Origin of the sequence: Arsenicicoccus sp. UBA7492 (assembly GCF_002479615.1) — a bacterium.
Lineage (GTDB): Bacteria > Actinomycetota > Actinomycetes > Actinomycetales > Dermatophilaceae > Arsenicicoccus > Arsenicicoccus bolidensis.
In genome coordinates this window covers 59,074-115,317 of record NZ_DLOE01000009.1, presented here as the reverse complement: position 1 = coordinate 115,317, position 56,244 = coordinate 59,074, and the positions used below count along the sequence as shown (strand labels likewise).

Annotated in this window: 53 protein-coding genes; 13 read left to right on the top strand and 40 right to left on the bottom strand. The window is 73.0% G+C overall.

The annotated features are described in order from the left end of the window. The first annotated feature begins 181 nt into the window (after positions 1 to 181). The gene (locus tag B4E97_RS02690) at positions 182 to 769 is read left to right on the top strand and encodes an IclR family transcriptional regulator (RefSeq protein ID WP_286958623.1); all 588 of its coding nucleotides are present in this window, start codon (positions 182 to 184) and stop codon (positions 767 to 769) included. 24 nt (positions 770 to 793) lie between these two features. Next, positions 794 to 931, top strand: a complete 138-nt coding sequence (locus tag B4E97_RS02685) for a hypothetical protein (protein WP_286958622.1) — start codon at positions 794 to 796, stop codon at positions 929 to 931. A 4-nt stretch (positions 932 to 935) separates the two neighbouring features. Here the strand turns inward: B4E97_RS02685 and B4E97_RS02680 are convergent, their stop codons facing one another. Next, a complete protein-coding gene (locus B4E97_RS02680) occupies positions 936 to 1,529 on the bottom strand; it encodes a pentapeptide repeat-containing protein (RefSeq protein WP_286958621.1) in 594 nt (197 codons plus the stop codon). Positions 1,530 to 1,594: 65 nt separating this feature from the next. Between B4E97_RS02680 and B4E97_RS02675 the strand changes: the two genes are divergently transcribed. Genes B4E97_RS02675 through B4E97_RS02665 form a run of 3 tightly spaced genes read left to right on the top strand, consistent with a single transcriptional unit; the run spans position 1,595 to position 4,309 of the window. After that, the gene (locus B4E97_RS02675; protein ID WP_286958619.1) at positions 1,595 to 2,179 is read left to right on the top strand and encodes an SRPBCC domain-containing protein; all 585 of its coding nucleotides are present in this window, start codon (positions 1,595 to 1,597) and stop codon (positions 2,177 to 2,179) included. Positions 2,180 to 2,189: 10 nt separating this feature from the next. After that, positions 2,190 to 2,735, top strand: coding sequence for a TetR/AcrR family transcriptional regulator (locus tag B4E97_RS02670; RefSeq protein WP_034252611.1), 546 nt, complete (start codon positions 2,190 to 2,192; stop codon positions 2,733 to 2,735). Then, positions 2,732 to 4,309, top strand: coding sequence for an amidohydrolase (locus B4E97_RS02665; RefSeq protein ID WP_286958617.1), 1,578 nt, complete (start codon positions 2,732 to 2,734; stop codon positions 4,307 to 4,309). The genes B4E97_RS02670 and B4E97_RS02665 overlap by 4 nt, the downstream gene beginning before the upstream one ends. 4 nt (positions 4,310 to 4,313) lie before the next feature. Here the strand turns inward: B4E97_RS02665 and B4E97_RS02660 are convergent, their stop codons facing one another. The 10 genes from B4E97_RS02660 to hisD form a co-directional block, all read right to left on the bottom strand. Next, entirely contained in the window at positions 4,314 to 4,925 is a 612-nt protein-coding gene (locus tag B4E97_RS02660; protein WP_029211417.1) for a serine O-acetyltransferase, read from the bottom strand. 89 nt (positions 4,926 to 5,014) lie between these two features. Continuing rightward, on the bottom strand, positions 5,015 to 5,836 hold the full coding sequence (locus tag B4E97_RS02655; protein WP_286958615.1) for an SseB family protein: 822 nt from the start codon (positions 5,834 to 5,836) through the stop codon (positions 5,015 to 5,017). Next, a complete protein-coding gene (gene priA, locus B4E97_RS02650) occupies positions 5,833 to 6,582 on the bottom strand; it encodes a bifunctional 1-(5-phosphoribosyl)-5-((5-phosphoribosylamino)methylideneamino)imidazole-4-carboxamide isomerase/phosphoribosylanthranilate isomerase PriA (protein WP_286958614.1) in 750 nt (249 codons plus the stop codon). Before priA ends, B4E97_RS02655 begins: the two co-directional genes overlap by 4 nt. Positions 6,583 to 6,657: 75 nt before the next feature. Continuing rightward, positions 6,658 to 7,860: a cysteine desulfurase-like protein gene (locus B4E97_RS02645; RefSeq protein ID WP_286958612.1), complete on the bottom strand. Its 1,203-nt coding sequence runs from the start codon at positions 7,858 to 7,860 to the stop codon at positions 6,658 to 6,660. Between the two features lie 4 nt (positions 7,861 to 7,864). Further along, positions 7,865 to 9,112, bottom strand: a complete 1,248-nt coding sequence (locus B4E97_RS02640) for an FAD-dependent oxidoreductase (protein WP_286958610.1) — start codon at positions 9,110 to 9,112, stop codon at positions 7,865 to 7,867. A gap of 23 nt (positions 9,113 to 9,135) precedes the next feature. Continuing rightward, positions 9,136 to 9,783, bottom strand: a complete 648-nt coding sequence (gene hisH, locus B4E97_RS02635) for an imidazole glycerol phosphate synthase subunit HisH (protein WP_286958608.1) — start codon at positions 9,781 to 9,783, stop codon at positions 9,136 to 9,138. Further along, positions 9,780 to 10,427 carry a hypothetical protein gene (locus B4E97_RS02630; protein ID WP_286958607.1) on the bottom strand — a complete coding sequence of 216 codons (648 nt, stop codon included), beginning with the start codon at positions 10,425 to 10,427 and terminating at the stop codon, positions 9,780 to 9,782. The genes hisH and B4E97_RS02630 overlap by 4 nt, the downstream gene beginning before the upstream one ends. 59 nt (positions 10,428 to 10,486) lie before the next feature. After that, positions 10,487 to 11,113, bottom strand: a complete 627-nt coding sequence (gene hisB, locus B4E97_RS02625; protein ID WP_286958605.1) for an imidazoleglycerol-phosphate dehydratase HisB — start codon at positions 11,111 to 11,113, stop codon at positions 10,487 to 10,489. Beyond that, positions 11,113 to 12,264 carry a histidinol-phosphate transaminase gene (locus B4E97_RS02620; RefSeq protein ID WP_286958603.1) on the bottom strand — a complete coding sequence of 384 codons (1,152 nt, stop codon included), beginning with the start codon at positions 12,262 to 12,264 and terminating at the stop codon, positions 11,113 to 11,115. The genes hisB and B4E97_RS02620 overlap by 1 nt, the downstream gene beginning before the upstream one ends. Continuing rightward, positions 12,261 to 13,610, bottom strand: a complete 1,350-nt coding sequence (gene hisD, locus B4E97_RS02615; RefSeq protein ID WP_029211426.1) for a histidinol dehydrogenase — start codon at positions 13,608 to 13,610, stop codon at positions 12,261 to 12,263. Before hisD ends, B4E97_RS02620 begins: the two co-directional genes overlap by 4 nt. 62 nt (positions 13,611 to 13,672) lie before the next feature. Here hisD and B4E97_RS02610 point away from each other — a divergent pair, with 62 nt between their 5' ends. Both B4E97_RS02610 and B4E97_RS02605 read left to right on the top strand, forming a co-directional pair. After that, positions 13,673 to 14,791: a CPBP family intramembrane glutamic endopeptidase gene (locus B4E97_RS02610; protein WP_286958601.1), complete on the top strand. Its 1,119-nt coding sequence runs from the start codon at positions 13,673 to 13,675 to the stop codon at positions 14,789 to 14,791. A 7-nt stretch (positions 14,792 to 14,798) separates the two neighbouring features. Next, positions 14,799 to 15,590, top strand: coding sequence for an ABC transporter permease (locus B4E97_RS02605; protein WP_286958599.1), 792 nt, complete (start codon positions 14,799 to 14,801; stop codon positions 15,588 to 15,590). Between the two features lie 153 nt (positions 15,591 to 15,743). Here the strand turns inward: B4E97_RS02605 and B4E97_RS02600 are convergent, their stop codons facing one another. After that, positions 15,744 to 16,301, bottom strand: a complete 558-nt coding sequence (locus tag B4E97_RS02600) for a hypothetical protein (RefSeq protein WP_029211429.1) — start codon at positions 16,299 to 16,301, stop codon at positions 15,744 to 15,746. 311 nt (positions 16,302 to 16,612) lie between these two features. On the opposite strand from B4E97_RS02600, the gene B4E97_RS02595 reads away from it, so the two are divergent. After that, a complete protein-coding gene (locus tag B4E97_RS02595) occupies positions 16,613 to 17,005 on the top strand; it encodes a VOC family protein (RefSeq protein WP_286958597.1) in 393 nt (130 codons plus the stop codon). Between the two features lie 97 nt (positions 17,006 to 17,102). Here the strand turns inward: B4E97_RS02595 and B4E97_RS02590 are convergent, their stop codons facing one another. The 4 genes from B4E97_RS02590 to B4E97_RS02575 form a co-directional block, all read right to left on the bottom strand. Beyond that, positions 17,103 to 17,282 carry a hypothetical protein gene (locus B4E97_RS02590; protein WP_414632780.1) on the bottom strand — a complete coding sequence of 60 codons (180 nt, stop codon included), beginning with the start codon at positions 17,280 to 17,282 and terminating at the stop codon, positions 17,103 to 17,105. Positions 17,283 to 17,323: 41 nt separating this feature from the next. After that, positions 17,324 to 18,301 carry an SPFH domain-containing protein gene (locus B4E97_RS02585; protein ID WP_029211431.1) on the bottom strand — a complete coding sequence of 326 codons (978 nt, stop codon included), beginning with the start codon at positions 18,299 to 18,301 and terminating at the stop codon, positions 17,324 to 17,326. 256 nt (positions 18,302 to 18,557) lie between these two features. After that, positions 18,558 to 19,382, bottom strand: coding sequence for a shikimate 5-dehydrogenase (locus B4E97_RS02580; RefSeq protein WP_286958596.1), 825 nt, complete (start codon positions 19,380 to 19,382; stop codon positions 18,558 to 18,560). Further along, the gene (locus tag B4E97_RS02575; RefSeq protein ID WP_286958595.1) at positions 19,379 to 21,544 is read right to left on the bottom strand and encodes a S9 family peptidase; all 2,166 of its coding nucleotides are present in this window, start codon (positions 21,542 to 21,544) and stop codon (positions 19,379 to 19,381) included. Before B4E97_RS02575 ends, B4E97_RS02580 begins: the two co-directional genes overlap by 4 nt. Before the next feature lie 29 nt (positions 21,545 to 21,573). On the opposite strand from B4E97_RS02575, the gene B4E97_RS02570 reads away from it, so the two are divergent. Both B4E97_RS02570 and B4E97_RS02565 read left to right on the top strand, forming a co-directional pair. Further along, a complete protein-coding gene (locus B4E97_RS02570; protein WP_286958593.1) occupies positions 21,574 to 22,650 on the top strand; it encodes a malate/lactate/ureidoglycolate dehydrogenase in 1,077 nt (358 codons plus the stop codon). A 23-nt stretch (positions 22,651 to 22,673) separates the two neighbouring features. Beyond that, positions 22,674 to 23,789, top strand: coding sequence for a GNAT family N-acetyltransferase (locus B4E97_RS02565; protein WP_286958591.1), 1,116 nt, complete (start codon positions 22,674 to 22,676; stop codon positions 23,787 to 23,789). 9 nt (positions 23,790 to 23,798) lie between these two features. On the opposite strand, the gene B4E97_RS02560 is transcribed toward B4E97_RS02565, so the two are convergent. The 23 genes from B4E97_RS02560 to mraZ form a co-directional block, all read right to left on the bottom strand. Further along, positions 23,799 to 23,993: a hypothetical protein gene (locus B4E97_RS02560; RefSeq protein ID WP_286958589.1), complete on the bottom strand. Its 195-nt coding sequence runs from the start codon at positions 23,991 to 23,993 to the stop codon at positions 23,799 to 23,801. Continuing rightward, entirely contained in the window at positions 23,990 to 25,267 is a 1,278-nt protein-coding gene (locus B4E97_RS02555) for a GrpB family protein (protein ID WP_286958587.1), read from the bottom strand. The genes B4E97_RS02560 and B4E97_RS02555 overlap by 4 nt, the downstream gene beginning before the upstream one ends. Continuing rightward, positions 25,194 to 28,754, bottom strand: a complete 3,561-nt coding sequence (dnaE, locus tag B4E97_RS02550) for a DNA polymerase III subunit alpha (protein WP_286958585.1) — start codon at positions 28,752 to 28,754, stop codon at positions 25,194 to 25,196. Before dnaE ends, B4E97_RS02555 begins: the two co-directional genes overlap by 74 nt. Before the next feature lie 93 nt (positions 28,755 to 28,847). Continuing rightward, positions 28,848 to 29,780 carry an RluA family pseudouridine synthase gene (locus B4E97_RS02545; RefSeq protein ID WP_029211437.1) on the bottom strand — a complete coding sequence of 311 codons (933 nt, stop codon included), beginning with the start codon at positions 29,778 to 29,780 and terminating at the stop codon, positions 28,848 to 28,850. Beyond that, on the bottom strand, positions 29,773 to 30,342 hold the full coding sequence (lspA, locus tag B4E97_RS02540) for a signal peptidase II (protein ID WP_019287201.1): 570 nt from the start codon (positions 30,340 to 30,342) through the stop codon (positions 29,773 to 29,775). Before lspA ends, B4E97_RS02545 begins: the two co-directional genes overlap by 8 nt. Further along, a complete protein-coding gene (locus tag B4E97_RS02535) occupies positions 30,339 to 30,764 on the bottom strand; it encodes a TraR/DksA family transcriptional regulator (protein ID WP_019287200.1) in 426 nt (141 codons plus the stop codon). The genes lspA and B4E97_RS02535 overlap by 4 nt, the downstream gene beginning before the upstream one ends. A gap of 127 nt (positions 30,765 to 30,891) precedes the next feature. Beyond that, positions 30,892 to 31,815, bottom strand: a complete 924-nt coding sequence (locus tag B4E97_RS02530; RefSeq protein WP_239264832.1) for a DivIVA domain-containing protein — start codon at positions 31,813 to 31,815, stop codon at positions 30,892 to 30,894. A gap of 73 nt (positions 31,816 to 31,888) precedes the next feature. Further along, a complete protein-coding gene (locus B4E97_RS02525) occupies positions 31,889 to 32,170 on the bottom strand; it encodes a YggT family protein (protein ID WP_019287198.1) in 282 nt (93 codons plus the stop codon). Between the two features lie 147 nt (positions 32,171 to 32,317). Further along, positions 32,318 to 32,887, bottom strand: a complete 570-nt coding sequence (locus tag B4E97_RS02520; protein ID WP_019287197.1) for a cell division protein SepF — start codon at positions 32,885 to 32,887, stop codon at positions 32,318 to 32,320. A 42-nt stretch (positions 32,888 to 32,929) separates the two neighbouring features. After that, positions 32,930 to 33,685 carry a YggS family pyridoxal phosphate-dependent enzyme gene (locus tag B4E97_RS02515; protein WP_019287196.1) on the bottom strand — a complete coding sequence of 252 codons (756 nt, stop codon included), beginning with the start codon at positions 33,683 to 33,685 and terminating at the stop codon, positions 32,930 to 32,932. Beyond that, on the bottom strand, positions 33,685 to 34,431 hold the full coding sequence (gene pgeF / locus B4E97_RS02510; RefSeq protein ID WP_029211438.1) for a peptidoglycan editing factor PgeF: 747 nt from the start codon (positions 34,429 to 34,431) through the stop codon (positions 33,685 to 33,687). The genes B4E97_RS02515 and pgeF overlap by 1 nt, the downstream gene beginning before the upstream one ends. A gap of 102 nt (positions 34,432 to 34,533) precedes the next feature. Further along, positions 34,534 to 35,874: a cell division protein FtsZ gene (gene ftsZ / locus B4E97_RS02505; RefSeq protein ID WP_029211439.1), complete on the bottom strand. Its 1,341-nt coding sequence runs from the start codon at positions 35,872 to 35,874 to the stop codon at positions 34,534 to 34,536. A 161-nt stretch (positions 35,875 to 36,035) separates the two neighbouring features. Continuing rightward, the gene (locus B4E97_RS02500) at positions 36,036 to 36,776 is read right to left on the bottom strand and encodes a cell division protein FtsQ/DivIB (protein ID WP_029211440.1); all 741 of its coding nucleotides are present in this window, start codon (positions 36,774 to 36,776) and stop codon (positions 36,036 to 36,038) included. After that, positions 36,773 to 38,233, bottom strand: a complete 1,461-nt coding sequence (gene murC / locus B4E97_RS02495) for a UDP-N-acetylmuramate--L-alanine ligase (RefSeq protein WP_029211441.1) — start codon at positions 38,231 to 38,233, stop codon at positions 36,773 to 36,775. The genes B4E97_RS02500 and murC overlap by 4 nt, the downstream gene beginning before the upstream one ends. 5 nt (positions 38,234 to 38,238) lie before the next feature. Beyond that, entirely contained in the window at positions 38,239 to 39,396 is a 1,158-nt protein-coding gene (murG, locus tag B4E97_RS02490) for an undecaprenyldiphospho-muramoylpentapeptide beta-N-acetylglucosaminyltransferase (RefSeq protein WP_286958577.1), read from the bottom strand. After that, entirely contained in the window at positions 39,393 to 40,637 is a 1,245-nt protein-coding gene (locus B4E97_RS02485; RefSeq protein WP_029211443.1) for a peptidoglycan glycosyltransferase FtsW, read from the bottom strand. The genes murG and B4E97_RS02485 overlap by 4 nt, the downstream gene beginning before the upstream one ends. Then, entirely contained in the window at positions 40,634 to 42,145 is a 1,512-nt protein-coding gene (gene murD / locus B4E97_RS02480; RefSeq protein WP_376786863.1) for a UDP-N-acetylmuramoyl-L-alanine--D-glutamate ligase, read from the bottom strand. The genes B4E97_RS02485 and murD overlap by 4 nt, the downstream gene beginning before the upstream one ends. 5 nt (positions 42,146 to 42,150) lie before the next feature. After that, the gene (gene mraY / locus B4E97_RS02475) at positions 42,151 to 43,236 is read right to left on the bottom strand and encodes a phospho-N-acetylmuramoyl-pentapeptide-transferase (protein WP_019287186.1); all 1,086 of its coding nucleotides are present in this window, start codon (positions 43,234 to 43,236) and stop codon (positions 42,151 to 42,153) included. Beyond that, entirely contained in the window at positions 43,233 to 44,849 is a 1,617-nt protein-coding gene (locus B4E97_RS02470; RefSeq protein WP_029211446.1) for a UDP-N-acetylmuramoyl-L-alanyl-D-glutamate--2,6-diaminopimelate ligase, read from the bottom strand. The genes mraY and B4E97_RS02470 overlap by 4 nt, the downstream gene beginning before the upstream one ends. An 11-nt stretch (positions 44,850 to 44,860) precedes the next feature. Then, entirely contained in the window at positions 44,861 to 46,783 is a 1,923-nt protein-coding gene (locus B4E97_RS02465) for a peptidoglycan D,D-transpeptidase FtsI family protein (protein ID WP_029211447.1), read from the bottom strand. Positions 46,784 to 46,918: 135 nt separating this feature from the next. Next, a complete protein-coding gene (locus B4E97_RS02460; protein ID WP_239266410.1) occupies positions 46,919 to 47,485 on the bottom strand; it encodes a hypothetical protein in 567 nt (188 codons plus the stop codon). Continuing rightward, entirely contained in the window at positions 47,482 to 48,528 is a 1,047-nt protein-coding gene (gene rsmH / locus B4E97_RS02455; RefSeq protein WP_029211449.1) for a 16S rRNA (cytosine(1402)-N(4))-methyltransferase RsmH, read from the bottom strand. The genes B4E97_RS02460 and rsmH overlap by 4 nt, the downstream gene beginning before the upstream one ends. A 192-nt stretch (positions 48,529 to 48,720) precedes the next feature. Next, on the bottom strand, positions 48,721 to 49,152 hold the full coding sequence (gene mraZ / locus B4E97_RS02450; protein ID WP_019287181.1) for a division/cell wall cluster transcriptional repressor MraZ: 432 nt from the start codon (positions 49,150 to 49,152) through the stop codon (positions 48,721 to 48,723). A gap of 356 nt (positions 49,153 to 49,508) precedes the next feature. Here mraZ and B4E97_RS02445 point away from each other — a divergent pair, with 356 nt between their 5' ends. The 3 genes from B4E97_RS02445 to B4E97_RS02435 are packed head-to-tail and all read left to right on the top strand — an operon-like array spanning position 49,509 to position 54,171. Continuing rightward, positions 49,509 to 50,513, top strand: a complete 1,005-nt coding sequence (locus B4E97_RS02445) for an AAA family ATPase (protein ID WP_286958637.1) — start codon at positions 49,509 to 49,511, stop codon at positions 50,511 to 50,513. Positions 50,514 to 50,530: 17 nt separating this feature from the next. Next, on the top strand, positions 50,531 to 51,838 hold the full coding sequence (locus B4E97_RS02440) for a DUF58 domain-containing protein (protein WP_286958571.1): 1,308 nt from the start codon (positions 50,531 to 50,533) through the stop codon (positions 51,836 to 51,838). Then, positions 51,835 to 54,171, top strand: a complete 2,337-nt coding sequence (locus B4E97_RS02435) for a transglutaminaseTgpA domain-containing protein (protein WP_286958569.1) — start codon at positions 51,835 to 51,837, stop codon at positions 54,169 to 54,171. The genes B4E97_RS02440 and B4E97_RS02435 overlap by 4 nt, the downstream gene beginning before the upstream one ends. A 119-nt stretch (positions 54,172 to 54,290) precedes the next feature. Here the strand turns inward: B4E97_RS02435 and B4E97_RS02430 are convergent, their stop codons facing one another. Further along, positions 54,291 to 56,000 carry an RNA polymerase sigma factor gene (locus tag B4E97_RS02430; protein WP_286958567.1) on the bottom strand — a complete coding sequence of 570 codons (1,710 nt, stop codon included), beginning with the start codon at positions 55,998 to 56,000 and terminating at the stop codon, positions 54,291 to 54,293. Positions 56,001 to 56,244: the final 244 nt, after the last annotated feature.

Here is a 56,244-nt window from a genome sequence, read left to right as displayed (position 1 = left end):
GGCTGGCACGGATCGCTCTGCGCACCAGTAACGCCCGGGGCGTCCACCCGCCGTAAGACCGCGACACCGGACAACTCCGCATGCGAGACGAAGTCGGACGACGTACGGTGTGAACCCGCCGACTGACTCGCAGGGCGAGACAGCGCCGAGGGTCGGCAGGACGGCCACGAAGGGGTGGCAGATGAGCACGAGCTATGGGCAGTCCCTGTCGTCCCTGGACGCCGGGCTGCGGGCGATGACCCTCTTCACGACCCACGACGTCCTCACCGTGACGCTCGTCGCGCGCGAGCTGGGCTGCTCGAGGGCGACGTCGTACCGCATCCTCAACACCCTGAGAAACCGCGACATCGTCATGCTCGGGCCCGGTGGGCGCGGCTACTACCCCGGCCCGGCGCTCGTCGAGCTGAGCCGTCCCCGCGGGCTGGACCAGGCGGACCGGGCCCGGCTGCGACCCGTCATCGAGGAGGCGGTCTCGCTGACCGCCGAGACCGTGCACGTGGCGGCGCTGATCGGCACCCAGGTGCTCTTCTTCGACGGCCAGGAGCCCGACCGGGCCGTGCGGGCCAGCCTGCGGCCGGGCTACCTCCGGCCGGCCCACGCGATCTCGGCCGGCAAGCTGCTGCTCTCGCAGTTCACCGACGAGCAGGTGCTGCGGCTCTATCCCGACGAGCGCCTGGGCCGGGTCACTCCGTGGACGGTCATCAGCCGCGAGCAGCTCATGGCGGACATCCGGACGATCCGCGAGCAGGGCTACGCCACCAACCAGTAGCAGACCGAGGTCGGCCTCGGCGGCGTGTCGATCCCGCTGCCCGGGCGCAGCTGGCGCGAGCGCGTGGCACTGTGCGCCACCATCCCCATCGACCGCGCCACGCCCGCCGACCTCGAACGCGTGCGGCAGGGCCTGCAGCACGCGGCGCGTCGCCTGCGCTAGCCGCTCAGACGACCGTGGCGCCGAGCGACTCCGCGACGAGGGCGGCCTGCGCCAGGTCGATCGTGACGCCGCGCAGGTCGACCTCGGCGAGCTGCACCCCGGACAGGTCGCTCCCGACGAGGGAGGCGCCTCGCAGGAGGGATCCCCGGAGCGAGGCTCGCGCCATACGGCAGGAGTGGAGCGAGGCACCCGTCAGGTCGGCCTCGGCGAGGTCGACCTCCTCGAGGTTGAGCCCGGTGAGCTCGACGCGCCGCAGGTCGGCCTGCCGCAGGGAGACGTAGGACCAGTCCCCGCCGTCGACGGTGAGGGGCAGCAGGGTGCAGCCGACCAGCTCGGAGCCGGTGAGCTTGCAGCCGACCAGGGTCGCGTCGAAGAAGGAGGTCCGCTCGAACGTGCAGCCGGTGAGCCGGGTGCGCTCGAGCCTGGCGGCGTTGAGCCTGACGTTGCGGAACCGGGTCCCCTCGAACGCACAGTCCGTGATGGTCGCCTCGGTCAGGTCGACGTCCACCAGCTCGCAGTCGACGAAGCGCTCCCCCACGAGCTCGCGGGCGTACCAGTCCTCGCCGGAGAAGCGCCGGCCCGTCACGTCGGTGGTCATGACGCCAGCATGCCAGTGCGGTGAGGGGGTTGACCGCTGAGGCTAACGCCGTTAGCGTCGGTGCCATGGCTAACGCCGTTAGCCCCTGGGTCGAGGAGGGCTCCATGTCCGTCCGTACGATCGTCACCGTGACCGGTTCAGTCGTGCTCGTCGTCGCGCTCGTCGCCGTCGGGTCCTACCTCTGGTCGCGTCGCAGCCCGCACGTCATCGAGGCCACCAGCGAGATCCGGGCCACGCCGGCCGAGGTGTGGCAGGTGCTCGTCGACAACGACCGCTACCCGGAGTGGAACCCCGCGATCACCCGCAGCGAGGGCCGTCTCGAGGTGGGTGGGACCGTCACCAACACCGTCCGCCTCGGGGACGGCACCATGACCTTCACGCCCGAGGTCCTGGCCGTGCGTCCCGGGCGCGAGCTGCGGTGGGTGGGCCGGACCTACCTGCCGCGGGTGGCGGACGGGGAGCACTCCTTCGTCCTGGAGGAGATCCACCCCGGAGTCACCCGCCTCACCCAGCGCGAGGAGTTCACCGGCGTGATCGTGCCGTTCGCGTCCGGTCTGCTGGCCGGGATGGACGAGGAGTTCGCCGCGGTCAACGCCGCGCTGGCACGCCGGGTGGAGGCGGTCCGGGGGTCCGTCGGCGCCGGCCGCTAGCGTCGACCCCGTGACCACGCCACCTGCCCCACCCCCCGTGCCCGCCCGCACGGCCCGCCAGGCCGAGATCGTCCAGGCGGCCCGCGCGCTGCTGACGTCCGGGGGGTGGGGCTGCGTCACGGCGCGCGCCGTGGCCGATCGGCTCGGCATCAAGGCCCCGTCGCTCTACAAGCACGTGACCGGGCTCGACGACATCCGGGTCGCCCTGCTCACCGATGCCCTGGTCGAGTCCGGCACCCGGCTGCACGAGGCCGTGGCGCAGGACCGCACGGTCGCGTCGGTCGCGTCGGCCTATCGAGACCTGGCGCGACGCGAGCCCCAGCTCTATCGCCTCGCCACGGTGGAGCCGCTCGCCCGCGACGCCCTGCCGGCCGGCCTCGAGGAGTGGGCCGGCTCGCCGTTCTGGCTCGTCACCCCCGGCGGCGACCCGGCCCGCGCCCAGGCCCTGTGGGCGTGGTGCCACGGCATGGCGATCCTCGAGATCGAGGACCGGTTCCCGCCGGGGTCGCCCCTCGACCAGACCTGGGCCGTCGGGGCGGCGGCGTTCGCGTCATGACGCGGACCCTGTGGATCGACGCGACCTTCCGGACGCTCGACCCCGACCGGCCCACGGCCACCGCGCTGCTGACCGAGGACGAGCACGTCCTGGCCGCAGGAGACGTGGCCGAGCTGCGCGCCCACACCACCGGCATCACCAGCACGATCGGCCTGGGTGGCGCGACGGTGACCCCGGGGCTGGTGGACGCCCACATCCACACGGCGGGCTACGCGCGCGACCTGACCACGGTCGACCTGCGGGACTGCACCACCCAGCGGGAGGCGCTCGCCGAGATCGCGCGGTTCGTGGCGGGGCTCGAGCCCGGGCGGTGGCTCTTCGGTGGGCGCTGGGACGCCAACGACTGGCCCGAGGGACTGCCGGACCGCGACGTCCTCGACCGGGTCTGCCCCGACCGACCGGCCATCCTGCCGTCCATCGACGGCCACACGCACTGGGTCAGCTCCCCTGCCCTGCAGCAGCTCTCGATCGACGACCACACCCCCGACCCGCCCGGCGGCACCATCGAGCGCGATGCCGTGGGCAGGGCGACGGGGATCCTGCGCGAGTCCGCCACCATGGCCGGCGAGCACCTCATGACGCTCCACTCCGGCGACCTCACCGACCAGCTGCGGGTGGCCCAGCAGCGCCTGCTCGCCGTGGGCCTCACCGGGGTCTACTGCTTCGACGGCGAGGACGCCACGGCGGCATACGAGACCTTGCGAGCCGCAGGCGAGCTCACGATCCGGGTCCACAAGTCCGTCCCGCTGACCGCCCTGGACCAGGCGATCGACGAGGGCCGCCGCACCGGCGACGGGGACGACTGGCTGTCCACGGGGCCGGTCAAGGTGTTCAGCGACGGTGCCCTCGGGTCGCACACGTGCCACATGGGCGAGCCGTTCCCGGGCGGCGGGCGCGGGATGGAGGTCATCAGCGTGCCCGACCTCGTGGACGTCGTCGTCCGGGCGACGCGCGCCGGCCTCGGCGTCGCCACGCACGCCATCGGCGACGAGGCCAACCATCGGGTGCTGACGGCGTATGCCGAGGCCCGGCGCCTCGCGGGGCCGCCGGCCGTGCGCCACCGGGTCGAGCACACCCAGCACCTGCGACCGGGCGACGTGGCACGGCTCGCGGCCCTCGACGTGGTCGCGAGCATGCAGCCGACCCACTGCACCAGCGACATCCGGCTCGTGGAGCGGCTGCTGGCGGGCCGGGACCTGCGGTCCTATGCCTGGGCGAGCCTGCTGCGGGCCGGGGCCCTGGTGGCGCTCGGGTCCGACGCGCCGGTCGAGGAGCCCGACCCGATGGCGGGGATCCAGGCAGCGGTGACCCGTCAGGAGCCCGAGACGGGCCACCCCGCAGGGGGATTCGAGCCGCACGAGAGACTCACGATCGACCAGGCGGTGCACGGGTTCACCGTCGCCCCGGCCCGGGCGGCCGGCCTGGCGGCACCCACGGGGACGCTGCGCCCGGGAGCGCCCACCGATCTCGTGGCCTGGAGCGGAGACCCCTGGCGGGTGCCCGCCACCGAGCTGGGTGCGCTGCGCGCCCTGACGACGGCGGTCGGCGGCGTGGTGCGTCGCACCACGGCGTGACGGGTCAGGCCCCGGACGCCCCGACGCGCTCGACGTTGCTCGACAGCCCCTGGATGACGCGCGGCTTGGGCGCGATCACCGTGGCGGCCGGCGGGACGTCGCGCAGGACGGCGACGTTGGGCCCGATGGCGGCATGGTCGCCCACGGTGATCTTGCCGGCCACGACCGCGTTGACGCCGATGCTGACACCGTCGCCCACGACGGGAGCCTGGTCGCCGAAGGTCTCGCCGCCGGTCGTCCCCCCGATCGTGCAGCCCTTGCGCAGCACGCAGTCGTCGCCGATGACCGAGCCCGGGTGGATGCCGATGGCGGCCTCCTGGACGATGACGCGCCGGCCGATGCTGGCGGTGCGCGGGATGTCGATGCCGTAGACGTTGACCGAGACGCGGTGGCCGACGGTGTAGGCCAGCTCGGCGCCGCGACGCTTCCAGGTCGGCTCGTGGTCGGAGTCGAGGGCCCACCGACCGAGGCGGTAGGCGGCCAGCGCGTGGAAGCCGGGCTCGAGCCACCCGAGGTTGGTCTGTCTGTCCTCGCGGATCGTCCGCAACAGGGCGGAGCCGTCGAGCAGACGGGCCTTGAGGGGGTTGGCCGGCCGTGCGGCGTCATGCTGCGTCATCGATGCTCCTCCGCGTGCGGCAGCCCCGCTCCTGACGTCACGATCGCGGTTACGCTGCGTGATGGGGTGGCGACACCCACACCTGGGGCTCACCATATCGGGGAAACCTGGGTGGATCCGGGACCCGCCACGACCGAGAACGTCAAACCGTCGATGCGCGTCCGCAGCTCGGCGTCCTCGGACAGCTGTCGACCCACCTCGGCGAGCACCAGGTGCAGGGTCTCGCGGTCCAGCCCCCGCGGCACGACCACGTCGACCCGCAGCTCGCCGGAGGGGGTGAGCCCTCCGACCCGGACGTCCTGGACGAGCCCCGCCAGCCGCTCCTCGGCGAGCACCACCCGACGACCGCCGTCGATCGACTCCTGCACCACCACGTCGCGGTCGGCCGGCACCCAGGCCCGCCCTTGGGCGAGGGCGTAGACCATGGACGGCCGCAGGACCCGGTGCTGGTCCGACCCCAGGTCGAGCACGAGCAGGTCGCAGCGCTCCTGGACGGCGGCCTGGCCGAGGGTCTGGGCGGTCACGGGGACGGGTCGGGCCGAGGGGTCCCACGCGGCCAGGGTCGCGAGGCCGGTGAACGCCGGCAGGGCCCGCTCGCCATCGGGGCTGGTCAGGACGACGGTGGCCATGTCCGCCACGGAGTCGGTGCCCACGGCCGCCCCCTCGCCCGGCGCCGCGACGACGGGCACGAAGAACCGGGCCGCCGACACCGCGCTCATGAGGGACTCGTCGTCCACGTCGCCGTCCAGCGCCGCGGCGAGCCGCGGGTCGACCTCGCCCCGGTCGTCGCTGAACGGGTTGTCGGTCAGCTCGCGGCCGTGCCACGGCACCCCGCCCGTGTCGTGGCCATGGGAGGCGTCGTGGCCCGCCATACGGCGCTCGATCCGTGGGTCGCGCTCTCGGTCGCTCATCGCCGCCAGCTCGGCCGGCCGGCCGCGTCGAGGGCCTCGGGGAGCGTGAAGGCGCCCTTGTAGAGCGCGGACCCGACGATCGCGCCCTCGACCCCCTCGGCCACGAGACCCCGGATGGCCACGATGTCGTCGAGGGTGGAGAGGCCTCCGGAGGCGACGACGGGGCGGTCGGTCGCGGCGCAGACCTGACGCAGCAGGTCGACGTTGGCGCCCGCCATCATGCCGTCCTTGTTGACGTCCGTGACGACGTAGCGGGCGCAGCCCTCGGCGTCCAGGCGCGCCAGCGTCTCCCACAGGTCGCCGCCGTCCTTGGTCCAGCCGCGGGCCGCCAGGGTCGTGCCGCGGACGTCGAGGCCGATCGCGACCCGGTCACCGACCTCGGCGATCGCGCGCCGCGTCCACTCGGGGTCCTCGAGCGCGGCCGTGCCGATGTTGACCCGGCGGCAGCCGGTCGCGAGCGCCCGCTCGAGGCTCGCCTGGTCGCGGATGCCGCCGCTGAGCTCGACCTTGAGGTCCAGCCGCCCGACGATGTCCGCCAGCAGCTCGTGGTTGGACCCGCGCCCGAAGGCCGCGTCCAGGTCGACGAGGTGGAGCCACTCGGCGCCCTGGTCCTGCCACGCCTTGGCGGCCTGCCAGGGATCGCCGAACTCGCCCCCCGAGCCGGCCACTCCCTGGACCAGCTGGACGGCCCGGCCGTCCACGACGTCGACGGCGGGCAGGAGCTCGAGGCGGGGTGCGTCAGTCACGGGACCGACGCTATCGCGCTCGCCCGGCGTGGCGCCGCGGGCGGTCACCGGGTGGGCAGCAGCCGCCGGTGGCGCTCAGCGCGCCAAGGCGCCCAGCGCCTCGACGAGCCGGTGGACATCCTCGTCCGAGGTGTATGGCGCCAGGCCCACCCGCACGCCGACGTCCGGCTCGAGGCCCAGCCGCCGCCAGGCCTCGTAGGCGTAGAAGTGCCCGGCCGGCGCGAGGACGCCCTGCTCGAGGAGGCCGCGGCTGACCTCGTCGCCGGGCACGCCGTCGACGACGAGGTAGGACGTGGGTGTGCGCTCCTGCGCGCGGGACAGGACACGCACGCGAGGCAGCTCGACCAGGCTGTGCTCGAGGAGGCGGTGGAGGCGGTGCTCGTGCTCGTGGACCGCCTCCCACGAGGCGCTGAGCCGAGCGCGCCGGGTGGGGGCGTCGCCGGGTGCCAGCCCCGCGATCAGGTCGACCGCCGCCGTGACCCCGGCCAGCAGCTCGTAGGGGAGGGTGCCCAGCTCGAAGCGCTCGGGGACCTCGTCGGTCGACGGGAGCAGCTTGTCGGGATGCAGCTCGTCCAGCAGCGCCGGGTCGGCGGCGAGGACGCCGCAGTGCGGCCCGAGGAACTTGTAGGGAGAGCACACCAGCGAGTCGGCGCCGAGGGCCTCGCGGTCGACCAGGCGGTGCGCCGCGAGGTGGACGGCGTCGACGTGCAGGAGGGCGCCGGCGTCGTGGGTGATCTCGGCGGCCCCGGCCACGTCGGGGATCGTGCCGAGCAGGTTGGACGCGCCGGTCATGGCCACCAGGCGCGTCCGCTCCCCCACGACCTCGCGGAGCGCGGCGAGGGGCAGCTCTCCCGTGGCCGGATCGAGCTCCCACCACCGGATGACGGCGCCGACGCGCTCTGCGGCCTGGGTCCAGGGCCGGACGTTGCTGTCATGGTCGAGGCTCGTCACGACGACCTCGTCGCCCGGCTGCCAGGTCGCCGCGAGCGCGCGGGCCAGGTCGTAGGTCAGGGCCGTCGCGCTGCGCCCGTGGACGATGCCGCGCGGGTCGCTGCCGAGCAGGTCGGCGCCCGCGGCGCGGAACTGCTCCACGTGCCGCTCGGCGTTGCGCTGCGACGCGGCGCCGGTGCCGCGGTTGGACAGCGGCGCGCACAGCGCCTCGGCGATCGCGTCGCCGATCTCGCGCGGCGTCTGCGTGCCGCCGGGCCCGTCGAAGTAGGCCGTGCCCTCCTCGAGGGCCGGGATGCGCGCGCGGAGGGCGGTCACGTCATAGGTCATGCCGTCATCCTGCCCGAGATGCTGCTCGGGCCCAGGACGGGGTGGGTTCATGACCGACGGCGCTCATCTGGAGCCAGGTGAGGATGCCGGACAGACGCGGGGAGATCTGCATCGCGCGCACGAAGGCCGGCAGGGGCCGGTCGTCGATGCGGCCCTCCAGGGCGGGACGGACCAGGTGCTCGTGCTCGTTGTCCTGCATGGCCCGGGTGATGCGGGTCGGTCGCCGGCGACGCCTCTCGACGCGCGCGAGGTCCTGTTCGCCGAGGGTCCCGCTCCTCAGGGGCGGGACGAGCAGGCGGGCCGTGGCGACGGCGTCCTGGACCGCGAGGTTGATCCCGACCCCCATCACGGGTGACATGGGGTGGGCCGCGTCGCCGATGCACAGCACGCCCGGCGCCCGCCATCGACGCACCATGCCGGCCCGGGCGTCGAGGAACCTCACGTCGTCCCAGGACCGGATGTCGGCGAGCTGGTCCTCGGTCCAACCGAACTCGTGAGCCAGGACCCGCAGCAGGTCTCCCACGTCGCCGCGTCGCCGCTCGGCGTCCGTCCCCTTGGCGAGGAGGTAGGCGACCTGGTGGTAGTCGTGGCGAGCCATGGACACGACCACGTGCCCGTCCACGAAGCGGGCGACCACGGCGTCGGCCTCGTCCTCGGGAGCCATCGGGACGCGCAACCACCACACGTCCATCGGCAGGTCGGACTCCACCAGCTCGAGGCCCGCGGCGTCGCGCACCGCGGAGCGGCGGCCGTCGCACCCGACGACCAGGTCCGTCGCCAGGTGGTGCTCCCCCTCGGCGTCGCGGTAGGTGAGACCGTCCACCGTGCCGGCAGGGTCTCGGGTGAGACCGGTCACCTCGCTCGACAGGCGCAGGGTGAACGTGGGCTCGGCCTGCGCGGCAGCTGCCAGCAGCGAGAGCAGGTCCCACTGCGGCACCATCGCGAGATGCCGGTACCGGCCCGGCATACGGCCCAGGTCGCCCATCGTCACGTCGCGGCGCCCGATGCGCATCCGCATCGACGTCATCCGGCCCGCCGGGATCCGTCGGAACGCGTCCCCCAGGCCCAGGTCGTCGAGGAGCCGCAGGGTCGGCGGGTGGACCGTGTCGCCGCGGAAGTCGCGCAGGAAGTCGGGGTACTTCTCGAGCACGGTCACCTCGACGCCCGCACGCGCCAGGAGCAGGCCGAGGACCATCCCGGCCGGTCCGCCGCCGGCCACCGCCACAGATGCAGGTGCAGGTGCAGGTGCCATGACCCCCATCCTGCCTGGCCACCTCAGCGCAGGGTCGCGACCCAGTTGGCGAGCAGCTGCATCCCGGCGTCACCGGACTTCTCGGGGTGGAACTGGGTCGCGGACAGGGGGCCGTTCTCGACGGCGGCCACGAACCGCGCACCGTGCTCGGACCAGGTCACGCGGGGGGCGACGGCCTCGAACGGCCCGTGCGGGTCGAGGGTCCAGTCCTGCACGCCGTAGGAGTGGACGAAGTAGAACCGCTCGTCCTGGACCCCGTCGAACAAGACGGTGCCCTCGGGCGCCTCGACCCGGGACCAGCCCATGTGCGGCACGACGTCGGCCGGCAGCCGGTCGACGGTGCCGGGCCACTGGTCCAGGCCGGGCACGGCGCCCTGCACGGACGGCTCGCTGGAGCCCTCGAACATCGCCTGCATCCCCACGCAGATGCCGAGCACCGGGCGGGACCCCGAGAGGCGGACGTCGATGAGACGGTGACCGTCGACCGCCCGAAGCCCGCGCAGGCAGGCGTGGAAGTTGCCCACCCCCGGGACGAACAGCCCGTCGGCGTCCAGCACGCGGCGCTCGTCGGCGGTCAGCGTCACGTGGGCGCCGACCCGCTCCAGGGCACGCACGGCCGAGCGGACGTTGCCGCTGCCGTAGTCGAGCACGACCACCTCGGGTGCGGTCACAGACCCTCCTCCACCTCGGCGTCCAGACGCTGCTCGTCGGACACCACCTTGTCGAACCGTCGGACGGACTCGTCCTTGGGCGTCACCAGCTCGGCACCCGGCAGGTCGGCGGCGGACGTGCCGCGCACCAGCTCGGCGTGCGGGAGCCCCAGCAGGACCGCCAGGTCGAGCAGCACCTCCTCGGCCGTGCCACCAGGGTCGGCGAGGACATCCTGTATGGCGCCCGGCGCGCCCTGGTCCCGGGCGAATCCCGCGGCCCGGGCGAGGTCGGTCGGGCGCGCCAGGGGGAAGCCGGGCACGGGGCCCGGGCCCTCGCCCGGGGTCCACACGACCCAGCGCGCTCCCCCGCGCCAGCGCCCCGGCCAGCAGGTGACCACGGCACGGCCGTCGTCGACGAACAGCCCCACGGCGGGACGCAGGTCGTGGCGCAAGGGGTGGGCGGCGAGCATGGCCACGCCGTCGCGGTAGGGGGCCATGGCGCGGCTGGGCCCGGCCGCGACCAGCGCGGTCCAGCCCCGGCCGGAGGCCAGGTGTCGGCCGGAGGCCTGGTGCCTGGCGCGTGGCCGGGCTGCGGGACGGGGCGGAGGCACGGCCGAGTGCCCGGCCGGAGGCACGACGTAGACCGGCAGGGTGCCTCGTCGCACCCACCGGATCACGCGATCGCGTCGGCCCCTGACCAGGAGCACCCCGTGCTCCATGACCGTCAGAGGGCTCCCTTGGCGCTGGGGATGCCCTGGACCCGGGGGTCGGGCTGGCAGGCGAACCGCAGGGCGCGGGCGAAGGCCTTGATCTGCGCCTCCACGACGTGGTGGGGGTCGCGTCCGGAGAGCACCCGCACGTGCAGGGCGATCTGGGCGTTGTGCGCGACGGACTCGAAGACGTGGCGCGTGAGCGAGCCGACGTACTGGCCGCCGATGATGACGTACTCCTGGCCGGCGGGCTCGCCCTCGTGCACGACGAACGCGCGCCCGGCGACGTCGACGACGGCCTGGGCGAGCGCCTCGTCGAGCGGGACCATGGCGTCGCCGAAGCGCGAGATGCCGCGCTTGTCGCCGAGCGCCTCGCGCAGCGCCTGGCCGAGGCAGATCGCGACGTCCTCGACGGTGTGGTGGGCGTCGACGTCGACGTCGCCCTCGGCGCGGACGGTGAGGTCCATTAGCGAGTGCTTGGCGAGCGACTCGAGCATGTGGTCGTAGAAGCGGACGCCGGTCGAGACGTCGCCGCGACCGGTGCCGTCGAGGTCGAGGGTGAGCTCGATGCGGGACTCGGAGGTCGCCCTCGTGATGGTGGCGGTGCGGTGGGTCGTGCTCGGTGCCTGCAGGTCGGTCATCAGGACTCCAGTCGGTGGGTCGGGGCGAGCTCGCGCAGGGCGTCGAGGAAGGCATCGGTCTCGGCCGGCGTGCCCGCCGTCACCCGAAGGTAGTGCGGGATGCCCACGTCGCGGACGAGGACACCCCGGTCGAGCAGCGCCTGCCAGGTGGCGTGGGCGTCCGCGACGTTGCCGAAGAACACGAAGTTGGCGTCGCTGGCCACGGGGGTGAACCCCATCGCGGACAGCTCGGCGACCGTGCGGTCGCGCTGCTCCTTGATGGCCTCGACGGTGCCGAGCATCAGGTCGCCGTGCTCGAGGGCGGCCCGCGCGACGGCCTGCGTCACGGACGACAGGTGATAGGGCATGCGGACCAGGCGCAGCGCGTCGACGAGCGCCGGGTCGGCGGCCAGGTAGCCGAGACGTCCCCCGGCGAGCGCGAAGGCCTTGCTCATCGTGCGGGTGACCACGAGCCGCGGGCGACCGGCCAGCAGCGTCAGGGCGGACGGGGTGCCGGGGCGGGCGAACTCGGCATACGCCTCGTCGACGATGACCACCGCGCGAGGGGCGGCGTCGTGGACGGCCTCGACCGTCTCGAGGTCGAGGGCGGTGCCGGTCGGGTTGTTGGGCGAGCAGAGGAAGACCAGGTGCGGGTCGACGTCGCGGACCTGCGCCACGGCCGAGGCGGTGGACAGGTCGAAGCGGTGCGCGACGTCGTCGAAGCCCTCGCCGCGGCGCCCGTGCACGAACGCCGTGCCGGTTGTCTCGGTGATGATCGGGTGCATCGAGTAGGCGGGCGTGAAGCCCAGCGCCCGGCGGTCCGGCCCGCCGAAGGCCTGCACCAGGTGCAGCAGCACCTCGTTGGAACCGTTGCCCGCCCACACCTGGGCCGCGTCGACGGCGACCCCGGAGGTCCGGGTCAGGTAGCCGGCGAGCGCCTCGCGCAGGGCGGTGAACTCGCGGTCGGGATAGCGGTTGAGGTCGGGGACGACCTTGGTGACCGCCTCGGCCACCGCGTCCACGACGACCTGCGGCACGGGGTAGGAGGACTCGTTGGTGTTGAGCTGGACCGGGACGTCGAGCTGCGGCGCGCCGTAGGCCGTGCGACCGCGCAGGTCGGGGCGCAGCAGCTCCTCGATCGCTCCGGCCGCCCGCTGGGTGCGGTCGGTCATGCGGGCACCTCGTCGCCGAACCGCGCCGTGACCGCCTGCCCGTGGCCGGGCAGGTCCTCGGACTGGGCGAGCGTGACCACGTGCCGGGCGACGTCGCGCAGCGCCGCCTCCGAGTAGTCGACGACGTGGATCCCGCGCAGGAAGGACTGGACCGACAGGCCGCTGGAGTAGGCCGCGGACCCTCCGGTGGGCAGCACGTGGTTGGATCCCGCCGCGTAGTCGCCGAGGCTCACCGGCGAGTAGGGGCCGACGAAGATCGCGCCGGCGTTGCGGATGCGGGCGGCGACCGCGGCGGCGTCGCGCGTCTGGACCTCGAGGTGCTCGGCGGCGTACGCGTCGACCACGCGCACCCCCTCGTCCAGGTCGTCCACGAGGACGATGCCGGACTGGGTGCCGGTCAGCGCGGTGCGGACCCGCTCGGCGTGCTTGGTCTCGGGGACGCGCCGCTCCACGGCCGCGACGACGGCCCGGGCCAGCTCCTCGGAGTCGGTGACCAGCACGGACCCCGCGAGCGGGTCGTGCTCGGCCTGGCTGATCAGGTCGGCCGCCACGTGGTCGGGGTCGGCCGAGTCGTCGGCGAGCACGGCGATCTCGGTCGGGCCGGCCTCGGCGTCGATGCCGATGACCCCCTGCAGCAGGCGCTTGGCCGACGCGACGTAGACGTTGCCCGGGCCGGTGACCAGGTTGGCGGGCTCGATGGCCGGGGTGCCGGTGGCGTCGTCGGCGGCCACGCCGTAGGCGAACATGGCGACGGCCTGGGCCCCGCCCACGGCATACACCTCGTCCACACCGAGGAGGGCGCACGCGGCGAGGATCGTCGGGTGCGGGTAGCCCGCGAACACCCCGGAGCTCTCGCGCTGGGGCGGGCTGGTCACCGCGAGGGAGCCGACGCCGGCCTCCTGCGCGGGGACGACGTTCATGACCACGCTGGAGGGATAGACGGCCAGGCCGCCGGGGACGTAGAGGCCCACCCGCTCGACCGGCACCCAGCGCTCGGTGACGGTGCCGCCGGGGACGACCTGGGTGGTGACGTCCTGGCGCCGCTGGGCGCGGTGCACGCGACGGGCCCGCTCGATCGCGACCTCGAGGGCCGCGCGCACGTCGGGGTCGAGCCGCTCGACGGACGCGGCGAGCACGTCGGCCGGGACCCGCAGGCTCGGGGACCGGACCCCGTCGAAGCGCTCCCCCAGCTCCAGCAGCGCCGGCGCCCCCCGATGACGCACGTCGTCGCAGATCGGACGGACGACGTCGAGAGCAGCCTCCACGTCGAGCTCGGCCCGGGGCAACGTGTCGCGCAGCGCGCGTGCGTCGAGCACGCGACCGCGCAGGTCATCGATCGAGAGCATGCGGGCCAGTCTAGGCGGTGGGTCGGACAGGCCTGTCGGTCGTCTCAGCCACAATGGGCCGTATGACGATCCCCCTGGCGCCTCACCGACTGCCCGACCTTCCGGGCGTGCCGACGGAGTACCACCAGCTCCTGCGGGGCCCCCGCCACCGGTGGTGGCGCCCGCTGCTGTCGATCGTGATCGTGGTCGCCTCGCTCCTCATGGTCGTCATCGCGATCTCGGGGATCGCGGCGGCGGTGGTGGTCGGGGCCGGGGGCGACCTCGAGGAGTGGACGGACTCGGCGGCGTCCGGCCGGATGTCGCCGTCGGCCTTCCTGTCGACCAACCTCATGCTCGCCGCGCTGATCCCGGTGTCGTTGTTCGCGATCTGGGTCGGGCACACCGTGAACCCACGCTGGCTGCAGTCGGTGACGGGCCGGTTCCGCTGGGGCTGGTTCGCGCGCTGCCTGGCGGTCCTCGCGCCCCTGTGGCTCGCCTACCTCGCCATCGGCACGCTCGTCGACGGGCTGCCGGAGGGCGGACGCTCCAAGGAGTGGGCGGCCCTGCTGGTGATCATGCTCCTCACCACCCCCCTGCAGTGCGCCGGCGAGGAGCTGCTCTTTCGCGGGTGGGTCATGCAGAGCATCGGGTCGTGGTTCGCCCACCGCTGGGTGGCCCTCGCGGTGCCGATCGTCGTGTCCTGCCTGACGTTCGGGGCCGCGCACGGCAGCTCGGACCCGTGGATCTTCGCCGACCTCGCCGTCTTTGCCGTCTGCGCCTGCCTGCTCACCTGGCGCACCGGGGGGCTCGAAGCTGCGATCGCCCTGCACATCGTCAACAACATGCTGGTCATGGCGCTGTCGCTCACGCTCGGCGGCTTCGACGAAGGCTTCATCGACGGCGACACCAAGGGGTCCCCGCTGCCCGTGCTGACCTCGGTCGTGATCATGTCCATCGCCTACGCCCTCGTCTCGTGGCAGGCACGACGCGCCGGGATCCAGCGCCGCTCCACCCCGCAGATCCCGCCACCGCCCCAGGTGCCGCTGCCGGCCGGACAGGCCTGGCCGGCGCAGCCTGCCGCGCCTCAGGGCGGCTGGTCCCCCGCGCCGCCGCAGCAGTCGCCCACCTGGCAGCCACCGGGGCAGGTACCGGGGCAGGCGGGCGGCCAGGCCGGCGGATGGCACCCGCCATACGGCGGCTGACCAGGCCATGGGTCCCGCGACGGGTTCCGGATCCTCGCTCGTCTCCGTCGGCAGCACCGCCGACGTCGTCCGCCTCGTGCTCGTCGTCACGCTGCTCGCGCTCGCGGCCGCAGCGGTGCACCGGTGGGGCGGCCTCGGTCACTCCGGCGCCACCCTCACCGCCGCCGCCCGGGCGACCGTCCAGCTGGGCGTGGTGGGGCTGCTCATCGCCGCGGTGCTCGGGAGCTGGTGGCTCACCCTCGCCTTCGTCGCCCTGATGCTGGGCGTGGCCTCCCTCACCGCCGGTCGCCGGGTGCTGCCCGGCCGCGGGACCTGGTGGGCGGCGGCGCCGGTGTGCATCGGGGCCGTGCCCGTCGGGGTGGCGCTCGCCGCCTCCGGCGTCATCCCGCTGCGACCCGTGGCGCTGGTCCCGATCCTCGGCATCCTCATCGGCAACGCCATGACGGCGACCACGCTCGCCGGCAAGCGCACCCTCGACGCGCTGACGACGCGGCACGGGGAGTTCGAGGCGGGCCAGTCGATCGGCCTCGTCGACCGGGACGCGGCCCTGCTGGTCGCCCGGGAGGACGCCGCCCTCGCGCTCGTGCCCGGCATGGACCAGACCCGCACCGTGGGCCTCGTGACGCTGCCCGGCGCGTTCGTGGGGACGCTGCTCGGCGGGGCGACGCCGCTCGAGGCCGCCGCCGTCCAGCTCGTCGTCCTAGCCGCGCTGCTGCTCGTGCAGGCGCTCGCTGTCGTGGCGATGCTCGAGCTGGTCGCGCGTGGCCGCATCGGCGACTATGGCCGCCGCACCGACTGAGGAGGCGTCGCGGGGCGAAACCAGTAGCGTTCCGTCCTGAGCGGGTGCGACAGTGCCCAGATGCCCGCTGCCGAGAGTCCGGGCGGTCCGCCCTCGGCGACCGTGACCGGCAGACGAGCTGGAGCTGGGACTCGCGCGTCCGCGGCTGAGAGGTCAGGCGATCCGGTCGAGAAGCATCGAGAGCGGCTCGGGCAGCTCGTCGCGCGACAGCTCGGCGGCCAGCACCCCGGCGACCTGCTCCTTGCGCCCGGACGCGACACCGCAGAAGCGATGGAGCTGCTCGGCCAGCGGACGGTCGGCCCACGCCGGCTGGATCTGCAGCGCCTCGAGCTTGCCGCCGAGCCCGGCGCTCTGGATCGCCTCGACGGCGCGACTCGTCCCGAGGGCGCGGATCAGCTCGTCCTCCAGGTCCGCCTCGCACACGAAGAAGCCGTAGGCCGGGAGATCGCTCGCGTCGCTGACCGGCAGGCCGTCGGCGACGAGCGCCCGCTCGACGAACCTCGCCTCGGCCGCGTCGCACATCCCCAGGACGTCGGCGTCCGGCTGCAGCTGCCGGATCTCCGGCAGCACCCGCCCCACGTTGGTGACGCCCTGCAGGTTGCGCAGCTCGACGTGGTCGCCGCCGATGTCGTTGCGGTGCATGATCGCTCGCACGGCGGCGACGTCGCTGACGCCTTCGAGCAGGACGATGAGGGTGGGCTCGGCGCTCATGGGCCCACCCTAGAGGGGACCGCTCGGGAGGGCCTCAGCCACCAGCCGGCCCGGGCGACGAGGCAACGTTCGCTCGCCACCTTCTCTGGCGGGGCATCGGTCAGATCACGAAGGACCTGCCACCGGATCGCAGGGTCGGAGTCGGGCAGCCAGTCGATGGTGCCCCCACGCTAGGAGGGGTTGCGGACGTCTCCCATCCGGGTGCGACGAACGGGTCGGCCGCACCCGGGCCGTGCCCGACCTGGATGCACCTCTCCCCCACGGTTCACTCGTATGGCGCTGACCCGCCGCGACCCCGATACGCTCCAGGCATGAATGTCGTCCACCACATCGAGCTCTGGACGACGGACATCGCCGGGACGGCGCCGTCGTTCGACTGGCTCCTGACCACGCTCGGATGGACCGCCGAGACCGACCCCGGTTGGCCTCTCGGCCGGACCTGGCACCACACCAGCGGGATGTACATCGTGCTGGAGCAGTCCGCGGCCGTCGACGGCGCCCACCACCGCACCCATGCCGGGCTGAACCACCTCGCCCTGCGGGTGACGGATCGCGCGCAGCTCGACCGGATGCGGGCGGAGTGTCCACGGCACGGCTGGGTGGAGGTGTTCGCAGACCGCTATCCCCACGCGGGTGGCCCGCAGCACACCGCGCTGTTCGTCGAGAACGCCGAAGGCTTCGAGCTCGAGCTCGTCGCCGACTGACCGGGGGGTTTGGGGCGGGTCCCCCTGCGACAGGGTCGATCCGGCAAGGGACACGCCGTGCCCTCTCGACGAACCGACCCCTGTCGGTTCGTGGCCGTCACCCAGAGGTCGGGGGCCTGCCGCGGCGAGGCAGCGGCCCCGCGTCCTTCGGCATACGGCCCGATCTCTTGAGTGCGTCCCGCAGGACCATCTCGACCTGCGCGTTGACGCTGCGCAGCTCGTCACCCGCCCACCGGGTGAGGGCGTCGTGGACGGCGGGGTCGAGCCGCAGCAGCACCTGCTTGCGCTCGCCCCCGCCGCGACGCTCCCGTGGAGGGGTCACTGGTAGAGCGATCCCGTGTTGACGATCGGCGCGACCTTGGACTCGCCGCACAGGACCACGAGCAGGTTGGAGACCATGGCGGCCTTGCGCTCGTCGTCCAGCTCGACGATGTCCTGCTCCTCCAGCTTGGCGAGGGCCATGTCGACCATGCCGACGGCACCCTCGACGATCCGGGAGCGGGCCGCCACGATGGCGGACGCCTGCTGGCGCTGCAGCATCGCCTGGGCGATCTCGGGGGCGTAGGCCAGGTGGGAGATCCGCACCTCGACGATCTCGACGCCGGCGACGACGACGCGCTCGGCCACCTCGTAGGCCAGCTCGCCGGACACCACGTCGGTGGACCCGCGCAGCGACTCGACCTCGTCGCTGTCGGTGTCGTAGGGGTGGGAGATCGCCACGTGGCGCAGCGCCGACTCGGACTGGGCCCGGACGAAGTTCTCGTAGTGCTCCACCGAGAAGCTGGCGCGGGCCGTGTCGGCGACCTGCCAGACGACGATGGCGGCGATCTCGACGGGGTTGCCGTCGGCGTCGTTGACCTTGAGGACGTTCGTCTCGAAGTTGTTGACGCGCACCGAGACCCCGCGCTTGGAGGTGAACGGCATGACCATCGTCAGACCGGTGCGGCGCGCCGTCCCGACATACCGTCCGAAGAACTGGATCACCTTGGTCTGGCCGGGCTGGATGATGACGACCGCGCTGGCCACGATCGCGGCGAGCAGGATGACGACCACGCCACCGACGAAGCTGCCGATCGGGGGCTGGCCCGTCTCGTTGGCCGTGATCGCTCCGCTGATGATCAGCCAGATGCCTCCGGCGAACAGCAGCAGCGACAGGGCCAGCGCCAGGAAGCCGTCGACCGCGAACGCCGGGCGCTCGTTGACGTCGACGCGCGTGCCCTGGTGGCCGACGGGGCGCGCTGACGGTGGGGCGGTCTGCGGGTCGATGGTCTGGTCGTGCGGCTGCTGCGTGCTCATGGCGTCCCCCTGGCTGGTCGTTGTGTGACATCTTTTTGATATCACTTAAACCTTCGACGCGGCTAGGGCGCAAGGGGTTCCGGGCACGATTCGAGACCTCGTCTCCTGCTCGGACGTCGAGGCACAGTGATGGCGTGAGCCCGGACGACCTGCGAGCGCGGTCGGACAGGCCACGTCGAGGTCACCGCCGACGACGCTCGGTCGACCGCCGAACTCATCCGCTCCTGCGACGAACCGCAGTACTGAAGAGTCTCGACTAGGCGGTCTCGCGGGAGTAGGCCGAGGCTCGGGCGACCTGCTCGTCGCTCGGGCGCACCCCGGTGTAGAGCACGAACTGCTCGGCCGCCTGCAGGGCGATCACCTCGGCTCCGGTGATGACGCGCCGGTCCAGCTCACGCGCCAGCCGGATCAGCGGCGTCTCCGCGGGGAACGCCACCACGTCGAACACCGTCCGGGCTGCCTCCACGGCGGGCCGTGGCACCGGCAGCTCCTCGGCCTGGGGCCCGCCCGCCATACCGACGGGAGTCGCGTTGAGGATCAACGCGGGTCGCAGGTCGCCGAGCGAGTCCGCCCAGCGGTGGCCGTACTTCGCGGCGAGGGCGGGGCCGGTGCGCGAGTTCCGCGCCACGACATGGCCGTTGGTGAAGCCCGCGTCGGTCAGGGCGGCGACCGCGGCCTTCGCCATACCGCCGGAGCCGAGGACGGCGAAGTCGTCCGTCGGCGAGACCCCGTGGGACGCAAGGAGATTGCGGATGGCGAGATAGTCGGTGTTGTAGGCGACGAGGTGGCCGTCGTCGTTGACGATGGTGTTGACCGACTCGATCGCTGCCGCGGACTCGGTCATCTGGTCGACCAGGGGTATGACGTCCTCCTTCCACGGCATGGAGATCGCGCAGCCGCGGATCCCGAGAGCGCGCACGCCACCGATCGCCGCCGTGATGTCCGAGGTCGTGAACGCCTTGTAGACGTAGTCCAGCCCGAGCTCGCGATAGAGGTAGTTGTGAAAACGCGTGCCGATGTTGGACGGTCGCGCCGACAGCGACAGGCACAGCTGCGTGTCCTTGGTGATCCGCTCGGTCACGAGGACGCTCCTGCCTGGTCGATGAGCCAGGCGTACTCGAACGCGGCCTCGCGCCAGGCGTGGTAGCGCCCGCTGACGCCGCCGTGCCCGGCGACCATCTCGGTCTTGAGCAGGATCGGACGCGTCGTGAGGTCGTTGGTCGCGAGCTCGCGCAACCGCGCCACCCACTTGGCGGGCTCGACGTAGTAGACCCGGCTGTCGTTGAGCGAGGTCGTCGCCAGGATCGCCGGGTAGGGGCGCGCCGCGACGTTGTCGTAGGGCGAGTAACCCTTCATGTAGGCGTAGACCTCGGGGTCGGCGAGGGGGTTGCCCCACTCCTCCCACTCCCCCACGGTCAGCGGCAGGCTCGGGTCGAGGATCGTCGTCAGCGCGTCGACGAAGGGCACCTGCGCGTGGATCGCCCGGAAGCGGTCCGGCGCGAGGTTGGCGACCGCCCCCATGAGCAGGCCCCCGGCCGAGCCGCCCTCGGCGACCAGCCGGTCCGGCGCCACCCACCCCGCATCGACGAGGTGCTCGGCGCACGCCACGAAGTCCGTGAAGGTGTTGCGCTTGTGCTGCATCCGGCCCTGGAGGTACCACTGGCGCCCCATCTCGCCGCCGCCGCGCACGTGCGCGAGCGCCCAGACGAAACCCCGGTCCAGCAGCGACAGCCGCGCCACGGAGAACCACGGGTCCATGCTCGCCTCGTAGGACCCGTAGCCGTAGACGAGCCCGGGGGCCGTGCCGTCGGCGACCACGTCCTTGCGGTGCACCACCGAGATCGGGATCCGCGTGCCGTCGGCCGCCCTCGCCCACTCCCGGTGCTGGACGTAGTCACCGAGGTCGACGCCACCGAGCACCGGGGTCTGGCGCAGCAGGGTGCGCTCCCCGGTCACGAGGTCGACGTCGTAGACGCTGCGCGGCGTCACGAGGGAGGTGAACCCGATCCGCAGCACGTGCGAGGCGTAGTCGGGGTTGTCCCCCACCCCGATCGTGCCGAGCTCCTCGTCCATGACCAGCGGCCGCATCGGTCCGAAGCCGCCGCCGTCCGGCCCGACCGTTCCCCCAGGGGCGTCCGTCCGGTCCATCACGGCGAGCGCGGTCAGGCCGTCCCGCCGCAGCGAGACGACCGCGTGCCGCTGGAACGCGTCGACCCCCACGACGCGCTCGCCCGGCGCGGCGGCATACAGGCTCTGCCAGTCCTCCGCCGAGGTGCTGCCGAGGGGCGCCTGGGCCAGCTCGAAGTCCTCGTGGGTGGCGTTGTGGGTGATCAGCAGGCGGTCCCCGGCGGGCTCGGCGTCGTACTCGACCCCCTCGCGGCGAGGAGCCACGCAGCGAGGCTCGCCGCAGGGGTCGTCGGCGGGCAGCAGCCAGGTCTCCGAGGTGTCCTTGGAGCCCGCAGCGATGATGATCCACGCGTCGTCCCGGCTGGACCCGACGCCCACCCAGAACCGCTCGTCGGTCTCCTCGTGCACCAGCACGTCCTGGTCGGCCGGGGTGCCGACCTCGTGGCGCCACACCTGGAACTGCCGCCAGGCGTCGTCGTTGCGGGCGTAGAACACGTGCCGCCCGTCGCGGGAGAAGGCCAGGCCGTAGCCGACCTTGTGGACGGCGTCGTCGACGACCTCGCCGACGGGCCCGGTGCGGGTGGGGTCGTCACCGACCCGGGTCACGACCAGGTCGTAGACCTCGTCACCGGTCAGGTCGACGGCGTAGGCGTAGAGCGTGCCGTTGTGGCTGATCTCGCTGGAGCCCACGCCGAAGAAGTCGGCGTCCGCCGCGAGCGCCTCGGCGTCGAGCAGGACCTGCTCCCCCGCCGGCGGCGCACCGTCGGTCAGCTCGGGCGGCAGCTCGCCGGGCCGCACCGGCACGCGGCACTCGCGGCCGTACTGCTCTCCGGCGCTGATCCGGGAGTAGTACCACCACCCGCGGTAGGCCGAGGGGACGCTGAGGTCGGTCTCCTGCGTGCGCGTGCGGATCTCGTCGTAGACCTGCTCGGTCAGCGGCGCCAGGTGCGCCGTCATGGCCTCGGTGTAGGCGTTCTCCGCCTCGAGGTGCGCGACGACCTCGGGCGAGCCCTTGTCCCGCAGCCACTCGTAGGGGTCGACGACGCGGTCCCCGTGGTGCTCACGAATCGTCTCGACGCGACGCGCCACGGGAGGCTGGGGTGATGGGTTGGTCACCCGGGCACGGTAGCCGATATGAAGGAGGCATGACCGTACCCTCGCTGACCGTCCACCCCACGCTGCTCCACGAGGTCGTGAGCACGATCGTCCAGGCGTCCGGCAGCGACGCCCGCGAGGCGGGGCTCGTCGCCGACCACCTGGTCGCGGCCAACCTCGCCGGGCACGACTCGCACGGCGTCGGCATGGTCCCGAACTATCTGGAGGCGCTGGCGGTCGGCGAGCTGCACCCGGGCGTCGGTGCGACCGTCGTCAAGGACGCCGGCGCGGTCCTGACGATCGACGGTGGCCAGGGCTATGGCCAGGTCGTGGCCCACGAGGCGATGGAGCTCGCCATCGCTCGGGCGCGCGAGCTGGGCGTCTGCGTCACCGCCGTGCGCGGCTCGCACCACGTCGGTCGGATCGGCCACTGGGCCGAGCAGTGCGCCCGCGCCGGCCTCGTCTCGATCCACCTGGCCAGCGTGGTCGGCGAGAGGTATGTCGCCCCCTTCGGGGGAACGGACGGCCGCTTCGGCACGAACCCCGTGTGCCTGTCCGTCCCGCGCGAGGGCCAGGACCCTGTGCTGCTGGACATGGCCACGTCGACGGTCGCGCTGGGCAAGACCCGCGTCGCCCACAACGCCGGTCTCCCCCTCGAGCCGGGTCGGGCCCTCGACGCGGAGGGCCGCCCCACGACCGACCCGGGCGTGATGTGGACCGAGCCCCACGGAGCGCTGACGGCGTTCGGGCTGCACAAGGGGTCGGGGCTCGCGGTCATGGCCGAGCTGTTCGCCGGCGCCGTGAGCGGGGGCCTCACCACACATGCCGCCACGACGACGCACGAGGCCGCCATCGTCAACAACCTCCTGTCGATCGTCCTGTCCCCCGAGGCCTTCGAGGGCAGCGCGATGGCCGAGCAGACCGACCTGTTCCTGGAGTCCGTGGCCGCCTCCCGCCCCGCGGTCCCCGGCGAGCCGGTGCTGCTGCCGGGGCAGCCCGAGGTCGCGGCCCGGGAGGCCCGTCGCGACGGGGTCCCGGTCGACGCGACGACGTGGGCCCAGATCCTCGACGGTGCCCGCGCGGTGGGCGTGCCGGCCGACGTGATCGAGGGCTGGCCCACCGCCTGACCCCACGGTGCAGGATGGGTGGCATGACCCACACCCCCGTCCCCGAGCTGACCGACGGCGTGGTGCTCCTGCGGGCGCACACCGACGCCGACGTCCCGGCGATCGTCGAGCAGTGCACGGACCCCGCGAGCCTGCGGTGGACGACCGTCCCGCGCCCCTACGACGCGGGTGCGGCGCAGGCCTTCCTGGCCATGACCCGTCAGGAGTGGGCTCTCCCCGACCGGGGACGCTGGTGGGCCATAGAGTGGCTCGACCACCCCGACGGCGCACCGGATTTCGCCGGGACTATCGACCTGCGACCCCGGGGCGGTGGCAGCGCAGAGGTGGGCTTCGGGCTCCACCCGCAGGCCCGCGGCCACGGCCTGACGGCGCGCGCGCTGCGCCTCGTCTGCCGGTGGTGGTGGGAGCAGGGCGGGGAGCGCGTGACCTGGATGGCGATGGCCGGCCACCTCGCCTCGTGGCGGGTCGCCTGGTCGTGCGGGTTCGCACGGCACGCGACCCTCCCGGGCTATCTCCCCCACCCGGACGGCTTGGCGGACGCATGGGTGGCGAGCGTCGGGCGGGAGGACGACCTGGACCGGCCGGCGTCCCTGTGGCTCGACCCCGTGACGCGCGAGTCGAGCGACGTGCGCCTGCGCGCCTGGCGCGACGACGACGGGGCGAGCTGCGAGCCGGGCGACTCCCCGACCCACTTCATGCCGCCGGGGGCCGAGCCAACACCGTCGACCTTCGAGGCGTGGGTGCTGCGCCGGCGGGTCCGGATGTCGCTGGGGCAGAGCGTGCACTGGTGCATCGCCGACACCGCCGGCGACCGCGCACGCGGCGACCTGTGCCTCATCCTCGAGGGGCAGCAGCCGGGGACCGCCGAGATCGGCTACGTGCTGTTCCCGTCGGCGCGAGGGCGCGGGCTGGCCTCGGGCGCCGTGCGCCTCGCGATCGAGCACGCCTGGGCGGACGCGGCGGACGGCGGACTGGGCCTGCGGCGCCTCCTCGCCTCCACCGTCGCCGACAACGACGCCAGCGCGCGCGTGCTGCAGCGCGCGGGGTTCGCCGAGTGGGGCCACGAGCCGGAGTTCTGCGCCCGCGACGACGGGTCGTACGACGACATGCGGCACTGGGTCCTGCTGCGCGACGCCTGACCCCCGCCGTCAGCGCGCCACGGCGCGCCGCACCCAGGCGAGCAGGCCCTCGCCGACGAGGTCGGTGGTGGCGGCCAGGTCGTCCGGCGCCCACCACCGTGCCTCGTCGATGGTGGCCTGCTCGACCGCGTCCTGCCCGGACAGGTCCACGTCGGTGGAGCGGACGCGGACGGCGCAGATGACCTGCCGCTGGTCGAAGGTCACGCTCCCCCAGGAGAACTCGATCGCTTGCTCCCCCAGCACGACGACGTCGCCGGGCGCCGCGACCAGCCGACCTCCTCCCGCAGCTCCCGCAGCGCGGCCGTCACCGGGTCCTCGCCCGGGTCGATCTCGCCGCCCAGGCTGAACCACAGCGGGTGCTGCCGGTCGTCCGGGTCGACCCCGTGCAGCAGCAGCACGCGGCCCGAGGGGTCGACGGGCAGGACCCGAGCCGTATGCCGGGTGCGCCGCGGGGTCGCCGTCTCGGGTCGGGTCACCGGCAGCGGGGCCAGCCTCTCGAGCCGCCCCGGCTCGCAGCCCGCCGCCACGAGGACGTCGCGGATCACCTCGCCCTTGGCCCGCGTGCAGTCGTCGTGGTCCGCGTCGTCGGCGTGCGCCTGCGCGGCAGCCGTCTTGACCGCGGCGTAGCGCTCGCGATGCTGGGTGGACTCGCGCAGCAGGTCGCGGAAGCGGATCGGGTAGTCGTGCCACGGCGTCCCGGCCCGCCGGACGTACAGGATGACCGGCGCCGCGGGGTCCGGGCGGTAGAAGAGGCGCTTGCGATAGTCCTCCTCGGCGCACGCAGCCGGGAGCATCTCGAGGTCCCGGTCGACGCCGGGCGAGTCGGGCCGAGACCCCACCGCGGGCAGGTAGCCGCACCGCAGGAGCGCCTCGTCGAACGCGCCGCCGGCAGCAGGGATCTCGTCGACGCCGACCTGCAGGTCGACGAACGCCTTGGCGAGCAGCCCCGGCACCGCCGTGGACCCGATGTGCTCGTAGCCGAAGCCACCCAAGCCACCCGAGCCACCGCGATCGACGCCCGCCTCGCCGAGCGCCCGCGCCAGGCGGGACAGCTGACGGTGCGCGACGACGCCCCAGCGCTGGTCATGCTCGACGAGCCGCGCCGGCGCGGGTGACGGCCCGTGAGCCCGGCCAGGCGGCGGGCGAGCGGCTCGATCCGCTCGCCCCAGAGCCGGTCGACCAGCGCGTCCCGCGTCACGCCGTGACCCCAGCTGAGCATGACGTCGCTGCCCGCGAGCGGCGCCCCCGGCGCGGCCAGCACCAACGGCGCCACCCCGGCGGCCTCGACCACGCAGACCGTGACGAGTCCGGGCGACAGCGCTGCGGCGTCCAGCGCACGCAACCGGTCCGCCACGAGGTTTGCGTCGGTGCCGGAGACGACCTCGACCGTCGGCACGGTCACCGTCAGCCGTTGGCCAGGCAGGCCGGCCCCAGCAGCGCCTTGAGGTCTCCGAACAGCGCCGACGTCGCGTCCACACGGAAGTTGTCCTCCAGCCGCATCAGCACGGACCGCCCCGGCTGGGTGAGCTTGACGTGCACCTCGGTCGTGCCCGGGTGGTTGAGCAGGACGTCCTTGAGCGCCTCGGCCATGCCGTTGGTCGCCCGGGTCATCGGCAGGTTGAGCACCACCGGCCCGCGCGGCCCCTCGTGCAGGTCAGGGAGCGTCAGGTCCTGCGCATAGATGGAGGTCGACTCGTCCCGCTTGTTGACCCGCCCGCGCACGACCACGACGGTGTCCGGCGACAGCATCGTGGCGACGGTCATGTAGGTCGACGGGAAGAACAGGCACTCCACGGCGCCGTCGAGGTCCTCGACCGTGGCGATGGCCCACAGGTCGCCCTTCTTGGTGCGCTTGAGCTGCAGGCCGGTGATCAGACCCGCGATCGTCACGGTCGCCCCGTCCGGCTTGCCGTCCTCGCCGTTCAGCGACGCGATGGACGTGTCCGCCGCCTGGTGCAGGATGTGCTCGATCCCGAAGAGCGGGTGGTCGGAGACGTAGAGCCCGAGCATCTCGCGCTCGTACTGCAGCGTCACCTGCTTGTCCCACGAGTGCGTCGGGACCGGCGGCATGCCAGCGAACGAGTCCGAGCCATCGGCCGAAGCGTCGCCCTCGCCGCCGAACCCAGGGAGTGAGTCCTGCCCCTGGTCAAGCTTCTTCTTGACGTCCACCAGGGCCTCGACATACGGCTCGTGCACCTCGGCGAGGCCGCGGCGGGACTCCCCGAGGGAGTCGAACGCACCGGCCTTGACCAGGGACTCGATGGTGCGCTTGTTGCACACGACCGCCGGCACCTTGTGCAGGAAGTCCTTGAACGAGGTGAAGGCGCCCTTGTCCTCGCGGGCCTTGATGATCTCGACCACGACGTTGGCGCCGACGTTGCGGACCGCCTCCAGGCCGAAGCGGATGTCCTCGCCGACGGCGGCGAAGTAGCCGATGGAGTCGTTGACGTCGGGCGGCAGCACCTTGATGCCCATGTGCCGGCACTCGTTGAGGTAGAGCGCGGACTTGTCCTTGTCGTCGCGCACGCTGGTGAGCAGCGCCGCCATGTACTCGGCGCGGTAGTTGGCCTTGAGGTAGCCCGTCCAGTAGGACACGACGCCGTAGGCCGCGGTGTGGGCCTTGTTGAACGCGTAGTCGGAGAACGGGAGCAGGATGCTCCACAGCTTGGCGACCGCGTCCTTGGAGAAGCCGTTGTCGAGCATGCCCTGCTCGAAGTTGGCGAACTCGGCGTCCAGCACCTCCTTCTTCTTCTTGCCCATGGCGCGGCGCAGCAGGTCGGCGTTGCCGAGCGTGTAGCCGGCGAGCTTCTGCGCGATCTCCATGACCTGCTCCTGATAGATGATCAGGCCGTAGGTCATGGACAGGATGGGCTCGAGCGCCTCGGTCAGCTCGGGGTGGATGTAGTCCACCTCCTGCTTGCCGTTCTTGCGCAGCGCGAAGTTGGTGTGCGCGTTGGCGCCCATCGGGCCGGGGCGGTAGAGCGCGAGGGCGGCGGAGATGTCCTCGAAGTTGTCGGGCTGCATGAGCCGCAGCAGCGAGCGCATGCCGCCGCCGTCGAGCTGGAAGACGCCGAGGGTGTCGCCGCGGGCCAGCAGGTCATAGGTCGCCGGGTCGGTCATGTCCTTGGACAGGCCGTCCAGGTCGATGGTCTCGCCGCGGTTCATCTCGACGTTCTTGATGGCGTCGTCGAGGATCGTCAGGTTGCGCAGGCCGAGGAAGTCCATCTTGACCAGGCCGAGCGTCTCGCAGCTCGGGTAGTCGAACTGCGTGATGATCTGCCCGTCCGCCTCGCGGCGCATGATGGGGATCAGGTCGATCAGCGGCTCGCTGGACATGATGACGCCGGCGGCGTGCACGCCCCACTGGCGCTTCAGCCCCTCGAGGCCGCGCGCGGTGGCGACGACCTCCTGGGCCACGGGGTCGGAGTCGTGCATCGCGCGGAAGTCCGCGGCCTCGGCATACCGCTTGTGCGCGGGGTCGAAGATCCCCGACAGCGGGATGCCCTTGCCCATGACGTCCGGCGGCATGGCCTTGGTGAGCTTCTCGCCGACGGCGAAGGGGTGGCCGAGCACGCGTCCGGCGTCCTTGACGGCCTGCTTGGCCTTGATCGTGCCGTAGGTGACGATCTGGGCGACGCGCTCCTCGCCGTACTTCTCCGTGACGTACTTGATGACCTCGCCGCGGCGGCGCTCGTCGAAATCCACGTCGAAGTCGGGCATCGACTGGCGCTCGGGGTTGAGGAAGCGCTCGAAGATCAGACCGTGCGGCACCGGGTCGAGGTCGGTGATGCGCATGGCATAGGCGCACATCGAGCCGGCACCGGAGCCACGGCCCGGTCCCACCCGGATGCCGTTCTCCTTGGCCCAGTTGATGAAGTCGGCGACGACGAGGAAGTAGCCGGGGTAGCCCTTGCCGACGATGACCTCGGTCTCGAAGGCCGCCTGCTTGCGGGCGTAGTCCGGGATGCCCTCGGGGAAGCGGGCGTGCAGGCCGCGCTCGACCTCCTTGACGAACCAGCTGGTCTCGTCCTCGCCCTCGGGGCAGGGGAAGCGGGGCATGTACTGCCCCTCGCCCTCGCTGAACGAGATGTCGCACATGTCGGCGATGAGCAGGGTGTTGTCGCAGGCCTCGGGCAGCTCGCGCCACAGGTGGCGCATCTCCTCGGGGCTCTTGAGGTAGAAGTCGTCGGCGTCGAACTTGAACCGGTTGGGGTCCATCAGCGTCGAGCCGGACTGCACGCACAGCAGGGCGGCGTGGGCCTTGGCGTCCGCGGCGTCGGTGTAGTGGAGGTCGTTGGTGGCGACCAGCGGCAGGTCGAGCTCCTTGGCCAGGCGCAGCAGGTCCTTGTGGACACGCCGCTCGATGTCCAGGCCGTGGTCCATCAGCTCGCAGAAGAAGTTCTCGGCGCCGAAGATGTCGCGGTAGTCGCTGGCCGCCTGGCGGGCCTCGGCGTACTGCCCGAGGCGCAGCCGGGTCTGGACCTCGCCCGAGGGGCAGCCGGTCGTGGCGATCAGGCCCTTGCCATAGGTCTGGAGCAGCTCGCGGTCCATGCGCGGCTTGAAGTAGTAGCCCTCGAGGCTGGCCAGCGAGCACAGCCGGAAGAGGTTGTGCATGCCCTCGTTGTTGCGCGCCCACATCGTCATGTGGGTGTAGGCGCCGGAGCCCGAGACGTCGTCGCGACCGCCGTCGCCGAACCTCACCCGCGTCTTGTCGGTGCGGTGCGTCCCCGGCGTGAGGTAGGCCTCGATCCCGACGATCGGCTTGACCCCGTGCCGGGTCGACTTCTTCCAGAACTCGTAGGCCCCGAAGATGAAGCCGTGGTCGGTGGTCGCGACCGCCGGCATCCCCATCTCGGCGGACCGGGCGAAGAGGTCGTCGATGCGGGCGGCACCGTCGAGCATGGAGTACTCGGTGTGGTTGTGCAGGTGCACGAAGGACTTGCTGGAGGCTGCTGGCGAGGACATCGGCGGCAGTCTATGCCCGCGGTCCGACAGACCCCTCCCGGACATCCCGTATGCCGTCCCGCCGCCTCGACGGGCCGCCGTCAGGCGTCTCGGTCAGCCCTCGCGGAGCAGGTCCAGCGACCGCTGCAGGTCGGCCGGGTAGGGGCTCTGGTAGGTGACCCACTCGCCGCTGCCGGGGTGGGTGAAGCCCAGCTCGCGGGCGTGCAGCCACTGCCGGTCCAGGCCGACGCGCCGGGCCAGGACCGGGTCGGAGCCGTAGAGGGGGTCGCCGACGCAGGGGTGGTGCAGGGCGCTGAAGTGGACGCGGATCTGGTGCGTGCGTCCGGTCTCGAGGTGGATCTCGAGCAGCGACGCGTGGCGGAAGGCCTCGAGCACCTCGTAGTGGGTCACCGAGTGGCGGCCCTCCTGGCGGACCGCGAACTTCCAGTCGTGGTTGGGGTGCCGGCCGATGGGCGCCTCGATGGTGCCGACCATGGGGTCCGGCAGGCCCTGCACGACCGCGTGGTAGGTCTTGGAGACCGTCCGGTCGCGGAAGGCCTGCTTGAGCACGGTGTAGGCCCGCTCGGACTTGGCCACCACCATCAGGCCGGTGGTGCCCACGTCGAGGCGCTGCACGATGCCCTGGCGCTCGGCCGCGCCCGACGTCGAGATGCGGTAGCCCTCGGCGGCGAGCCCGGACACGACGTCCGGACCGTCCCAGCCGACGCTCGGGTGCGCGGCGCAGCCGGCGGGCTTGTCCACGACGACGATCTCGGTGTCGTCGTGGATGATCGCGAGGCCCGGGACCTCGCGCGGCACGACGGCCGGCGCGTCCTCGGACACCGGGTCGGGGAGGGTGGCCTCGAGCCAGGCCCCGGCGGTGACCCGGTCGGACTTGCCCGCGGCGCGGCCGTCGAGCTGGATGTGGCCGTCCGCGGCGAGCTCGGCCGCCTTGGTGCGGGACACCCCGAAGAGGCGGGAGACGGCGGCGTCGACGCGCTCGCCCTCGAGGCCGTCGGGGACGGGCAGCATCCGGACGTCAGGCATGGGTGTCCTCCTCGGACGGGGCGTGGTCGGTGGCCCGGGTGCCGTCGTAGGAGATCCCGAGGAAGGACAGCAGCGCGACGAGGATCGCTGCGGCGACGATCGCGATGTCCGCGACGTTGCCGATGAAGAACCCGTTGTAGTCGAGGAAGTCCACGACGTGGCCCTGGCCGAAGGACGGGGGCCGGAACAGCCGGTCGTAGAGGTTGCCGAGCAGGCCGCCCAGCACCAGGCCCCCCGCGACGGCCCACGGCACGCTGACGATGCGGCGGGCGTGCCAGGCGACCAGCACCCCGATGACCACCGCGACGATGGTCAGCAGCCAGGTCGTCCCGGCGCCGAGCGAGAACGCCGCGCCGGAGTTGAAGATGAGGTTGAGCCGCAGGAACGACCCCAGCAGGTCGCGCGGCGCGCCCGGCACGAGCGCGCCCAGCGCCCAGACCTTGCTCGCCTGGTCGGCGGCGAAGGTCAGGACGGCCAGCAGGACGAGCAGGGGCCAGACACGGCGCCGCGACGCACGGGTCGCCCCGGCGTCGCGTGCGTCGTCGTCGACGGGTGAGGTCACCGCTTCTGCGCGGACTTGCACGCCACGCACAGCGTGGCGCGCGGGAAGGCCTGGACCCTCAGCTTGGGGATGACCCCGCCGCAGCTCTCGCACACGCCCTGCAGGTCCGCGTCCACGCGCTCGAGCGCGTGCTGGTACTGCGCGAGGACGTCGCGCGTGTTGGCCGCCATCGCGGCCTCGTGCTCACGCTCGATCGCCTTGGACCCCACGTCGGCCTGGTCGTCACCCACGATGTCCTGGGTGTCCTGCACCAGGTCGACCAGATCGGTCTGGGCCTCGGCGAGCTCCCGCGTCAACCGGTCGATCTCACCCTGCAGGGTCTCGCGCAGCTCCGCCACCTCGGCCGTCGACCAGGTGGCGTCGTCAGCGGTGCCCTTGGTCGAGGTCGCGGTCGTCGACTGCCCTCCGGACTTGCCAGCCATGATGCCCTCACTTGCTCGTGGTGAGGTCGACGCCCCCCGGCGCCGACCGACTCGTCACGCCAACGGCGTGCGAGGTCTGCACAGGGTAGCCGTTCGACCCCCTGTGCGACAGACGTGCCTCGTTGTCTCAGCGCTGCTGCGGAGGCTGCTGCTGCTCCGGAGCGAGGCGGGCCTGCTCCACCTCCTGCAGCTGAGTCGTGAGGAAGGTCTTGATGCTGTCGCGGTAGGAGACCTCGTAGGCCCGCAGGGAGGCGACGGCCTGCTCGAGCGTGGCCTTCTCGGTGACCAGGGTCGCGAGGATGCTCTCCCGCTGCTTGGTCGCCTCGCCGATCATCGTCTCGTGCTGCGTGGTGCCGTCCGCGATGAGCTTCTTGTGGCGCTCCTGGCCCTCGGCCACCAGCTCGTCGTGCCGGCGCTGAGCCGTGGTGACGAGCTCCTCGCGCTTGCGGGTGCCCTCGCTGATCAGCGTCTCGCGCTGCTGGCGCGCCTCGGTCAGGAGCCGCTCGTGCTCCGCCTTGCCCTTGGCGACGTGCTCGTCGTGCAGGCGCTGGGCCAGGGCGATGAGGCCCGCGGCCTCGTCGGCGTCGCCGGACTTCTCCGGAGCCTTCGCCTGCTGGGCCTGCTGGGCGGCCGACCGTGCCTTGGTCAGCTCGGTGCGGGTCGACTCGAGGTCCTTCTCGACGGCCTGGAGCCGCTGGCGCAGCTGGGTGACCTCGGTGCGGGCGGCGGCGCTGGTCGCGCCACCGTCCGCCGTGGACTGGCGGGTCGCGTCGTCGGCGCGCTTGTTGGCGGCGGCGACCTCGGCGCGGAGCTTGTCGAGCTCGGCGGAGGGTGCCGCAGCGGCCCGGCCCTTGGCCGGCACCGGGGTCTGGCCCTTGCTTCGGGCCGTCTCCTCGTACTTGCGCTTGTAGTCGTCGCGCTCGGCGATCAGGTCACGCAGCTCGCTGACCACCTCGTCGAGGAAGTCGTCGACCTCGCGCTCGTCGTAGCCCCGTCGGAACTGGGTCGCCCCAAAGCTCTTCTTGAGCACGTCATCAGGCGTGAGCGCCATGTGTCCACCTCTTCGTTCGTCATGCGGTCGGGCCCGGAACCACCAAGGTCCCCGGGGCCATTCGTCGGAAAACCTACACCCTGGCCACGACCTGCATGAGGACGATCACGATGAGGAACAGCACCATGAAGGCCAGGTCGAGGGCGATGCCTCCCAGGCGCAGGGGCGGGATCACCCGGCGCAGGGCCCGCAACGGCGGGTCGGTGAGGGAGTAGACCCCCTCGACCAGGACGAGCACCACCCCGCGGGGTCGCCAGTCGCGCGCCAGCATCACGACATAGCTGAGGACCAGCCGGGCCATCAGCACCAGCCAGTAGAGCCACAGGAGGTTCAGCAGCAGGCCACGGATGCTCATGTCTACGGAGGTCCTTTGCCACCGACCCGGGTGTCCGGGGCGGTCGTCGTCGGGTGCGGGTCGCCGTCCAGCACAACGGCGCAGGACCCCGTGGCGTTCCCGGGGGCCTGCGCCTTCGCCCGGCTGGGGCCGGGCGGTGCGGGTGGCTCAGCTCTGGTTGAAGAAGCCGCGCGTCGACTGCGGCGCCTCGGACTCCTCGGAGGAGACCTCGACGTGCTGCGGGGTGAGCAGGAAGACCTTGCTCGTGACCCGCTCGATGGCTCCGTTGAGACCGAAGACCAGGCCGGCGGCGAAGTCGACGAGGCGCTTGGCGTCGTCGTCGGCCATGTCACCGAGGTTCATGATGACCGGCGTGCCCTCGCGGAAGGACTCGCCGATGGTCTTGGCCTCGTTGTAGGTGCGGGGGTGGATCGTCGTGATGCGGTTCATCGGGCCGACCTCCGGGTCGCGGACGACGCGCGCCACGGGGGTGCGCTGGGGCAGGTGGGCGACGGAGGCGCGGTGCTCCTCGCGGACCGCCGTCGCGCCCGCACGGTCGTCGGACCGCGCGTCGGAGCGGGCCTCGACGAGGTGCGGCTCCCGGCGGGCCGGCTCGGGCTTGTGCGCCTCGGCCGGGCGCGAGTCGCGGGCCCCGGCCTCCTGGCGGTCGTAGGTGTCGTAGTCGTCGTCCTCGGCAAGTCCGAGGTAGACCATGGTCTTGCGCAGCGCCCCAGCCATCGCGCATCTCCTGCTCAGTCGTCGGTCACGTCGTGCCGAACGCTACCGGGGCGCCGGGCGGGGCCCGAGGATTGCCGACCCGACACGCAGGTGTGTCGCTCCGTGGGCGACGGCCTGCTCGAGGTCGCCGCTCATCCCGGCGGACACCAGGGTCGCACGAGGATGCGCGGACCGCACCCCGTCGGCGACCCGGGCCAGGGCGGCGAAGGCCCGCTCCGGGTCTCCGCCGCGAGGTGCGACGGCCATCACGCCACGCAGCTCGAGGTGCTCCGCCCGGCCGACCTCGTCGGCGAGGGCCGGTATGCCGTCCGCCGGCGCCCCGCCGCGGGACCCCGAGGCGCGGTGGCCGCCGTCGGCGTGGCCCTGCTCGTCGGCCTCCCCTGGCGCGTCCAGATCCACCTGCAGCAGCACGTCCAGGTCGCGCCCGGCCTGCTCGGCTCCCCGGTCGAGGGCCGCGACGAGACGGGCCCGGTCGACGGTGTGGACGACGTCGGCCCAGGCGGCCACCTGACGGGCCTTGTTGGTCTGCAGCTGACCGACGAAGTGCACGGTGAGGGCGGCACGCTCGTCAGCGGTCAGCCTCTCCAGCTTGGCGGAGGCCTCCTGCGCCTTGTTCTCCGCGACGTCTGTCACGCCCAGCGCGAGCAGGCGGCGGACGTCCTCGACGGGGAAGAACTTCGTGACGACCACGAGCTGCACGTCGCCCCGGTCACGGCCGGACGCGGAGCAGGCGGCGACGATCCGCTCCTCGACGCGGGCAAGGGCGTCGCGGAGCTCGACCGAGCGTGCGTCCGTCATCAGGCCACCTCGCGTCGCAGCACGACTCCCCCGAACCGTCCGGTCGTGCCGGAGCGGCGGTAGGAGTAGAAGCGGGCGTCCTCGTAGGTGCAGCCAGGAACCCACGTCACGGCGACCCCCAGCCCGGCGAGCTGGGTCACGACGCCGGTGGCCACGTCGATCGATGGGGTCCCGGCCCAGGTGCGGGCCAGCACCTCCGGGACGACCCTCGCGGCCGCCTGCTGCATCTCGGCGGGCACCTCGTAGCAGCGACCGCAGACCGACGGGCCCACCACCGCGCTGATGGTGCGCGCCCCGAGGTCGCGCATCGCGGCCACCGTCGCGGGCACCACACCGGCCAGCATCCCGGGACGTCCGGCGTGGGCGGCCCCCACGACACCCGCCACCGGATCGGCGAGCAGCACCGGCGTGCAGTCGGCCACGAGCACGGCCAGGGCCAGTCCAGCCCGGGAGGTCACCATCGCGTCGGCCTCACCGGCCGACCCGTGGCAGGGTCCGTCGACCTGGACGACCTCGGCGCCGTGCACCTGGTCGACGAGGACCAGCGCCTCCGGAGCGACCCCAGCCGCCTCGGCGACCCGGCGCCGGTTGGACCTCACGGCGGTGGGGTCGTCGCCGACGTGGCTGCCGAGGTTGAGGCCTCCGGCGGCGTCGCGGCCGGCGGTGTACGGCGCGTCGCTCACGCCGTCATGGGCGTCGGTGAAGGCCCGCCACACGGGCCCGTCCTGCTGCTGGTGGGCGAACACCCCACGAGGGTAGCGGCACGCGAGGCCCCCGCCGGGTCGGCGGGGGCCTCACGTGGATCGGGGCGCCGGCTCCGTGAGGAGGCTCACGGGCCGAGTCCCTCCCTACTTCAGGAAGTCCGGGACGTCCAGGTCGGCGGCGTCGTCGTAGGTCACCTGGCGCGGGGGGCGCTGCTGGGGCTGCTGCTCGCCCTGCTGCTGCTCGGCCGGGCGGACCTGCCCGGGCGTGCCCTGCTGCGGCTGCTGCTGGGGCTGTCCCTGCTGCTGGACCGGCTGGGCCTGCTGCTGCGAGGGCTGACCCTGCTGCTGGGACTGCTGGGGCTGCTGGGGCTGCTGACCCTGGGCCCGCTGCGGCTGCTGCGGCGCCGGACGCTGCTGCACCGGCTGCTGCACGGGACGCTGCTGCTGGACCGGCTGCGGGGCCGGACGCTGCTGGGTCTGCTGCTGCGCGGGCTGCTGCGCGGGGCGCTGGGCCGGCTCCTCGCGGCGGGGCTGGGGGTCGCCGCCGTCGAAGCCGGCGGCGATGACGGTCACGCGGACCTCGTCGCCGAGGGCGTCGTCGATGACGGATCCGAAGATGATGTTGGCCTCGGGGTGCGCGGCCTCCTGCACGAGGCGAGCCGCCTCGTTGATCTCGAACAGGCCGAGGTCCGAGCCGCCCTGGATGGACAGCAGGACGCCGTAGGCGCCGTCGATGCTGGCCTCGAGCAGCGGCGAGGAGATCGCGAGCTCGGCCGCCTGGACGGCGCGGTCCTCGCCACGGGCCGAGCCGATGCCCATGAGCGCCGACCCGGCGCCCTGCATGACGGACTTGACGTCGGCGAAGTCGAGGTTGATCAGGCCCGGCGTCGTGATGAGGTCGGTGATGCCCTGGACACCCGACAGCAGCACCTGGTCGGCGCTGCGGAAGGCGTCGAGCATGGAGACGTTGCGGTCGCTGATCGACAGCAGGCGGTCGTTGGGGATGACGATGAGGGTGTCGACCTCCTCGCGGAGGTTGCCGATGCCGGACTCGGCCTGGTTGGCGCGGCGACGGCCCTCGAAGGTGAACGGACGGGTCACGACGCCGATGGTGAGCGCACCGAGGTTGCGGGCGATCTTGGCGACGACGGGCGCGCCACCGGTGCCGGTGCCGCCGCCCTCGCCTGCGGTGACGAAGACCATGTCGGCGCCCTGGATGACCTCCTCGATCTCCTGGGCGTGGTCCTCGGCGGCCTTCTTGCCGACCTCGGGGTCCGCCCCGGCACCCAGCCCGCGGGTCAGCTCGCGCCCCACGTCGAGCTTGACGTCCGCGTCGCTCATCAGGAGGGCCTGCGCGTCGGTGTTGATCGCGATGAACTCGACCCCCTTGAGGCCGACCTCGATCATGCGGTTGATCGCGTTGACACCGCCGCCGCCGATGCCGACGACCTTGATGACGGCCAGGTAGTTCTGTGGTGCTGCCACGGTGGGGCCTCTCCTGCTGGGGGCAACCAACCCTTAACCCTAAAGGTTGAGTGCAAGGTTATGGTTCTGTTATAGAGCGTCGAGAGAAAGGTACGTCCTGTGCGTCGCACGGAGCAACCTTCGACCAGGCGTGTTGCCACCCGCATGGCCCAGCGATCGCGTCAGGTCGTGGCAGGCGCGTGCGGAGCGCTGACGTTGACCGTGGCAGGAGCGCCCTTCAGCAGGGTCGACAGCACCTTGACCTTCAGCTGAGGTTCAGTGCTGTCCCCCCACAGCACCTTGGTCTTGCCGGCCTGGAAGGTCACCATGCTGGGGCCCTCGACCCGCACGGCCGACACGGTCGAGCGCAGCTCCGGCGGCAGGGCCGACAGGACCGAGATGGCCGTCTTGAGACCCTCGGGGGTGGCTGCGCCCTGGCTGGTCACGACCGGCACACCCTTGGGCGCCTCGGGAGCGGTGAGGTAGGCGACGCCCTGGCCGTCGACCAGCTGGACGTCACCCCCTCGGTCGAGGGCGAGGACCGGACGTCGAGGCTCCACGCGCACCAGGACGGTGCTCGGCCACCGCCGGGCCACGTCGACCGAGGCGTAGAGGGGCGAGCGCGTCACCCGCTGCCCCGGGCCCTCGAGGTCGACCCGGGCGAGGGGGACCCCGAGGGGCACGTCGGCGGCGCGGCGGACGGCCTCGGCCTGCGACCCCTGCACGCCCTCGACCACGACGGAGCGCACGGCCAGCACCGAGCTGAACCACACGACGTAGACGAGGCCGGCCACCAGTACCGCGGCGAGGAGGGTGAGCAGGATCGGACGCCAGCGCAGACGCCGGGCACTGCGAGCCCGGTCCTCGAACCGGGCTCGCGACGACCCACCCTCGCCGCGGCCGCCGGGACGACGGATCCTCACCGGCGGACGCCCTCCTCCACGGCTGCGAGGATCTGCGGACCCAGCTGCGTCACGTCGCCCGCGCCGACCGTCAGGACGAGGTCACCGGCCCGCGCGAGTCCCGCGGCCAGCGGGGCCGCCTCGGGCCACCCGGCGACGTAGTGCACCTCGCAGGAGGGGCCACCGTCGCGGGCCGCCAGGTCCCGGACCGCGTCGGCGACCAGGGCTCCGGAGACCCCGTCGACGGGGTCCTCGCGCGCGGCGTAGACGTCCATGACGACGACGACGTCCGCCGGGCGTAGCCCCGCGGCGAGCTCGACCGCGAAGTCCTGGGTCCGGGAGTACAGGTGCGGCTGGAAGACCACGACGAGCCGCGCGGGTCGCTGCACGAGCCCCGCGGCGGTGCCGACGACGGCAGCGACCTTGCCGGGGTTGTGCGCGTAGTCGTCGACCACGGTGACGCCGCCGATCTCTCCCTTGAGCTCGAACCGGCGCCGCGTGCCGGTGTAGGCCCCGAGACCGGTGGCCGCGCGGTCCGCCCCGACCCCGAGGCCGTGGTGGGCGGCGGCATACGCGGCCGTGGCGTTGAGGACGTTGTGCGCGCCCGGTATGGCGATCGCCAGCCGCACCTCCTCGTCGCCGTCGAGGACGCGGGCCACGGTGCGGAAGCCGTCCACCTCGTGCCCGAGCACCCGCACGTCGGCCGACACGTCCGTGCCGTAGGTGAGGACGCGCACCCCGCTGTCGGAGGCGCGACGGGCGAGCGCCGCCGACCCGGCGTCGTCGGCGCAGGCCACGAGCAGCCCGCCCGGGCGGATGCTGCGGGCGAAGTCGAGGTAGGCGTCCTGGACGGCCTCGAAGGTGCCGTAGTGGTCGAGGTGGTCGGGCTGCACGTTGGTGACGATCGCGACCTCGGGGTGGTAGACGAGGAAGGAGCCGTCCGACTCGTCGGCCTCGATCACGAAGGCCTCTCCCCCGCCGGCGTGCGCGTTGGTGCCGAGCCCGGCCAGCTCGCCCCCGATGGCGAAGGACGGGTCGGCGCCCGCGTCGATCAGCAGCGCGGTGAGCATGGACGTCGTCGTCGTCTTGCCGTTGGCACCGGCCACGGCCACCACCCGACGGGCGTCGGCGGCGCTGGCCAGCGCCTGCGACCGGTGCAGGACGCGCTTGCCCAGCCCACGGGCGCGGGCCAGCTCGGGATCGGTCTCTCGGGTCGCCGAGGACACGACGACGGTGTCGACCTGGTCCACGGACTCGGGCCGGGCACCCACGTGCACGTCGGCGCCCGCCTGGCGCAGCGCGTCCAGCACCGGCAGGTCCTTGGGGTCGGACCCGCTCACCGGCACGTCACGGCCGAGGAGCACCCGAGCCACGGCCGACATGCCCGCGCCCCCGACGTTGGTCACGTGCACGCTTCCCAGCTCAGAGATCGGGACGACGGGGGCCGTGAAGTCGAACCGGTCCTGGTGGACGCTCATCGACGTCACCGACCCTCTCGTGACGTGGAGGCAAACGCCTCTTCGACCAGGTCCGCGAGCCGGCGGTCGCCGTCGCGGGTGCCGACCTGGGAGGCGGCGGTCGCCATCAGGTCCAGTCGCTCCCGGTCCCGGACCAGCGGCACCAGGACGCGGTCGACCCAGGCGGGGAGCAGCTCGGCGTCGTCCACGACCAGGCCGCCGCCGGCGGCCACGACCTCGGCGACGTTGAAGCGCTGCTCGCCGTTGCCGATGGGCAGGGGGACGTAGACCGCGGGCAGGCCCACGGCCGTCAGCTCGCACACCATGCCCGCGCCGGCCCGGGAGACCACGAGGTCGGCGGCGGCGAAGGCCAGGTCCATGCGGTCGGAGTACTCGCGCACGACGTAGGGCGCGCCGTCGCCGAGGGCCGCCGGCTCGAAGGTCTTGCCCGCCCCGGTGACGTGCAGCACCTGGATCCCCGCGTCGGACAGCTCGCGCACGCGGGCGGCGAAGGTGTCGTTGAGGCGCTTGGCGCCGCTCGACCCGCCCGTCACGAGGACGACCGGACCGCCGTCCGCGTCCAGGCCGAAGTGCTCGAGCGCCTCGGCGCGCCGGGCGGGGCGGTCGAGACCAGAGATCTCGGTGCGCAGCGGCATCCCGAGATGGCGGGCCCCGGGGAGCCGCGTGGCGGCGAAGGTCGTCGCGACGAACCGCGTGAGGCGGGCCCCGAGCCGGTTGGCCAGGCCGGGGCGGACGTTCTGCTCGTGGATGGCGATAGGCAGGCCCCGGCGCCGGGCTGCGAGGTAGGCGGGGGTCGAGACGTAGCCGCCGAAGCCGACGACCACGTCCGCGTCGACCTCGTCGAGGATCGCGCCGGCCGCGTCGACCGCCGCCTTGAGGGACTGCGGCAGCCGGAGCAGCGCCGCCGAGGGCTTGCGGGGGAACGCGACCTTGGGGATGGTCCGCAGGGGGTAGCCGCGCTGGGGGACCAGCCGCGTCTCGAGCCCGGTGGCCGTCCCGAGCACCGTGACGCGCACGTTGGGGTCGCGCCGTCGGAGCTCGTCCGCGAGCGCCAGGAGCGGCGAGACGTGCCCTGCCGTGCCTCCGCCGGCAAGGACCACGGAGGCGGCTCGGCGGCCCGAGGGAGGGGTCGGGGTCGGGGTCGGTGCCGGGGTCGCGGTCATCGGTCGATCCTAGGGCGGTCGTCGCGGGCGGGCCGGGAGCGGCGCAGGCTGCGGGCCTCGCGGGCGCCGGGCTCCTCGCGGGCGAAGGCCATGAGCATGCCCAGCGCCGTGAGGGTGGAGATCAGGGCGGTGCCGCCGCCGGAGATGAGCGGGAGGGGGACACCGATGACGGGCAGGAGCCCGGTCACGGCACCGATGTTGATGCTGGCCTGCACCACCAGCCAGGTCAGGACCCCGGCCGAGGCGATGCGGACGAAGAAGTCCTGCGACCGGAACACCAGGCGGTAGCACGCGTAGGCGAGCAGGGCGAGCAGCAGCAGGACGGTGAGGGTGCCCGGCAGCCCGAGCTCCTCGCCGATGATGGCGAAGATGAAGTCGTTGCGGGACTCGGAGAGCCAGCCCCACTTCTCGGCGCTCTCCCCCAGCCCCTTGCCCCACCAGCCACCCTCGGCCAGGGCGTACTTGCCGTTGACCACCTGGCGGCACAGGTCGAAGTTGGTGGCGCAGCCGTCGCCGATCCAGGCGTCGATGCGCCCCAGCCGGTTGCGGCTGGTCAGCGTCATGACCGCCACGGCGGCCACGCCCAGCAGCGCCGCGAAGCCGAAGAACCGCGCCGACACCCCGGCCGCGAAGAGCATGCCCGCGACGATGGCGAGCAGCACCAGACCGGTCCCGAGGTCGTTGCCGGCGAGCTGCAGGCCGAGCAGCAGCACCGCCGCCGGGCCCAGCGGGATGACCGCGTGCCAGAACTGCCCGAGGCGGTCCTTCTTGCGGTCGAGGATCGCCGCGCCGAAGACCACGATCGCGATCTTGGCGAACTCCGACGGCTGCAGCTGGACGCCCGCCACCTGGATCCAGTTGCGGTTGCCCTGGAACTCCTGGCCCAGCCCCGGCACGAAGATCAGCGCCTGCAGGGCCAGGGACAGCAGGATCCCCGGCCAGGCCAGCCGCTTCCACACCCGCACCGGCAGGCGTGAGGCGACGACGCACAGGACCAGGCCGATGCCGGCGAAGAGCAGCTGGCGCAGGAACAGGTCGTAGCTGCGGATGCTCGAGGCCGAGAGGTACATGACCAGCCCGACGATCGTGAGGGCCGCGGTGACCGATGCCAGCAGGTAGTAGGTCGTGAGCGGGGTGTCGATGCTGTCGAGGAAGTCCACCACCCGGTCGGGCAGGGTCTCGCGCCCCGTGCGTCGCGCGCGGGACGCACCCGTCGGCGAGGCTCCGGGGCGGGTCGTCATACGGTGCTCCCTCCGAGCCGGCGCACCGCCTCGGCGAAGGCGTCGCCGCGGGCACCGTAGTTGTCGAACATGTCCATGGAGGCGGCCGCCGGTGCGAGGAGCACCACGTCGCCCGGCTGGGCCAGGGTGGTGGCCTCGCGGACGACGCGTGCCATGGCACCAGTGTCGGTGCTGTCCACGTCGACCACGGGCACATCGGGCGCGTGTCGAGCCAGGGCCTCGGCGATGCGGGCCCGGTCGCGCCCCATCAGCACGACGCCGGCCAGCCGGTCGGCCCGGGAGCGGACCAGGTCCTCGACGTCGGCGCCCTTCAGCAGCCCGCCGGCGATCCACACGACGCGCCGGAAGGCGGCCAGGGAGGCCGCCGCCGCGTGCGGGTTGGTGGCCTTGGAGTCGTCGACGTAGCGGACGCCGTCCACCGTCGCGACCTCGGCGATGCGGTGCGCCTCGGGCCGGTAGGCGCGCAGCCCGTCGCGCACGGCCATGGGACCGACGCCGAAGGCGCGGGCGAGCGCCGCCGCCGCGAGGGCGTTGGCGACGTAGTGCGGAGCGACGTCGGGCGCGTCCCCCTGCAGGTCCGCCAGGGTGCCGAGCTCGGCCGCGCTGGAGTGGCGCTGCTCGACGAACGCGCGGTCGGCGAGGACGTCGTCGACCAGGCCCACCATGCCGGGGGCGGGGACGCCGATGGTGAAGCCCACCGCCCGGCACCCCTCGACGACCTCGGCCTCCATCACCAGCAGCTCGGTCTGGGGGTCCTGCACGTTGTAGACGCAGGCCACCTGGGTGTTGTCGTAGACGCTGCCCTTGGCGCGGAGGTAGTCGTCGTAGGACCCGTGCCAGTCGAGGTGGTCGGGGGCGACGTTGAGGCAGGCGGAGGCCAGGGGCGACAGGGAGCGCTGCCAGTGCAGCTGGAAGGAGCTGAGCTCGACCGCGACGACGTCGTAGGGGGTCGGGTCCAGCATCACTTCCATGATCGGCGTCCCGACGTTGCCGGCGGCGACCGCCCGCGCGCCGGAGTGCCTCAGGATCGACTCGAGCATCGTCACCGTCGTGGTCTTGCCGTTGGTGCCGGTGACCACGAGCCACGGCGCCGCACCCTCGCGGGGGCGCATGCGCCAGGCCAGCTCGACCTCGCCCCACACGGGGATGCCGGCCTCGGCGGCCCGCACGAGCAGGGGGTTGTGCGGCGGCACGCCCGGCGAGGTCACGACCAGCTCGGTGCCCTCGGGGATCTCGTCGGTCGCGTCGTCGCCGAGGCGGACGTCCACGCCGAGGATGTCGAGGATGCGGGCGTGCTCCTCGATCTGCGGGGTCACGTCGGGGCTGTATGCCGTGACCACGGCGAGCCGCTCGCGCAGCGCGTCGGCGGCGGCGAAGCCGGAGCGGCCGAGGCCCACGACCAGCACGCGCAGGCCCGCCCAGTCGGCGTCCTTGTGGGTGAGGCCGGGACGCGGCTCGTAGGCGATGTCTCGAGGGTCCTCGTCGGGTCGGCCCTGGCCGGCTGGCACGTCCGTCACGCTCCCACGACCCATTCCGCGTAGAACAACCCGATGCCGAGCGCCACGAAGAGCCCGGCGATGATCCAGAACCTGATGACCACGGTGATCTCGGCCCAGCCGAGCAGCTCGAAGTGGTGGTGCAGCGGCGCCATGCGGAACACGCGCTTGCGGGTGGTCTTGAACGACCCGACCTGGATGATCACCGACAGCGCCTCGAGGACGAAGAGCCCACCGAGGACCACCACCAGCAGCTCGGTGCGGGTGCAGATGGCCAGGCCGGCGAGCGCGCCGCCGAGGGCCAGGGAGCCGGTGTCGCCCATGAAGATCTTGGCCGGCGAGCCGTTCCACCACAGGAACCCGAAGCACGCCCCCATGAGGCAGGCCGCCACGACGGCGAGGTCCCGGGGGTCGCGCACCTCGTAGCACCCCGCGCTGGGCGTGATCGCGCAGCTCTGGTTGGTCTGCCAGGTGCCGATGATGACGTAGGCGGCGAAGACCATGGTGCTCGCGCCGGTGGCCAGCCCGTCGAGCCCGTCGGTGAGGTTCACGCCGTTGCTGGTGCCCGCGATCATGAGGTTGGCCCACAGGACGAAGAGGACGACGCCCACCCAGGGCAGGGTCGAGCTCACGTCGAGGTCGAGACTCGTGTCGCGCACGGAGGAGATGACGGTGGAGGCGGGGGTGAGGCCCCGGGAGTTCTGGAACTGCAGGACGAGCAGGGAGAAGATCAGGCCGACGATCCCCTGCCCGGCGAGCTTCTGCCACGAGCGCAGGCCCAGGCTGCGCTGCTTGGAGATCTTGATGTAGTCGTCGAGGAACCCGACGAGGCCCAGCCCCGCCATCAGGAACATCACCAGCAGGCCGGACGCCGACGGGGGCCACCAGGTGAGCAGGTGGGCCATCGCGTAGGCACCGAGCGAGGCCAGGATGATGACGGCACCACCCATGGTCGGCGTGCCGCGCTTGGTGTGGTGGCTCGTCGGGCCGTCGTCCCGCACGAACTGGCCGTAGTGCTTGCGCACCAGGAAGTTGATGTAGGCGGGGGTGCCCAGGAGGGCGACCAGCAACGAGAAGCCGGCAGCGATCAGGACGGCCTTCACGGCGTGGCCTCCTCGGGGGTCGAAGTCTCAGGCTCCACGTGAGGTGCACGCTCCTTGGGGTGAGTGCCGGCGCGGCGCTCGCGCAGCGCGTCGCCGAGCTCCTCGCGGTCGTCGAAGGGGTGGGTCAGCCCGGCGATCTCCTGGCCCTGCTCGTGTCCCTTGCCCAGCACCACGACGGTGTCGTCGGCGCCGGACGTGGCGGCCACGGCCTCGCGGATCGCGGTGGAGCGACCCGCCACGACCCGCACCCGGTCCTGCAGCGCGTCGGAGATGCCGCCGGCCACCGCCCCGCGGATGGCGGCCGGGTCCTCCGAGCGAGGGTTGTCGTCGGTCACCACGACGAGGTCGGCGACGGCGGCCGCGGCGGCACCCATGTGCGGCCGCTTGCCGGGGTCCCGGTCACCGCCCGCGCCGAGCACGACGACGAGCCGGCCCCGGGTCTGGGGACGCAGCGCCCGCAGGGCCGCCCCCACCGCCTCGGGGGTGTGGGCGAAGTCGACGACCGCCAGGGGCTGGTCGGGCCGGCCGGTCTCGACGCGTTCCATCCGGCCGGGCACGTGGGGGTCCTCGCAGACGGCGCGCGCGGCCTCGGCCAGGTCCTCGCCACCGAGGTGCAGCAGGAGCGCGGCCACGGCGGTGTTGACCTGGTTGAAGTCGCCGGGCAGCGGGCAGACGAGCTCGAGGCTGGTCCCGCCGCCGTCGGTGAGCAGGAAGGCACGGTCGCCGAGGTCTCGCACGTGCCAGTCGGCGTCCGCCCCGGTGGCCGACACCGTGGTCACGGGGACGGTGGCCCGCTCGGCCAGGCGCCTGCCCCACGCGTCGTCGACGACGACCACGCCACGGCGGGAGCGCTCCGGGGTGAACAGCGACGCCTTGGCGGCGAAGTAGTCCTCCATCGTGCCGTGGAAGTCGAGGTGGTCCTGCGAGAGGTTGGTGAAGGCCGCGACGTCGTAGACGACGCCGTCGACCCGGTGCATGACGAGGGCGTGGCTCGAGACCTCCATGGTGCAGCGCTCGACACCGCGCTCGGCCATGACGGCGAGCAGCGCCTGCAGGTCGCTGGCCTCGGGGGTCGTCCGGGTGCTGCGCAGCCGCTCGTCGCCGATGCGGGTCTCGACGGTGCCCACGAGACCGGTGCGGCGGCCCAGGGCGTGCAGTCCGCCGTCGACCAGGTAGGCCGTGGTGGTCTTGCCGTTGGTGCCCGTGATGCCGTAGACGTCGAGCCGCGTCCCGTCCGGTCGCGCGTAGACCTCGGCGGCCGCGCGTCCCAGCGCCGCCCGCGGATCGGGGCTCACCAGCAGCGGGAGGTCACCGGTCGCCGGCCCGAGCTCGTCGCCCACCAGGGTCGCCCCGGCGTCGTCGGTCAGGACCGCCACCGCCCCGGCAGCGAGGGCCTGCGCCACGAACCTGGCGCCGTGGACGTTGGCGCCGGGCAGGGCGGCATACAGGTCTCCGTCGCGGACCGACCGCGAGTCGAGGGTGACGCCGCGGACCGCCGGGTCCGACGCGGGGGCGCCGGAGACGGTCCGCAGGGTGACGCCGTCGAGCCGGCGCGCGAGATCGGTCGCTGCGAGGGCTCGGACGTGGGCAGGGCGGGGGAAGGGGGTTGCCACGAGGAACGAACCTATCGTGCCTGCGTGGTCGTGCGGGTCCTCGCGGGGCTCCTCGGGCTAGTCGACCTGGTCGAGCCGGTCGAGCCGGTCGTGCCTGTCGAAGTCTTGTCCTCGTGCAGCGAGAACCCGTCGAAGGTCGCAGGCAGCCGCGGTGCGGGGCTGCCGCTCGGCGGGACCTGGTACTTCTCCAGGGCGGTCTTCATGACCTCGGTGAATACCGGGCCGCAGGTCTGACCGCCGTAGTGCCCCTTGATCGGCCGCTGCAGGGTGCAGGACACGACGAACCGGGGCTGGTCGGCGGGCGCGAACCCGATGAACGAGGCGGTGTGGCCGAGGTAGCGACCGGCCTGCTCGTCGTAGCGGTCGGCGGTGCCGGTCTTGCCGGCCACCCGGTAGCCCGGGATGGAGGCGTAGGCACCGGCGGTGCCCTCGTCGGAGACGACGGACTCCATCATCTCGCCGAGCGTCTTGGCCACGGGGGCCGAGATGACCTGCTGCTGCGCGGGAGCCTTCGCCGGGGTGTAGGTGCCGTCCGGCTCGGTCTGCCCGTTGATCAGCGTCGGCGGGATGCGCACCCCGCCGTTGGCGATGGTCTGGAAGACGCTGGCGGACTGGACGGCGTTGAGGCTCATGCCCTGCCCGAACATCACGGTGTAGCGCTGCGACCCGGTGGGGTTCTTGGGCACGACGCCGGCCTGCTCGCCGGGGTAGCCGATGCCGCTGAGGTGGCCCAGGCCGAACTTCCCGAAGTACTCCATGACCTTGCTGACCGGCAGCTTCTCACCGGCCAGGATCGTGCCCATGTTGGACGAGGTCGCGAGCACACCGCTCAGCGTGAGCTTCTGGACCCCGTGCTCGGAGGAGTCCTTGAACACCTTGTCCGAGCGCGGGAGCTCCGACGGCACCGTGACCGGGGTATCCGCCTTGGCCACGCCCTCCTGCAGCACCGCGGCCATGGTCATGACCTTGGCGGTCGAGCCCGGCTCGAAGTTCTCCTGGAAGGCCTTGTTGGAGACGGTGCCGCCCCGGGAGAGGCTGCCGAGGTCGGCCGGGTCGAAGGTCGGGTAGTTGGCGACGGCGAGCAGCTTGCCGGTGCGGACGTCCTGCACGACGACGTAGCCGTTGAGCGCCTCGCGCTGCGTGACGGCCCGCGCGAGGGCGTTCTGCGCGACGAACTGCAGGTCCGCGTCGATGGTGGTCTGCACGTTGCGACCGGGGACGGCCGGAGTGTGGGACTCGCTGCCGGTCGGGATCTTGAGCCCGGACGGGGTCGTCTCGTAGCGCTGCTCCCCCGGCTTGCCGGCCAGGACGGAGTTCATCAGCTGCTCGACGCCGCCCACGGGGGCGCCGGCGTTGGTCATGGCGCCGACGAGCGAGGCCGCGCCCGTGCCGGCGGGATAGACGCGCTTGGTCGTGAGCTCGGCGGACAGACCACCGATGCCGAGCTTCTTGATCTGCCGCCAGGCCACCGGCGTCATGTCGGTGGCGACGGGGTACCACCGACGCTCGCCGCTCAGCCGGGCCTGCACGTCCGCGACCGGCAGCCCGAGGAGCGGGGCGACGTCGGCCGCCGCGCCCTGGGCGCCGACCTTGGTGCGGGGACCCTTGGGGGTGAGGCGCTTCTGGTACTCCTTGACCGCCTGCTGGTCGACGATCAGGGTGTAGCGCTCGATCGACTCGGCGAGGACGGTGCCGTTGCTGTCGGTGATCTGCCCGCGCGCCGCGGGGAGGGTGCGCTTGGCGCTGCGCTGCTCGAGGGCCTTGGCCGACATCGCTGCGGCGTCGAACCCCTGGAGCCGCACGAGCTGCGCGGCGAAGACCGTCAGCACGAGGAGGGACACGATGAACATCGAGCGGACCCGACGCCTGGGGTGCATCCGCGCCCGGGACCCGGTGACCCGGGCGCCCTTGCGGGTGGGTCGCGTCGCGGTCACGCGCTCACCTCGATCCTTCGTGCGCCCTGCGGGCGCGTCGGTCCTGCCTGCTTCTGGTCCTGCATATGGCGTATGGCGCTGCCCGCCGACACCATCATCGACCGCCCGGGCCCGATCGGCGGGTTGCGACGCGGCTCAGCGGGTCGCGGCCGAGCCGGCCAGGCCGGCGAGGCCACCCACCAGCCCGTTGCCAAGCCCGAGGCCCGAGACGGCGGACGCGGCGGCCATGGTGGAGTCGTCGGGCCGAGCCTGCGGAGCGACGGCCTGGCTGCCGGACACCACGGTAAATTCGGCGGTCTTGGTCGCGGGCTTCGCCACGCCGGACACCTTGCCGGTGACGGGGTCGAGGAAGGCCGGGGAGTCCGCCGGCCCCATGCCCAGCTCCTGCGCCTTGGTCGCGAGGTGGTTGGGCGAGGAGACCGCGTTGATGTCCTGGCGCAGGGCGGCGGACTGGTCGCGCAGCGTCGCGGACCGGTCCTGCAGGTCGTTGAGGGCGTAGGAGCCCTGGGACAGCGTGATGTTGAGGAGCAGGGCGGCGAGCAGACCGAGCGTCAGCAGCACGGCTCCCAGGACCACGAAGGGGACCTGGGAGGCTCTCCGGCCAGCCATGCGCACGACCTCCAGGTGGGGACGCTGCCCGACGAGACGATCGTAGGTGCGGGTCGGTGCCGTGCGCGGGCTGACGGTCTGCAGCAGGCTCATGAACGGTGTCCCTTCCGGTGGGCTGGCCGGTCGACGCGGGTGGGGCGGGTGGTGGGCGGGGACGTGCGGACGCGCTCGGCGACGCGGAGCCGGGCCGACGCGGCGCGAGGGTTGTCGCGCGTCTCGTCGTCGCCGGGCTCCTCGCCACCGCGGGTGAGCAGACGCAGGTATGGCGCGTGCTCGGGCAGCTCGACCGGCAGGCCGGGGGGCGACGTGCTGCGGGCTCCCGCGGCGAGGACCTGCTTGGTGAGCCGGTCCTCGAGGGAGTGGTAGGAGAGGACGGCCAGGCGGCCGCCGACGGCGAGCGCGTCCACGGCGGCGGGCAGGGCGGCCTCGAGGGAGGCCAGCTCGCCGTTGACCTCGATGCGCAGGGCCTGGAAGGTGCGCTTGCCGGGGTGCCCGCTCTGCCGCTGCGAGGCCGCCGGGATCGTGCGGCGCAGGAGCTCGACGAGCCGGCCCGACGTGGTGAACGGCTCGACCTCGCGCTCGCGGAGCACGGCCGAGGCGATCTGCTTGGCGAACCGCTCCTCGCCGTAGGTCCGCAGGACGCGGGCCAGGTCGCCGTGGGCGTAGGTGTTGAGCACGTCGGCGGCAGTGGTCCCGGTGGACTGGTCCATCCGCATGTCCAGCGGGGCGTCCACGCGGTAGGCGAAGCCGCGGTCCTCCTCGTCGAGCTGCAGGGAGGAGACGCCGAGGTCGAGCAGCACGCCCTGCACTCCGTCGACGTCGAGGTCCTCGAGCACCTCGCCGATCTCGTCGTAGCGGGCGTGCACGAGGTCGACGCGGTCCCCGAAGGCGGCGAGCCGCTCGCCGGCCAGGCGCAGCGCCTCGGTGTCGCGGTCGATGCCGACCAGGCGGGCCTGCGGGCAGGCGGCCAGCACCGCCTCGGCGTGGCCACCCATGCCGAGGGTGCCGTCGACGTACACCGGGCGTCGGCCGTCGACGTCCTGGGCCAGGGCCGGGGAGAGCAGGCCGACGATGCGATCGCGCAGGACCGGGACGTGACGTCCCTCGGCGCCGGTGCGCGCGTCGTCCTGCTGCACGTCGGCCCTCCTCTCTCTCGCGGGTGCTGCTGTGTCGGTCGTGCTGGTTGCGTGGTGCTGGGTGGCTGGTGGAGGTGGGCCCTCGGACGAGGGGCCCTGGCGTCCGGTCCCCAACCGCTCCGCTCGATGTGTCCCGAGACCGGGGAAGGTGCCGCGGGGCACGAGGAGCGGGTGGAGGCCGGGCGCCAGGGATCACAGCAGTCCGGGGACCACCTCCTCCGCCTGGTCGGAGAAGGCCTGCTCGGTGGAGGACAGGTAGCGCTCCCACGCCTCGGTGTCCCAGACCTCGACGCGCTCGCCCGCACCGATGACGGTGCAGTCGCGGCTCAGCCCGGCGTACTGCCGCAGGCCGGCCGGGATCGTGATGCGGCCCTGCTTGTCGGGGACCTCGTCGGAGGCGCCGGAGAGGAAGACGCGCAGGTAGTCGCGGACGGCCTTGCTGGTCATCGGGGCGGAGCGCAGCTGCTGGGAGACGCGGATGAACTCGTCCATGGGGAAGACGTAGAGGCAGCGCTCCTGGCCACGGGTCACGACGAGGCCCTCGGCCATGCGCTCGCGGAACTTGGCGGGGAGGAAGAGCCGGCCCTTGTCGTCCAGGCGCGGGTTGTGGGTGCCCAGGAACATCGTGGCCCCCTCCCCGTCGGCTTGCCGCGTGCTCTGATATCCCCCACTTTACTCCACCACCCACCACGGTCAATCGTCAGTCACGCGTTTCGCCGTTATTTCTTCGTCATACGCGCAGGTCAGAGGCGGTGGTAAGAAGTGGAGCACCGGTGGGGCGGGCGGGCCGACCAGCCCGGACGAAGGGAACAAATCACCGGGTGTCGGACGCGGCGAGGCCCCGAACGCCCACCGCGCGGCGCGTGGTGGTGGGAAGTGGGGAACCGCGGCTTCGCCTTGTCACCGGCCGCGATGTCCCTAGAGTTGGGCTGACGTCCCGGTGGACCCGGCACCGGACCGCACCTGACGGGGGCCCCGTGATCCATCGCACCGAGACGCAGCACCTGAGCACGGCGACCGAGGTCGCCGAGGCCGCCGAGGCCGTGTGCCGTGCCGTGTCCACCGTCATCGCGGGCAAGGACGAGCAGGTCCGCACCGCCGTCACCGTGCTGCTGGCCGGCGGCCACCTGCTGCTCGAGGACGTGCCCGGGGTCGGCAAGACGATGCTGGCCAAGGCGCTCGCCGGCGCCGTCGACGCCTCGGTCCGCCGCGTCCAGTTCACCCCCGACCTGCTCCCCAGCGACATCACCGGCATCTCGGTCTTCAACCAGGAGACGCGCAGCTTCGAGTTCCGGCCGGGTGCCGTCTTCACCAACCTCGTCATCGGCGACGAGATCAACCGCGCCTCCCCCAAGACGCAGTCCGCGCTGCTGGAGGCCATGGAGGAGGGGCAGGTCACGACGGACGGCGTGAGCCGCCCCCTGCCCCGGCCGTTCATGGTCCTCGCGACCCAGAACCCCCTCGAGATGGAGGGCACCTATCCCCTGCCGGAGGCCCAGCGCGACCGCTTCATGGCCAGGCTCTCCATGGGCTACCCAACGGCCGACGCCGAGACCGCCATGCTGGCCGCCCACGGCGAGCACCGTCCGCTGCGGGACCTCGCCCCCGTCACGGACGCCGGCACCATCGAGCAGCTCGTGGAGTCGGTCCGCCACCTGCACGCCGGCGAGGCGATCCAGCGCTACGTCGTCGAGCTGGTCCGCGCGACCCGGAGCTCCTCCGGCCTGCGGCTCGGTGCCAGCCCACGGGCCGGGCTCCACCTGCTGCGCGCGGCGAGGGCCCGGGCCGCGATGGCCGGCCGGGACCACGTGCTGCCCGACGACGTGCAGCAGCTCGCCGTCCCGGTCCTCGCCCACCGCGTCCTCCCCGCCGGGGGCGCGGGTGGCCTCGGGGGCGCCCACGGCGCCGCGGTGGACGTCATCGAGACCCTGCTCGCCCAGGTGCCCGTGGTCGGCGTCGCCACCCGTCGTCCCGGCTCGCGCTGACCACGTCGCACCGGCCGATGCCACGTCCCGACGGAGTCCTCACGACCCGAGGCCAGTCCTTCCTGGCCTCGGGCGTCGTGCTGCTCGGGGCCGGCGCGGCGCTCGGTCTGGGCGACCTCCTGCGCATCGGGACGGTGCTCGTGCTGCTCGCCGCCGGCGCCTGGGCCCTGTCCCGGCGTCCCGCGAGCTGGCTGCACGTCGAGCGCGAGGTCGCCCCCGGCCGGCTCGCCGTCGACGAGCTCGGCACCGTCACGCTGACGCTGCGCAACGCCGGGCGCCGGCGCTCCCCGCTCGTGCTCGCCCAGGAGCACGTGGCCTATCCCCTCGGCGACCGGCCCCGGTTCGTCGTGCCGTCGCTGCGTCCCGGCGAGCACCAGGTCATGCACTACCCCATCGGCTCGGTCGTGCGCGGCGAGCACGCGCTCGGGCCCATCTCGGTGCGCGTGCGCGACGGGTTCGGGCTGACCAGCCGGCTGACCCGTCTGCCGGGGTCCCGGACGGTGCTCGTCGTCCCCCAGGTGCTCCCCCTGGACGCGTCCGCGCTGCCGGGCTCGGGCCCCGGCCAGGACGACGACGTCGCCGACACCGTCGCCCTGCACGGTGAGGACGACGTCACCATCCGTCCCTACCGCCAGGGGGACGAGCTGCGCCGCATCCACTGGCCGGCCAGCGCCCACACCGGGTCGCTCATGGTCCGTCAGGAGGAGCAGCCCTCCCGGCGCCGGGCCGCCGTGCTCCTGGACCGCCGGGTCACCGCCCACGCCGGCGAGGGTCCGCACAGCTCCTTCGAGTGGGCCGTCACGACGGTCGCCTCCGTCGTCGGTCACCTGCAGGACCACGGCTACGACGTCGACCTCGTCACCGAGCCGGACACCGGCCACGAGCGCCCGGTCACCCTCGACGAGGCGCTCACCACCCTCGCGCGGACGGTGCTGGCCGAGCACGACGGGCTGGCCAGCACCGCCGGCGTCCTGTCCCGGGGAGCCGTGGGTCTGGTGGTCGCCGTCGTCGGCCCGGGCAGCCGCACCGACCTCGAGGCGCTCGCGGCGACCCACCGCACCGGGACGGCGTCGCTGGCCATCGTCGTGGACAGCCCGACCTTCGGCCGCCCCGTCGAGGGTCGTCCGGACGTCTCGGCGCCGGGCGCCGAGCCCAGCCACCTCGCCCACCCGTCCGGCCCGGCCCGCACCGGCCACCTGTCCGCCGCCGCCAGCGTCGAGCTCCTGCGGCGCTACGGCTGGCGCGCGGTGGTGGCCGGCCACGGCACCGTGCCCGCCCTGGCCTGGCGACAGATCGCCTCGTCCACCGGCAGGAGCGTCCGATGACCCGGGCCCACCTGCGCGAGACCGCCCTCTGCGCCCTCGCCGTCGTCGTGGCCGCCTGGCCCATCGGCACGCTGCTGCGCGACTCCAGCTGGACGGGCCCCACCCTCCTGGTCGTCGCCCTCGTCGCCCTCCTCGGGGCGGGCCTGCGATCGCTGCGGGTGCCCGCCTGGGGCGTGGTCCTGGCCCAGCTGGTCGGGGTCTGCCTCGCGGTGTGCCTGCTGCACGACCTCGGCAGCGGACCTGCAGGACTCCCCTGGACCGACGTCGGGGACCGCCTCGTCGACCGTCTCGAGGAGGCCGGACGCACCATCCGCAGCTATGCCGCGCCAGCCCCTCCCACGCGAGGCCTGGTCACGCTGATCTCGCTGCTCACCGGCCTGGTCGCGATCCTGGTCGACCACCTGGTCGTGGCGCGACGGGCCGCCACCGTCGCCGGGTTCCCGCTCCTCGTCGTCTACCTCGTCGCCGTGGTCAACACCGGGGTGGCCCTGCCGGCGATGTACTTCCTCGCCCTCGCGCTGCTATGGCTGCTCCTGCTCGTCGAGCAGCACGGGTCCCAGCTGCGCCGCTGGGCCACGCTCGCCGCAGCCCCCTCCCGCGGGTCCGGCGCCGACGACCCCGCGACCGTCGTCAGCAGGTTCTCACGGCGGTCCCGGCTCGTCGCGGTGGCCGTCGTCCTGGCGGCCGTCGGCATACAGGCCCTGCTCCCGGACATCCAGACGAGGTTCCTCACCGAGGGCCTCGGCCGCCAGGAGCAGGCGGGCCGGGGCAGCCTGAGCTTCACCTCGGACGTCGACATCACGCGCAGCCTGGGGTCGCGCGACCCCCGGCCCGTGCTCACCCTCCGCACGAGCGACGGCAGCGAGCCGCCCCCGCTCGCGGTCACCATCGCCAAGCAGTATGTCGACGGGCACTGGCGCATGATCCCGACCCCGCCCCCCTCCGGGCAGGGTCAGCCCGCCCCCGGCCGGGCGCTCGGACTGCCCGACGGGATCGCCCCGGGCCTGCCGCACCGCGCAGTCACGGCGCGGGTGAGCGACAACACCGTGATGCGTCCGCCGCAGCTCGCGGCGCCCGTCCCGGCGCTGGCCGTGGGCACGGACGTCCCCTGGCGGCGGGACGCGACGACAGGCCTGGTGTCCGTCGGCCGCGCCGCGGAGGACTACACCGTCTCCTACGCCGTCCCCACCCTGACCCCCGAGCAGCTGTCCCGAGCCGCCGGAGGCTCCGCGGCACAGCAGCCGTACGCGACCTCCGCCTTCAACGACGGGGACTACCTGGACGTCGACCCCGCCTCGCGCGAGCTCGTCGACAGCACCACCCGGGAGGTCCTGTCCTCCCCCGACGTCCAGCGCTACGGCGCCGCGGACAGCGCCTACGCCAAGGCCATGGCGATCCAGCAGTACCTCCGGTCGCCGACCTTCGTCTACAGCCTCACCCTCGCACCCCTCACCGAGGAGGAGCGGCAGCGGGGCGTCGAGCCTGACGCGGTGAGCCACTTCCTCCGCACGCGTCGGGGCTACTGCACCCAGTTCTCCTCGGCCATGGTGATGATGGCCCGCTCCCAGGGGATCCCGGCACGCGTCGTGTTCGGCTTCCTGCCGGGCTCGCTGCAGCCCGACGGGACCCGCATCGTGCGGGCGGCCGACGCCCATGCCTGGCCCGAGCTGTTCATCGACGGCGCCGGGTGGACCCGCTTCGAGCCGACGCCGGGCGGGCGGTCCGGGCTGCCCCCGGCCTGGGCGACGCCTCCGACCGCCCCCACCGCGACGGCGTCCACGTCCGCCCCCACCACGACGTCCAGCGCCCGCCCGCGCCCCGCCGAGACCGACACGTCCGCCGCGGCACCGACCCAGCCCGGGCTGCTGGACCGGCTGCGCGGCTGGTTCACCCCCGCGCGCAGCACCACCCTGGGGCTGCTCCTGCTCGCTGCCGTCGCTCTGGCCGTCACCCCCCTGCGCGGGGCGCGGGTGCGTCGACGTCGGCTCGCGAGAGCCGGATCTCCCGCGGCGGCGGTGGAGTCGCACTGGACCACCCTGGCCGAGCAGCTGCACGACCTGGGCGTGGGCCCACCCACGGGTATGACGCCGCGAGCCCTCACCGCGCACTACGACCGGTATGCCCTGCTGCCCGACGAGGGGAAGCGCGCGCTGACCCGCGTGCTCGGGGCGGTCGAACGAGCGCGCTACGCCCCGCCCGGCGCGTCGGCGTCCCCCCGTCAGGTGCAGGCCGACGCGCAGGTGGTGCGCCGGAGCTTTGCCCGCACCCGGTCCTGGCCGCAACGGCTGCGGGCCGCGCTGCTGCCCTCGGCGGGACGCGGCTCGACGTCCTGACGCCGGGCTGACGTCGGCGATCCCGACGCCCCTCACCCGCCGTCGCACGAGCGCGCACGAGGCCGGCATCCCGTGGGGATGCCGGCCTCGTCCGTCAGGTCATCAGGTCGTCGGGTCGCTCAGTCGAGGTAGTCCCGCAGCACCTGGCTGCGGCTGGGGTGCCGCAGCTTGGACATCGTCTTGGACTCGATCTGACGGATCCGCTCCCGCGTGACGCCGTAGACCTTGCCGATCTCGTCGAGCGTCTTGGGCTGTCCGTCGGTCAGGCCGAACCGCATCGACACCACACCGGCCTCGCGCTCGGACAGGGTGTCCAGCACCGAGTGGAGCTGCTCCTGCAGGAGGGTGAAGCTCACGGCGTCGGCCGGCACCACGGCCTCGGAGTCCTCGATGAGGTCGCCGAACTCGCTGTCGCCGTCCTCGCCGAGCGGGGTGTGCAGCGAGATGGGCTCGCGACCGTACTTCTGGACCTCGACGACCTTCTCCGGGGTCATGTCGAGCTCCTTGGCGAGCTCCTCCGGGGTGGGCTCACGACCGAGGTCCTGCAGCATCTGCCGCTGGACGCGGGCGAGCTTGTTGATGACCTCGACCATGTGCACCGGGATGCGGATGGTGCGGGCCTGGTCGGCCATGGCGCGCGTGATCGCCTGCCGGATCCACCACGTCGCGTAGGTCGAGAACTTGTAGCCCTTGGTGTAGTCGAACTTCTCGACGGCGCGGATCAGGCCGAGGTTGCCCTCCTGGATGAGGTCCAGGAAGAGCATGCCGCGACCGGTGTAGCGCTTGGCGAGCGACACCACGAGGCGCAGGTTGGCCTCGAGCAGGTGGTTCTTGGCCCGCTTGCCGTCCTGGCCGACCCACCACAGCTCACGCTTGAGCTTCATGTCGATCTTGTCGCCGGAGTTGAGGCGCTCCTCGGCGAACAGGCCGGCCTCGATGCGCTTGGCGAGCTCGACCTCCTGCTCGGCGTTGAGCAGCGCCACCTTGCCGATCTGCTTGAGGTAGTCCTTGACCGGGTCGGCGGTGGCTCCCGCCGTCACGACCTGCTGCGGCGGGGCGTCGTCCTCGTCGTCCTCGCGGTAGACGAAGCCGCCGTCGGTCTCCTCCTCGTCGTCCTTCTTCGTGCCCTTGGCCCGGGCCGCCCCGGCTGCGCCCTGCGGGGACTTGGGGTCGACGGCGCTCTCGTCGTCGGCGTCATCCGCCGCGACGACGTCCGCGCTCGCCACCTCCTCCACGGCGACGTCCTCCACGACGACGTCCTCGACGTCGTCCAGGGAGGCCGGGCCCTCGTCCGCGACGCCGGTCGGCTCCTCGACGTCGGCCGCGCCGGCCATCGTGGCAGCGGCGGTCTTGGCCGTGCCTGCCGCGGTGGCCTTGGCAGCGCTCTTGGCGGTCGTCCTCTTGGCGGCCTTGGCGGTGCCAGTGGTCTTGGTCGCGGTCTTGGTCGCGGTCTTGGTCGCGGTCTTGGTGGCCGGTGCGTCGGCGGACGCGTCGGCGGAGGGCGTCGGGGCGGCAGACTTCTTGGCCGGTGCCTTCTTGGCGGCGGCCTTGCGGGTGGAGCTGGCCCGACCCCCCGCGGTCGCGGCGACGGCCCGGGCGTGGTCGGGGTCCAGGGTGACCGTGATGCCGGCGGCGTCGATGGCCCGCAGGACGGCCTTCATCCGGCGGGGCTCCAGGGCGACCTCGCTCAGGGCGGCACCCAGCTGCTGGGAGTCGATCGAGCCGTGGGTGGCGCCGAGCTGAAGCAGGGCCTGCAGGGAGGGGTGTGCGAACTCCGGGGGCAGGGAGGCGGCATTGGGTAGGGTGGTCACAACAACCTTTCGTCGCATGACGTGGGCGCGTGGAACCATCGGTCGTCGGAGGACGAGTGCGTGGGAGCCACGGGACGGCGGTTGCGCTCTGGGCTGGTGCAGCCTGTCGTGGCAGGATCTGCGGGGGGCTGACCATGGCCTCCGGTGCGCTTCACCACCATTATAAGTCGACCGGCGACCTCGCCGCGACGAAAGCCGGCCGAACGTGCCGTCCTCACCGACCGTGACCTGCCCGACGCCGGCGGATCGGTCATCAGCGGTC

Bases quoted from the DNA above. Each gene is read 5' to 3' on its own strand.
- B4E97_RS02430 (WP_286958567.1), bottom strand. From the start codon at position 56,000: ATGCGACGAAAGGTTGTTGTGACCACCCTACCCAATGCCGCCTCCCTG.
- B4E97_RS02545 (WP_029211437.1), bottom strand. From the start codon at position 29,780: ATGCCTGACGTCCGGATGCTGCCCGTCCCCGACGGCCTCGAGGGCGAG.
- B4E97_RS02435 (WP_286958569.1), top strand. From the start codon at position 51,835: ATGACCCGGGCCCACCTGCGCGAGACCGCCCTCTGCGCCCTCGCCGTC.
- B4E97_RS02570 (WP_286958593.1), top strand. From the start codon at position 21,574: ATGACCGTACCCTCGCTGACCGTCCACCCCACGCTGCTCCACGAGGTC.
- B4E97_RS02620 (WP_286958603.1), bottom strand. From the start codon at position 12,264: ATGACCGACCGCACCCAGCGGGCGGCCGGAGCGATCGAGGAGCTGCTG.
- B4E97_RS02610 (WP_286958601.1), top strand. From the start codon at position 13,673: ATGACGATCCCCCTGGCGCCTCACCGACTGCCCGACCTTCCGGGCGTG.
- B4E97_RS02645 (WP_286958612.1), bottom strand. From the start codon at position 7,860: ATGACCTATGACGTGACCGCCCTCCGCGCGCGCATCCCGGCCCTCGAG.
- B4E97_RS02565 (WP_286958591.1), top strand. From the start codon at position 22,674: ATGACCCACACCCCCGTCCCCGAGCTGACCGACGGCGTGGTGCTCCTG.
- B4E97_RS02440 (WP_286958571.1), top strand. From the start codon at position 50,531: ATGCCACGTCCCGACGGAGTCCTCACGACCCGAGGCCAGTCCTTCCTG.
- B4E97_RS02585 (WP_029211431.1), bottom strand. From the start codon at position 18,301: ATGAGCACGCAGCAGCCGCACGACCAGACCATCGACCCGCAGACCGCC.
- B4E97_RS02605 (WP_286958599.1), top strand. From the start codon at position 14,799: ATGGGTCCCGCGACGGGTTCCGGATCCTCGCTCGTCTCCGTCGGCAGC.
- B4E97_RS02640 (WP_286958610.1), bottom strand. From the start codon at position 9,112: ATGGCACCTGCACCTGCACCTGCATCTGTGGCGGTGGCCGGCGGCGGA.
- B4E97_RS02675 (WP_286958619.1), top strand. From the start codon at position 1,595: ATGGCTAACGCCGTTAGCCCCTGGGTCGAGGAGGGCTCCATGTCCGTC.
- B4E97_RS02655 (WP_286958615.1), bottom strand. From the start codon at position 5,836: ATGAGCGACCGAGAGCGCGACCCACGGATCGAGCGCCGTATGGCGGGC.
- B4E97_RS02535 (WP_019287200.1), bottom strand. From the start codon at position 30,764: ATGGCTGGCAAGTCCGGAGGGCAGTCGACGACCGCGACCTCGACCAAG.
- B4E97_RS02680 (WP_286958621.1), bottom strand. From the start codon at position 1,529: ATGACCACCGACGTGACGGGCCGGCGCTTCTCCGGCGAGGACTGGTAC.
- hisD (WP_029211426.1), bottom strand. From the start codon at position 13,610: ATGCTCTCGATCGATGACCTGCGCGGTCGCGTGCTCGACGCACGCGCG.
- mraZ (WP_019287181.1), bottom strand. From the start codon at position 49,152: ATGTTCCTGGGCACCCACAACCCGCGCCTGGACGACAAGGGCCGGCTC.
- B4E97_RS02515 (WP_019287196.1), bottom strand. From the start codon at position 33,685: ATGACGGACGCACGCTCGGTCGAGCTCCGCGACGCCCTTGCCCGCGTC.
- B4E97_RS02600 (WP_029211429.1), bottom strand. From the start codon at position 16,301: ATGAGCGCCGAGCCCACCCTCATCGTCCTGCTCGAAGGCGTCAGCGAC.
- B4E97_RS02530 (WP_239264832.1), bottom strand. From the start codon at position 31,815: ATGGCGCTCACGCCTGATGACGTGCTCAAGAAGAGCTTTGGGGCGACC.
- B4E97_RS02595 (WP_286958597.1), top strand. From the start codon at position 16,613: ATGAATGTCGTCCACCACATCGAGCTCTGGACGACGGACATCGCCGGG.
- murC (WP_029211441.1), bottom strand. From the start codon at position 38,233: ATGAGCGTCCACCAGGACCGGTTCGACTTCACGGCCCCCGTCGTCCCG.
- B4E97_RS02525 (WP_019287198.1), bottom strand. From the start codon at position 32,170: ATGAGCATCCGTGGCCTGCTGCTGAACCTCCTGTGGCTCTACTGGCTG.
- B4E97_RS02460 (WP_239266410.1), bottom strand. From the start codon at position 47,485: ATGAGCCTGCTGCAGACCGTCAGCCCGCGCACGGCACCGACCCGCACC.
- B4E97_RS02660 (WP_029211417.1), bottom strand. From the start codon at position 4,925: ATGACGCAGCATGACGCCGCACGGCCGGCCAACCCCCTCAAGGCCCGT.
- murG (WP_286958577.1), bottom strand. From the start codon at position 39,396: ATGACCGCGACCCCGGCACCGACCCCGACCCCGACCCCTCCCTCGGGC.
- B4E97_RS02665 (WP_286958617.1), top strand. From the start codon at position 2,732: ATGACGCGGACCCTGTGGATCGACGCGACCTTCCGGACGCTCGACCCC.
- B4E97_RS02485 (WP_029211443.1), bottom strand. From the start codon at position 40,637: ATGACGACCCGCCCCGGAGCCTCGCCGACGGGTGCGTCCCGCGCGCGA.
- dnaE (WP_286958585.1), bottom strand. From the start codon at position 28,754: ATGTCCTCGCCAGCAGCCTCCAGCAAGTCCTTCGTGCACCTGCACAAC.
- B4E97_RS02690 (WP_286958623.1), top strand. From the start codon at position 182: ATGAGCACGAGCTATGGGCAGTCCCTGTCGTCCCTGGACGCCGGGCTG.
- B4E97_RS02520 (WP_019287197.1), bottom strand. From the start codon at position 32,887: ATGGCTGGGGCGCTGCGCAAGACCATGGTCTACCTCGGACTTGCCGAG.
- hisB (WP_286958605.1), bottom strand. From the start codon at position 11,113: ATGACCGACCTGCAGGCACCGAGCACGACCCACCGCACCGCCACCATC.